Annotated in this window: 46 protein-coding genes, 2 tRNA genes, 2 other RNA genes and 2 pseudogenes; 34 read left to right on the forward strand and 18 right to left on the reverse strand. The window is 51.4% G+C overall.

All coding sequences use genetic code 11. The features are described 5' to 3' along the window. From ACK5LI_RS04555 to uvrC, 5 genes are all read right to left on the reverse strand, one after another. On the reverse strand, positions 1–107 hold a 107-nt coding region (locus ACK5LI_RS04555; RefSeq protein WP_416945781.1), incomplete at its 3' end, for a transposase. 166 nt (positions 108–273) lie between these two features. After that, positions 274–522, reverse strand: a complete 249-nt coding sequence (locus ACK5LI_RS04560; protein WP_416946679.1) for a phage regulatory CII family protein — start codon at positions 520–522, stop codon at positions 274–276. A 194-nt stretch (positions 523–716) separates the two neighbouring features. Beyond that, complete coding sequence (locus tag ACK5LI_RS04565; protein ID WP_416946681.1) at positions 717–2,186, reverse strand: sigma-54-dependent transcriptional regulator; 1,470 nt, start codon at positions 2,184–2,186, stop codon at positions 717–719. A gap of 38 nt (positions 2,187–2,224) precedes the next feature. After that, positions 2,225–3,460 carry an ATP-binding protein gene (locus ACK5LI_RS04570; protein ID WP_416946683.1) on the reverse strand — a complete coding sequence of 412 codons (1,236 nt, stop codon included), beginning with the start codon at positions 3,458–3,460 and terminating at the stop codon, positions 2,225–2,227. An 81-nt stretch (positions 3,461–3,541) separates the two neighbouring features. Further along, a complete protein-coding gene (gene uvrC / locus ACK5LI_RS04575; RefSeq protein WP_416946685.1) occupies positions 3,542–5,878 on the reverse strand; it encodes an excinuclease ABC subunit UvrC in 2,337 nt (778 codons plus the stop codon). Between the two features lie 529 nt (positions 5,879–6,407). On the opposite strand from uvrC, the gene ACK5LI_RS04580 reads away from it, so the two are divergent. The 10 genes from ACK5LI_RS04580 (at position 6,408) to ACK5LI_RS04625 (ending at position 15,238) form a co-directional block, all read left to right on the forward strand. Continuing rightward, positions 6,408–7,721, forward strand: coding sequence for an outer membrane homotrimeric porin (locus ACK5LI_RS04580; protein WP_416946687.1), 1,314 nt, complete (start codon positions 6,408–6,410; stop codon positions 7,719–7,721). A 298-nt stretch (positions 7,722–8,019) separates the two neighbouring features. Then, positions 8,020–8,319: a hypothetical protein gene (locus ACK5LI_RS04585; RefSeq protein ID WP_416946689.1), complete on the forward strand. Its 300-nt coding sequence runs from the start codon at positions 8,020–8,022 to the stop codon at positions 8,317–8,319. Beyond that, entirely contained in the window at positions 8,288–9,340 is a 1,053-nt protein-coding gene (locus ACK5LI_RS04590) for an outer membrane homotrimeric porin (protein ID WP_416946691.1), read from the forward strand. The genes ACK5LI_RS04585 and ACK5LI_RS04590 overlap by 32 nt, the downstream gene beginning before the upstream one ends. Before the next feature lie 379 nt (positions 9,341–9,719). Further along, complete coding sequence (locus ACK5LI_RS04595) at positions 9,720–11,060, forward strand: outer membrane homotrimeric porin (RefSeq protein ID WP_416946693.1); 1,341 nt, start codon at positions 9,720–9,722, stop codon at positions 11,058–11,060. A 236-nt stretch (positions 11,061–11,296) separates the two neighbouring features. Further along, a complete protein-coding gene (gene hisD, locus ACK5LI_RS04600) occupies positions 11,297–12,601 on the forward strand; it encodes a histidinol dehydrogenase (RefSeq protein WP_416946695.1) in 1,305 nt (434 codons plus the stop codon). 23 nt (positions 12,602–12,624) lie between these two features. Next, a complete protein-coding gene (locus tag ACK5LI_RS04605) occupies positions 12,625–13,527 on the forward strand; it encodes a phosphoribosylaminoimidazolesuccinocarboxamide synthase (RefSeq protein ID WP_416946697.1) in 903 nt (300 codons plus the stop codon). A gap of 29 nt (positions 13,528–13,556) precedes the next feature. Next, positions 13,557–14,321, forward strand: coding sequence for an enoyl-ACP reductase FabI (gene fabI / locus ACK5LI_RS04610; protein ID WP_416946699.1), 765 nt, complete (start codon positions 13,557–13,559; stop codon positions 14,319–14,321). A gap of 454 nt (positions 14,322–14,775) precedes the next feature. Then, positions 14,776–14,867 (forward strand) — tRNA-Ser (locus ACK5LI_RS04615). A 35-nt stretch (positions 14,868–14,902) separates the two neighbouring features. Beyond that, positions 14,903–14,998: signal recognition particle sRNA small type (ffs, locus tag ACK5LI_RS04620), an RNA gene on the forward strand. 148 nt (positions 14,999–15,146) lie between these two features. After that, positions 15,147–15,238 (forward strand) — tRNA-Ser (locus ACK5LI_RS04625). A 149-nt stretch (positions 15,239–15,387) separates the two neighbouring features. Here ACK5LI_RS04625 and ACK5LI_RS04630 read toward each other — a convergent pair. From ACK5LI_RS04630 to ACK5LI_RS04665, 8 genes are all read right to left on the reverse strand, one after another. Further along, positions 15,388–15,561, reverse strand: a complete 174-nt coding sequence (locus ACK5LI_RS04630; protein ID WP_416946765.1) for a DUF6194 family protein — start codon at positions 15,559–15,561, stop codon at positions 15,388–15,390. A 71-nt stretch (positions 15,562–15,632) separates the two neighbouring features. After that, a complete protein-coding gene (locus tag ACK5LI_RS04635; protein WP_416946701.1) occupies positions 15,633–16,076 on the reverse strand; it encodes a MarR family winged helix-turn-helix transcriptional regulator in 444 nt (147 codons plus the stop codon). Next, the gene (locus ACK5LI_RS04640; RefSeq protein ID WP_416946703.1) at positions 16,048–16,482 is read right to left on the reverse strand and encodes an EVE domain-containing protein; all 435 of its coding nucleotides are present in this window, start codon (positions 16,480–16,482) and stop codon (positions 16,048–16,050) included. The genes ACK5LI_RS04635 and ACK5LI_RS04640 overlap by 29 nt, the downstream gene beginning before the upstream one ends. Continuing rightward, a complete protein-coding gene (locus tag ACK5LI_RS04645) occupies positions 16,479–16,898 on the reverse strand; it encodes an SRPBCC family protein (RefSeq protein ID WP_416946705.1) in 420 nt (139 codons plus the stop codon). Before ACK5LI_RS04645 ends, ACK5LI_RS04640 begins: the two co-directional genes overlap by 4 nt. Positions 16,899–16,991: 93 nt before the next feature. Then, on the reverse strand, positions 16,992–18,053 hold the full coding sequence (locus ACK5LI_RS04650) for a hypothetical protein (protein ID WP_416946707.1): 1,062 nt from the start codon (positions 18,051–18,053) through the stop codon (positions 16,992–16,994). After that, on the reverse strand, positions 18,022–18,459 hold the full coding sequence (locus ACK5LI_RS04655) for a hypothetical protein (RefSeq protein WP_416946709.1): 438 nt from the start codon (positions 18,457–18,459) through the stop codon (positions 18,022–18,024). The genes ACK5LI_RS04650 and ACK5LI_RS04655 overlap by 32 nt, the downstream gene beginning before the upstream one ends. After that, positions 18,422–18,748 carry a hypothetical protein gene (locus tag ACK5LI_RS04660; protein WP_416946711.1) on the reverse strand — a complete coding sequence of 109 codons (327 nt, stop codon included), beginning with the start codon at positions 18,746–18,748 and terminating at the stop codon, positions 18,422–18,424. Before ACK5LI_RS04660 ends, ACK5LI_RS04655 begins: the two co-directional genes overlap by 38 nt. A 192-nt stretch (positions 18,749–18,940) precedes the next feature. Further along, entirely contained in the window at positions 18,941–19,585 is a 645-nt protein-coding gene (locus ACK5LI_RS04665; RefSeq protein ID WP_416946713.1) for a hypothetical protein, read from the reverse strand. Positions 19,586–19,852: 267 nt separating this feature from the next. Between ACK5LI_RS04665 and ACK5LI_RS04670 the strand changes: the two genes are divergently transcribed. The 5 genes from ACK5LI_RS04670 (at position 19,853) to ACK5LI_RS04690 (ending at position 24,852) form a co-directional block, all read left to right on the forward strand. After that, positions 19,853–21,409, forward strand: a complete 1,557-nt coding sequence (locus ACK5LI_RS04670; protein ID WP_416946715.1) for a beta strand repeat-containing protein — start codon at positions 19,853–19,855, stop codon at positions 21,407–21,409. 89 nt (positions 21,410–21,498) lie between these two features. Next, complete coding sequence (locus ACK5LI_RS04675; RefSeq protein WP_416946767.1) at positions 21,499–22,758, forward strand: autotransporter outer membrane beta-barrel domain-containing protein; 1,260 nt, start codon at positions 21,499–21,501, stop codon at positions 22,756–22,758. A 345-nt stretch (positions 22,759–23,103) separates the two neighbouring features. Next, positions 23,104–23,559, forward strand: a complete 456-nt coding sequence (gene msrB / locus ACK5LI_RS04680) for a peptide-methionine (R)-S-oxide reductase MsrB (RefSeq protein WP_416946717.1) — start codon at positions 23,104–23,106, stop codon at positions 23,557–23,559. After that, positions 23,556–24,074 carry a peptide-methionine (S)-S-oxide reductase MsrA gene (gene msrA, locus ACK5LI_RS04685; protein WP_416946719.1) on the forward strand — a complete coding sequence of 173 codons (519 nt, stop codon included), beginning with the start codon at positions 23,556–23,558 and terminating at the stop codon, positions 24,072–24,074. Before msrB ends, msrA begins: the two co-directional genes overlap by 4 nt. Positions 24,075–24,303: 229 nt before the next feature. Beyond that, positions 24,304–24,852, forward strand: a complete 549-nt coding sequence (locus ACK5LI_RS04690) for a GNAT family N-acetyltransferase (RefSeq protein WP_416946721.1) — start codon at positions 24,304–24,306, stop codon at positions 24,850–24,852. A 442-nt stretch (positions 24,853–25,294) separates the two neighbouring features. Here the strand turns inward: ACK5LI_RS04690 and ACK5LI_RS04695 are convergent, their stop codons facing one another. Both ACK5LI_RS04695 and ACK5LI_RS04700 read right to left on the reverse strand, forming a co-directional pair. Further along, on the reverse strand, positions 25,295–25,573 hold the full coding sequence (locus tag ACK5LI_RS04695) for a hypothetical protein (protein ID WP_416946723.1): 279 nt from the start codon (positions 25,571–25,573) through the stop codon (positions 25,295–25,297). Continuing rightward, positions 25,570–25,896 (reverse strand): hypothetical protein, encoded by a 327-nt coding sequence (locus tag ACK5LI_RS04700; protein WP_416946725.1) that lies wholly within the window; start codon positions 25,894–25,896, stop codon positions 25,570–25,572. The genes ACK5LI_RS04695 and ACK5LI_RS04700 overlap by 4 nt, the downstream gene beginning before the upstream one ends. A 115-nt stretch (positions 25,897–26,011) precedes the next feature. Between ACK5LI_RS04700 and ACK5LI_RS04705 the strand changes: the two genes are divergently transcribed. Further along, entirely contained in the window at positions 26,012–28,012 is a 2,001-nt protein-coding gene (locus ACK5LI_RS04705) for an alpha-amylase family glycosyl hydrolase (protein WP_416946727.1), read from the forward strand. 24 nt (positions 28,013–28,036) lie between these two features. Here the strand turns inward: ACK5LI_RS04705 and ACK5LI_RS04710 are convergent, their stop codons facing one another. Next, a complete protein-coding gene (locus ACK5LI_RS04710; RefSeq protein WP_416946729.1) occupies positions 28,037–28,666 on the reverse strand; it encodes a methylated-DNA--[protein]-cysteine S-methyltransferase in 630 nt (209 codons plus the stop codon). 256 nt (positions 28,667–28,922) lie between these two features. Then, positions 28,923–30,020, reverse strand: coding sequence for a TIGR01212 family radical SAM protein (locus tag ACK5LI_RS04715; protein WP_416946731.1), 1,098 nt, complete (start codon positions 30,018–30,020; stop codon positions 28,923–28,925). Between the two features lie 96 nt (positions 30,021–30,116). On the opposite strand from ACK5LI_RS04715, the gene ACK5LI_RS04720 reads away from it, so the two are divergent. The 18 genes and pseudogenes from ACK5LI_RS04720 (at position 30,117) to rny (ending at position 46,392) form a co-directional block, all read left to right on the forward strand. Beyond that, on the forward strand, positions 30,117–31,157 hold the full coding sequence (locus tag ACK5LI_RS04720; protein ID WP_416946733.1) for a rod shape-determining protein: 1,041 nt from the start codon (positions 30,117–30,119) through the stop codon (positions 31,155–31,157). Between the two features lie 46 nt (positions 31,158–31,203). Beyond that, entirely contained in the window at positions 31,204–32,058 is an 855-nt protein-coding gene (mreC, locus tag ACK5LI_RS04725) for a rod shape-determining protein MreC (protein ID WP_416946735.1), read from the forward strand. Positions 32,059–32,131: 73 nt separating this feature from the next. After that, positions 32,132–32,596, forward strand: coding sequence for a hypothetical protein (locus tag ACK5LI_RS04730; protein ID WP_416946737.1), 465 nt, complete (start codon positions 32,132–32,134; stop codon positions 32,594–32,596). Further along, on the forward strand, positions 32,580–34,385 hold the full coding sequence (gene mrdA / locus ACK5LI_RS04735; RefSeq protein WP_416946739.1) for a penicillin-binding protein 2: 1,806 nt from the start codon (positions 32,580–32,582) through the stop codon (positions 34,383–34,385). Before ACK5LI_RS04730 ends, mrdA begins: the two co-directional genes overlap by 17 nt. Continuing rightward, positions 34,385–35,500 (forward strand): rod shape-determining protein RodA, encoded by a 1,116-nt coding sequence (gene rodA / locus ACK5LI_RS04740; protein WP_416946741.1) that lies wholly within the window; start codon positions 34,385–34,387, stop codon positions 35,498–35,500. Before mrdA ends, rodA begins: the two co-directional genes overlap by 1 nt. 65 nt (positions 35,501–35,565) lie before the next feature. Continuing rightward, a complete protein-coding gene (locus ACK5LI_RS04745) occupies positions 35,566–35,928 on the forward strand; it encodes a bactofilin family protein (RefSeq protein WP_416946743.1) in 363 nt (120 codons plus the stop codon). A 181-nt stretch (positions 35,929–36,109) separates the two neighbouring features. Continuing rightward, on the forward strand, positions 36,110–36,526 hold the full coding sequence (locus ACK5LI_RS04750) for an ATP synthase F0 subunit B (protein WP_416946745.1): 417 nt from the start codon (positions 36,110–36,112) through the stop codon (positions 36,524–36,526). A 32-nt stretch (positions 36,527–36,558) separates the two neighbouring features. Further along, complete coding sequence (locus ACK5LI_RS04755; protein WP_416946747.1) at positions 36,559–37,137, forward strand: F0F1 ATP synthase subunit B; 579 nt, start codon at positions 36,559–36,561, stop codon at positions 37,135–37,137. After that, positions 37,134–37,685 carry an ATP synthase F1 subunit delta gene (atpH, locus tag ACK5LI_RS04760; RefSeq protein ID WP_416946749.1) on the forward strand — a complete coding sequence of 184 codons (552 nt, stop codon included), beginning with the start codon at positions 37,134–37,136 and terminating at the stop codon, positions 37,683–37,685. Before ACK5LI_RS04755 ends, atpH begins: the two co-directional genes overlap by 4 nt. 4 nt (positions 37,686–37,689) lie before the next feature. After that, positions 37,690–39,198: a F0F1 ATP synthase subunit alpha gene (gene atpA, locus ACK5LI_RS04765; protein ID WP_416946751.1), complete on the forward strand. Its 1,509-nt coding sequence runs from the start codon at positions 37,690–37,692 to the stop codon at positions 39,196–39,198. 14 nt (positions 39,199–39,212) lie between these two features. Further along, positions 39,213–40,088: a F0F1 ATP synthase subunit gamma gene (locus ACK5LI_RS04770; protein ID WP_416946753.1), complete on the forward strand. Its 876-nt coding sequence runs from the start codon at positions 39,213–39,215 to the stop codon at positions 40,086–40,088. Between the two features lie 17 nt (positions 40,089–40,105). Then, positions 40,106–41,515 carry a F0F1 ATP synthase subunit beta gene (atpD, locus tag ACK5LI_RS04775; protein WP_416946755.1) on the forward strand — a complete coding sequence of 470 codons (1,410 nt, stop codon included), beginning with the start codon at positions 40,106–40,108 and terminating at the stop codon, positions 41,513–41,515. Positions 41,516–41,526: 11 nt separating this feature from the next. Next, entirely contained in the window at positions 41,527–41,931 is a 405-nt protein-coding gene (locus tag ACK5LI_RS04780; protein WP_416946757.1) for a F0F1 ATP synthase subunit epsilon, read from the forward strand. Between the two features lie 582 nt (positions 41,932–42,513). Then, on the forward strand, positions 42,514–43,896 hold the full coding sequence (gene glmU, locus ACK5LI_RS04785) for a bifunctional UDP-N-acetylglucosamine diphosphorylase/glucosamine-1-phosphate N-acetyltransferase GlmU (RefSeq protein ID WP_416946759.1): 1,383 nt from the start codon (positions 42,514–42,516) through the stop codon (positions 43,894–43,896). A gap of 31 nt (positions 43,897–43,927) precedes the next feature. Next, the gene (locus tag ACK5LI_RS04790; RefSeq protein ID WP_416946761.1) at positions 43,928–44,164 is read left to right on the forward strand and encodes a cell division protein ZapB; all 237 of its coding nucleotides are present in this window, start codon (positions 43,928–43,930) and stop codon (positions 44,162–44,164) included. A 44-nt stretch (positions 44,165–44,208) separates the two neighbouring features. Continuing rightward, positions 44,209–44,364 (forward strand): annotated as a pseudogene (gene zapA, locus ACK5LI_RS04795) (cell division protein ZapA); the annotation flags it as partial. Positions 44,365–44,462: 98 nt separating this feature from the next. Next, a non-coding RNA gene (gene ssrS, locus ACK5LI_RS04800) (6S RNA) lies at positions 44,463–44,639 on the forward strand. A 193-nt stretch (positions 44,640–44,832) separates the two neighbouring features. Then, on the forward strand, positions 44,833–46,392 hold the full coding sequence (gene rny / locus ACK5LI_RS04805; RefSeq protein WP_416946763.1) for a ribonuclease Y: 1,560 nt from the start codon (positions 44,833–44,835) through the stop codon (positions 46,390–46,392). 130 nt (positions 46,393–46,522) lie between these two features. On the opposite strand, the pseudogene ACK5LI_RS04810 reads toward rny, so the two are convergent. Further along, positions 46,523–46,665 (reverse strand): annotated as a pseudogene (locus tag ACK5LI_RS04810) (IS200/IS605 family transposase); the annotation flags it as partial.

Below are 46,665 nucleotides of genomic sequence, written 5' to 3' on the forward strand. Positions count from 1 at the left end.
GCGCGCTTCTTCTCTCCGTAAAAAACTTGCCGCCGATACTTTGGCGCAAACACTACGTGGTATTTGCAGTTCCATTTTGTGTGGGCTAAACTCTTAGTGTCACCCATTGTGGCCTCCTTTTGATTTGCCACCTGCAGTTGCCAGACCGCAGGGATTAGTTAGCAAATCAAAAGGAGTTTTACTAATATCTCTATAGCTTTAAGCTTTACGGAACCCCCCGCCTAGCGGGGGGTTTTCTGCATACAAAAAAAGCGGGCTCATGCCCGCTTCGCATCAATCTTTCTGAGTTCTTTCAATCTTATACCCTAGTTGTTCTGCCATATACTGCAATGGCTCAATATTCTTTGTTTCCTTCATTATTGACAACAGAGTATCCGCCCCCAGTTTCGCCCCGCCATCGTACGGATTAATTTCCCGTAACAAGGTTGAATAAGGTTTCCCCACATCTTGTGCCAGCGCCTTTGCAGGCTTAGGACTGCCCAGTACTACTCCGTGAACAATCTTGGTCAAATCAGAAATCATGGCGTACCTCCCTCGAAGCATGATCCATGGCTCGGAGAGATACAAAAGGCGTACCAAGAATGCTTTGCATGATAATATGCAAGCATTATTATATTTTATTTTCAATCTAACTTACAGGCAAGGCAAAAAGTGTAAACAAATAGCTTACATTATCTTTAAATAAGAGACATAATCCTCTCCTAAATGACAGCCTGTTACTCTTCTGCACCCGAGTTGCCCTGCGGCCACGCACGATTGATGCCGTTACGTTTGAGCAACGCATACAATCGTTGTCTGGAAAGACCTGAGATTCTTCCTGCTTGAGAGATATTTCCATCTGCTTCATCCAACAATTTTAACAGGTAGTGCCGCTCCATCTCCGTCATCACGTTTTCCCGATAGGCCTTCCACGTCGGCAAAAGCTGATTGGGACCTGTATCCGCCACAACCTGACCTACTACAGATGAAGAAATTGTGTCGGCCTCTCTTCCGGAGCCTTCGGACTTCTGCTGCATTCTGTGCCCCATGGCGACAGCTCGTATGCTTCTGGGCAAGTGTTCCGGCTGTAACGTCTGCTCATTGCGTGCAGCAACGACTGCCTGCTCAATCACATGCACCAGTTCGCGGACATTTCCGGGCCACGGATAGTCCAGCAAAAAACGGGAAGCTTCTGCCGACATTTTTTTATGCGTCAGCTTGTAGCGCAGGCAAAGTTTTTCAAGATGATAAAGCGCAAGTTCCTGAATATCGCGGCCTCTGTCGCGTAAAGGCGGCAATTTAAGAAGCACTGCCTGCAGACGGAAAAGCAAATCTTCACGAAAGGCACCGCGCTTGACCATCGCCCGCAAGTCCCTATTGGTTGCCGCTACCAGACGAAAGTCGCTATGCAGCTCTTTCTCTCCGCCTACACGCCGGAAAGTCCGTTCCTGCAATACCCGCAAAAAGGCTTTTTGCTGAGAAAGCGGAAGCTCCCCTACTTCATCAAGAAACAGAGTTCCGCCGTCCGCCTGCAAAAAAAGGCCGTCACGGGCGCGGTCAGCACCGGTGAAGGCCCCTTTTTCATAGCCGAACAACTCACTTTCAATCAGATTTTTTGCTATGGCGGCACAATCAACTGTAATAAACGGCCCCGCTGCCCGTGCACTGTTTTTATGTATCGCTCTGGCGAAAAGCTCTTTACCGGTTCCAGTTTCTCCACTGATCAGCACTGCAGCTTCAGAAGGAGCAAATTCAGCCATCAAATCGAGGCAGGCCTGCATTCGCGGACTGTTTCCGACAATCCCCTGCCTTTCAGCTACCCGCGGTATAAAATTGGCCTTACGTTTGCGGTAACGCAATGCACGCTGCAAAGTCAGTAACAGTTCATCCAGCGGAGAAGGCTTACTCAGATAATCCCATGCACCGCTGGATATTGCCAGCTCTGCTCCGTGCGGATCACCCGCGGCGGTAATAATAATAATTTCTGGTTCTGAAGGACATGAACTGATTACCGGAATCTGCTCCAGTCCGTTACCATCCGGCAGACGAATATCAAGAAATACCACATCAAACGCGCCGGTCCGGCAGGCCTCAAGCCCCTGACGCACCGTTCCGGCACTGCGTACTTCATGCCCGTTCAACTCCAGCGCAGAAGCGACCATCTCGCAGAACAGATCGTCATCATCAACAATAAGAACTTTTGCCACAACCCCTCCGAATCATTCCGCCCTGCCAAAAACTGAAATTACTCTCCCGCGGGAAGCCAGAAGTACACTCTGCACCCGCCACCTTCAACGGAGTCAATTTCAAGTCGCCCCCCATGTGCCGCCAGTACTCCCCAAGCAAGTGAAAGTCCCCACCCTTGGCCTCCGGCATCAGCCTGCCCCCTCCGTTCCGCCTGAGCAGCCTGACCGGTATAAAAAGGCTCTACGGCACGCTGCTGCAACTCTTTGCTCATGCCGTAACCGGAATCCTCAATCCATAACACTATCCACAAGCGCTGCGAGCCTGTTTCACCGGTTTCGTCACAAGAATCCCCTACAGAGGTTGCAAACGCACCCTCCTCAGACTCCACTGATATTCCGCAGGCAGGGCAAACTGCACTGCCTATCTGCAATTTCCCGCCGGAAGGCATTGCAGCCAGCGCATTTTTCCAGACTTCTTCAAACGCCATATCCAGCCAGCCGATATCTATGTGAACAGTCGGCAAAGGCTGGCACGTGACTGTTCTGAAAGGAATTCCGGAATTGGCTTTTACAGAAACAGCAGGCGGCGCCAATATCACTGTATCCGGCAGTAACGGCGAAAGGCGTGTATACCAACGCTCAAGTAATTTTTCAGGCTGAAACGGCCTTTTTTCTAAAGCCACACGCCCTGCAACAGTACGGGCGCGCTCTAATACGTGCCCTGCACGTTCACAGCCTTTCAGTACATTCGCCACACTGCGTTTCAATAATTCCCTGTTGCCTTCGGGACCGGACTGACCGGCGGCCAGTTCTGCAAACCCCATTATCGACGCCAAGGCATTATTAAAGTCGTGTGCCAGCCCGCGAGCAAACCTTCCGGCACACTGCATACGTACGGACACAGAGCAGGGGGAGACGTGGAGCATATAACAACACCCCTCAAGCGCAGCCCCAGCCGAAAGCGACGACACAGGCAGCGGAGTAATCTCCATCAACAAAGGTTCACTGCACCCATTTAAGCGTACAGCCCCTTTCCATGGCTCTTGAACCGGCAAAACAGGTAGCCCGTAAAAAAGAGAAAGTATACTACTTGCCTGTATAGTTGCCATTTCTGCCAGCAAAGCATCCGCTTTATTCTGCTCTGGCAACACAAAGGCAGTATCTGCGGACAGATAGTCTGCACAAAGTTGTGCGAACCCATCAGAGAGATAAGCAAACTCTCCTGCGGCATCGACAATGGCAGTCAGATTCTCTCCCCTGCCGGAGAGTCGTTTAGCAACATCAGCATCAAACATTTATGTCACCTTCTCCTCATACCTATTGATATGAGAGCCTCAATAGTCGGACAGCAGTCCTTCAGCCAGTCTCCGATGCAATCAGCCTACTAGCCTTTTCAGCCCCTGGTATATGACCTTTGCCTTGGCTTTGCCAATTCCAGGCAATGCGGCAAGGCCCTTTTCGCCTGCGTCTACCATTTCCTGAAGGCTGGCAAAATGTTCCCATAGCAGCTTTGCCGTGGATGGCCCGATGCCCGGCATTCGTAAAAGCTCTCCGGAAAGGGCCGCGCCGCTACGTGCTTTGCGGTGCCTGCCTATAGAATAGTCGTGCACGGTATCACGCACATGTTGCAAAAAAAGCAATTCCGGTGAGCCGGATTTAAAATTTACAGGATTGCTACGCCCGGGCAGGAATATTCTGTCGCTGATATTTCCGGCGCGCCTATCCGCCCGCCCTGTTTCCTCGTCGCGTGCCTTCGCAATAGAGGCTACAGCAAATAACTCTGCACTGGAACATTGCTCCAGCGATGCCATTACAGCATTCAACTGCCCCCGCCCTCCGTCTACCAGCAGAAGATCCGGCCACGGCGGACCGGACTGAACACGCCGCACTGCCCACTGGGCCAGCACACCGGTATCATCACCACCGGCATCTTCGTCCGCAAAAGCGTAGGTACGGTATTGGTCTTTTGCCGGAGCTCCGTTTTCAAACACCACGACTCCCACGCGGGTGTCGCGGCCTCCGGTATGCGATACGTCTACCGCCTCAATACGCACAGGCGGAGTCTTCATACCCAGTTTTGCCGCTATGACGCTGGCAACATCAGGTCGTCGCTCTGCCTTAGCATCTTCACGGGCGTTTTCTGTTGCCATAGTCACAAGTTGATTTTCCGTTGCATTACGGGGCGGCAAAACTCGCACAGGCGCTCCCCGCAACTCAGACAACATTTCCGCCACAGCAGGTAAGGCAGAACTGCCTGCGGTATCTGCGGCAACCAAACTTTCATACGGACATGTTTCTGCCCTCAATTCCACAGCAGGTGTCGCCGGTTCTGCAGGCGCTAACGACAGATGATCAGAAGCTGAAGGCGTCTCTGGACCTGCACCAGCAGCACGCTCACCCGTTTTATCATCACATAGCAAAAAAAGGTCAGACTCTGCCTCTGTTACATCCTTATCATTGCCCACAGCACAAGCCATACCAGTCAAAGCAGCAGCCTGCGTCCGAACAGATGCGCGGGGGTGTGCCCCCTGCGCTTCAGCCAGAGCAGAGTTTACAAAGGTATCCTGCCTGCTATCTGACGATCCTCTCTGCCCAAAAGATTGACCTACGGGATTGGCCGAGTTTGCTATTACCGCAGAGGAGTCAACCGCCTCAGCTTCTTCAACTGAATCCGCACCATAGTGTTCAGAACCAGCCTGCTCTGTAGGGGGCAGGCACACCGCTGCAGGTGCTCCTTCTTCGTCGTCATGTTCATCATGACGGATATCCCACGGCACCAGTACGCGAGGGGGGACAAAGCTCCCCGGCCCGTAATACTGCGAAAGAAAGCTGAGAAGCACCTCTGGGCCCTCTTCAAGAGTGAGCCCCGGCCAAAAGAAATTACGCTTATCAAGCAACACAGAACGCCTGATAAACAGCACGCTAAGTGCCAGGCCACCACCAGCTTCGGCCAGCCCCACTGCGTCCATATCATGCACACCGGGCAAAATGGCAGCCTGCCGCTCCACAGTACGCTCTATGGCTTGTAACTGGTCCCGCAATACTGCGGCAGTTTCAAACTCAAGCGCTTCGCTTGCCGCCTCCATATCATTACGCAGTATATCCATCAGCTCTGAAGAGCGCCCCGTCAGAAGCATCTCAACCTTGTGAACCATTTTCATATAATCTTCTCGGCTTACATCAAGCACACAAGGTCCGGGGCACTGATTCATAAAATGATACAAACAAGGGCGAACCCTGTTGTTAAAAGCTTTGTCGGAACAACGCCGCAGAGGAAACACTTTGTGGATGGCTTTCCATGTTTGCCGTGCTGCCTGACTGGAAGTAAACGGCCCGAAGTACGCCGAGCCATCCTTACGGACGCGCCTTGTCAAAACCAGACGCGGCCAATGATGCTTTTTGGTCAGCTGGAACAATACGTACTGCTTATCGTCACGCAGCAGAATGTTATATCTGGGCCGATGCTTCTTGATGAGGCTGGCTTCCAGAAGCAAAGCTTCTTTTTCCGTGGTTGTGGAAAGCGTTTCCACTGTTTCAGCACTGCGCAGCATGGCTCTTGTTTTAGGCGTATGCCGCTGCATGTCACGAAAGTATGAAGCAACACGACGTCGCAAGTGCTTTGCCTTGCCTACGTACACCACTTTGCCGGTAGCATCTTTATATAGGTAGACTCCGGGAGTCGTCGGGATAAGAGAAATATCAAGTTGATCCATGCAGGAGTTATCACCTTATTACGGGATGATTGCAACGACCTGTATTGTCCAGAACCCAAGTTCAGCTAAGGGAAAGAAGACGGATAAGGTGCATCTGTACGTTAGGCAAAAGGTAATTTCGACAACCTAAGCGCCAATCGAGAACAGGCATTTTCGCCAACATGCCTGTTCAATTTTTTATACCACTCTCGCGTTATACATACATTTATGAATGTATAAAAAACAGCAAATTACAAAAAACCACAGGCTGACCTCAAAAAAATAATAGGTAACGCATGAAAACCAAAATTGAGTGCACAGGCCCTCGCATAACCATAAATAATCATATTTTACAGATGAATAAATCTCGACAAAACTCGAAACAGACGTAAATCACTCAAGACCAAAATTTTTGACAGTAAAAATTTTTATACTTTTTCCAACTCACCCCCTTGCGCCCGAAACAAGACTGCGATAAACCCTTTTCATCGTATTAAGGTCATCCGCATCAGGAACAACGTTTTTTTCGCAAAAGAAGGAAGGAAGAAAAATGAAACGTATTGCTACTCTGCTTCTCGCAGCAGCTTTCGTGTTCGGCTCCATCGCCGGTGCTTCTGCTGCCGAGTTCAAAACCACCGGTCAGTTCGACTTCGCTTTCGAGTGGACTGACAACACCAACTTCAAAGAAACCGATGACGATGACGATTCCGAAGACGACTTCTCTGCTCAGCAGCGTGTTCGTATTCAGACCGTAATCACCGCTTCCGAGAACGTATCCGGTACCCTGTTCTTCGAAATCGGCAACATCGCTTGGGGTCAGGGTGATAGCGTAGGCCGTGGCGCTGGTGGTGCCTTGGGCACCGACGGTGTTAACATCGAAACCCGCCGTGCTTACATTGACTTCACAGTTCCCAGCACCGATCTTCAGATCCGTATGGGTCTGCAGGGTCTTGCTCTGCCCTCCGCTGTGGGCGGCAACCCTGTTTTCGATGACGACGTAGCTGCTATCGTTGCAAGCTACGCTTTCAACGACATGTTCGGTCTGACCGGCTTCTGGGCACGTCCTGCTGACACCAACAGTGGTGACTTTGATGCTGCTACTAACAGAAACCTGAAAGACGAATTCGACATGACAGGTCTTATCCTCGGCGTAAACGGCGACGGCTACAGCCTTGATCCTTACTTCGTGTACGCTTGGCAGGGTGCTGATCAGGCTGGCTTCGCTGACGACGCCACCACCTGGTGGGCTGGCGCTGCTTTCGAAATGACCATGTTCGACCCCATCGTTTTCGCTATCGACGCCATCTACGGCGACCGTGACGCTGGCGACGACGAAGGTAACGATGCCACCGGCTGGTTCCTGGCTGGTAAATTGAACTACAAGATGGACATGTTCACTCCCGGCATCTGGGCTTGGTACGGCACTGGCGACGACGACGACGCCAACGACGGCTCCGAGCAGCTGCCTGTTGTTTCTCCCGCTGGCTTTGCTCCTACAACCTTCGGCTTTGACGGCGCTGCTGGCCTGTTGACTGGTATGCGTCTGTCCAACACAGGCGCAGGCACCTGGGGTGTTGCTCTGGTTGCTGAAGACATCAAGTTCATCGAAGACGTAACCCACGTTGTTCGCGTTGCCTATGTAAAGGGAACCAACGACGAAAACAGCGGCGTTGATTTCGGTAACCTGACCGAAGAAGACAACGCTTGGGAAGTGAACTTCGACACCAACTACAAGATTTACGAAAACCTGACTGCCGCTGTCGAACTCGGCTGGATTAAGCTTGACCTCGACGAAGATGTTTGGGGCAGCGACGACACCGACGATGCTTGGAAGGCTGGCGTAAACCTGACCTACAGCTTCTAAGCTGATTAGTTCCTGATGCTTTTGACGCCGGAGGCCGCAAGGCCTCCGGATTTTTTGTGTGTTACGTACTTCCATCAACTTTTTACTGATGTTTGCTACTCGCGAATATCCTCTCCGTGTCTCAAGCATCAATAACAATCCACTATCAAAGCAACTCTGACATAACGGCAATATTAAGCAATGTAATGCTACCCGCAGATGGTAGAATTTTTTTCTATTCGAAATATATTTAACAGACTCACCAAAGCCACGCGAAGCGTTCCGCTATCACAAGGCGCAAAGAAAGAAGGATACACAAATGAAACGCATCCCAAAGTTCCTATTGGCACTGCTATTGGTGGCAAGCTCATTTGCAGTAGCTTCCGCTGCAACTATCAAAACCACCGGACAATTTGATTTCGCACTCCAGTGGACAGACAACACAAATTTCTACGCGACAGATGAAGACCGCAATTCAGAAGACGACGTTGATGCAAGACAACGTGTACGAGTTCAAAGTGTCATTGCCACCTCTGAAAATGTAGCAGGTACGCTGTTCTTTGAAATTGGTGAGATAGCATGGGGCAATGATGCGCAGGGGGGGGGCACTTGGTACTGACGGAGTAAACATTGAAACCCGTCGCGCATACATTGATTTTTTTGTTCCCGGCACAGACCTTCAATTTCGAATGGGCTTACAAGGTCTGGCTTTGCCCGCAGCAGTTGCGGGGAGTCCGGTAATGGATGATGATGTGGCTGCCATTGTCGGATCATACTCTTTCAATGACATGTTCAGCCTTAGCGCATTCTGGGCCCGCCCGTACAATATTAACAACGGCGATACCACAAACCAAAACCTGAAAGATGAGTTCGACTTTACCGGATTGGTATTAGATATCAATGGTGATGGCTTCTCGATTTCACCTTACGGTGTATATGGGCTTATCGGAAAAGATGCCGGTGTGTCGTTCAACAATGTTGCAGTCACCGGCGATGATGCTTCGGCTTGGTGGGCAGGTACAGCTTTTGAGTTGAACATGTTCGACCCCATCGTTTTTTATGCAGACGCTATCTACGGCGCTGTTGGTACTGACAATGATGCAGCTGAAGCTTCCGGCTGGTTCCTGACAGGCAAGCTGGCGTATAAGTTGGACATGTTCACGCCGACGCTGACAGCATGGTACGGCTCCGGTGACGATGACGACAGCACTGACGGAACAGAGCGTCTGCCTGTGATATCACCCGCCGGTTTCTCCCCCACATCCTTCGGCTTTGACGGTGGTGCAGGCATTCTGAGAGACCGGATCCTTTCTCGCTCTGGCGCAGGCACCTGGGGTGTGGTTCTGGCGGCAGAAGACATCAAATTCTTCGAAGATATCTCCCACGCAGTCAGAGTTGGCTACTATGAAGGAACCAACGACAAAGATGCAGACATCTATAATACAACAAACCTGAATCTAAGCGAAAAAGACAGTGCGTGGGAAATTAACGTAGACACCAACTACCAGATCTACGAAAATCTGACAGCCGCCCTTCAACTGGGCTGGATCAAACTTGATCTCGACGATGAAGTATGGGGAGCTGATGATGACACAGAAGATGCATGGAGATGTGGCGTCAACCTGACATACCGCTTCTAACTTCCACCATTTACGCTCACAATGGGAAATGTCCCTTTTTTAACCCGCCGGAAGCTTTCCATCCGGCGGGTTACGGTTTTCTACAGTCAGATACCTGCAGGACAATCTGTGAGCCACACTTTCCCGCACAGCAAGCAATAAATTTCCTTGACAAGCTGCACGCAAGACAAACGGCATCCCACCTATTTAAAACAATAAGTTCCATTCAATCCCCCTCTCACATCTCTACCCCACAACGCCTTCAGTAGTAAAATTTTTTATACTTTTTTTCATTTTCCCCTTGCCAATAATTATTTGTGGAGGTACAAAAAATTCAACCTATACATACACGGATGTATGCATAGGATTTGTTCAAACAAAACAAGGAAGGAACAAAAACATGAAACGCATCACTTCCCTGCTGCTTGCTGCAGCATTCGTGATGGCTTCGGTTGCAGGTGCTGCTGCTGCCGACATCAAGACCACCGGTCAGTTCGACTTCGCGTTCGAATGGACCGACAACACGGGCTTCAGAGACGCAGATAAAAGCAAAAACTCTGAAGACGACTTCGGCGCACGTCAGCGTGTACGTGTTCAGACCGTAATTACTGCTTCTGAAAACGTATCCGGTACCTTGTTCTTCGAAATCGGCGAAACCACTTGGGGTGACGCTGAAACCGTAGGCCGTGGTTCCGGTGGTGCACTGGGCACTGACGGCGTGAACATCGAAACCCGCCGCGCTTACATCGACTTTGCTGTACCCAGCACGGCACTGCAGATTCGTATGGGTCTGCAGGGTCTGGCACTGCCTTCCGCTGTTGCCGGCAACCCTGTTTTCGATGACGACGTAGCAGCTATTGTAGCTTCCTACGCTTTCAACGACATGTACAGCCTGACCGCTTTCTGGGCACGTCCTTACGACCTGAACAACGGCGACGACACCAACCAGAACCTGAAAGACGAGTTCGACATGGCTGGTCTGGTATTCGACGTAAAGGGTGACGGTTTCGCTCTTACTCCTTACGTTGTTTACGGCATGATCGGCAAAGATGCCGGCGTAAGCTTCAACGATCGCGATATCACTGGTGACGACGCCACCGCATGGTGGGGTGGTGCCGCATTCGAACTGACCATGTTCGACCCCATCGTGTTCTCCGCTGATGCCATCTATGGTGCAGTAGACACCGACACCGAAGCTGAAGAAGCTTCCGGTTGGTTCCTGACCGGTAAGCTGGCATACAAGATGGACATGTTCACCCCCACCATGACCGCTTGGTACGGCACCGGTGACGACGACGACTACAGTGACGGCTCCGAGCGTCTGCCCATCGTCTCCGCTGCAGGCTTTGCTCCCACCTCTTTCGGTTTTGACGGCGGCGCAGGCATCCTGAGCGACAGCATCGTTTCCGACTCCGGTGTAGGCACCTGGGGTATTGCTCTGGCAGCTGAAGACATCAAGTTCATCGAAGATGTTACCCACACCGTTCGCGTTGCTTACTATCAGGGTACCAACGACGAAAAGGCTGGCATCTACGGTGGTTCCTTCAACGGCAACCTGAGCGAAGAAGACAGCGCATGGGAAGTTAACGTAGACACCAAGTACCAGATCTACGAAAACCTGACCGCTGCTGTTGAGCTGGGTTGGATCAAGCTGGATCTTGACGACAGCGTATGGACCGGTGGCGCCGACGACACCGACGACGCTTGGAAGGCCGGCGTAAACCTGACCTACTCCTTCTAAGAACCTCTATTGCCTAACCGCAACGGAGTGTCACTCACAAGTCAGGCCGGAGAGCTTTTGCTCTCCGGCCTTTTCTATATGCTAAACAACGCCGGACAAATGAAGGACTCTTTGCCTTCAACCCTTGCAGCCCTAAGGTTTGCGCCTTCTGCTGCTCGACTTTTCCCCCCGCCTCCTGTAAGGAACATGCTCACCGCGCCACACTCGGCGCAGCGAACAAATTATAAGGAACCGCCATGCCCTGTCGTACAATTACTTATTCGTCAGAAGCAGACTGGCAAAGCATCCGCGACATGCTGGCTGGCAGAGAAAACCCTGAAAACTCTGTCGAGCCCATTGTACGCGAAGTCATGGATGCCATCCGGTCAGACGGGGACGCGGCTCTTGCAGGCTACACCAGAAAGTTCGACTGTCCGGACTTCGCCGCTACAGCCCTGCGTGTCGCGCCCAGTACCATAGAAAACGCCGCCCGCCAGATTCCTGCGAACGACCTTGAAATTATCAAGGAAGCAGCAGAGAATATCAGGCATTTTCATGCCGCGCAGAAAGAAGAGGCATGGTTTATCACCCGTCCCGACGGTACCGTACTGGGCCAGATGACCCGCCCCGTAGACAGTGCCGGTCTGTATGTTCCCGGCGGACAAGGTGGAAACACTCCCCTTATATCCAGCTTGCTGATGAACGCCGTGCCTGCGCAGGTTGCCGGTGTTCCACGCATTGTCGTTACCAGCCCGCCCCACAATGACGGCACCTTAAATCCATATATTCTTGCCGCAGCACATGTGCTGGGCCTTGAAGAAATTTACTGTGCAGGCTCCGCATGGGCTGTAGCGGCCCTTGCCTACGGCACGCAGACAATCGCACCGGTCGACTTCATTGCAGGACCCGGCAATATTTTTGTCACCACGGCAAAGCGTCTGCTCATAGGCACCGTGGGCATTGATATGATTGCAGGCCCCAGCGAAATCCTGATCATTGCCGATGAGCACGCAAACCCTGTTCATGTTGCCGCAGACATGCTGTCGCAGGCAGAGCATGACACACTTGCATCTGCCATGCTTGTAACGCCTAGCGAAGAACTGGCAAAAGCCGTTACCGCAGAGCTTGAAAAACAGGTGGCCCAACTGGGTAGAGCAGAAATTGCCCGCGAGTCGCTGCGTGACTGGAGCGCCATTGTTGTAACCCCCGACATGCAGACAGCAGTAGACCTGTCCAATAAAGTCGCTCCGGAGCATCTTGAGCTGCTGGTACAGGATACGTGGGGCATGCTGGGGCAAATCCGCAATGCCGGTGCAATCTTCATGGGGGCAAATTCACCCGAACCTGTGGGCGATTATTTTGCCGGTCCCAACCACGTGCTGCCCACTATGGGTACTGCACGATTCTCGTCAGCACTTTCTGTGCAATCGTTTTGCAAAAAATCCAGCATCATTGCTGCGTCTGAATCATTCACACAAACTAATGCGAACAAAATCGCCCGGCTGGCCCGCCTGGAAGGACTGGAAGCCCACGCACGGTCGGTGGAATCGCGGATTTCATAACCATTGCTTTGCAAGGAATGACAATGCAGATCGTAACCAAGACTGATATTGTAGAATACAAGTTGCTTTCGCGCGGCAAAGTTCGTGACATATACGAAATTGACGCTGAAACACTGCTCATCGTCACTACCGACCGGATGTCGGCTTTTGACGTAATCATGAGCGAGCCGATCCCCTACAAGGGTGTAATCCTGAACAGCATTACCCTGTTCTGGATGGATCGTTTTGCTGATCTGGTCCCCAACCACCTGATTGCCTCTGACGTGAAAGACTTCCCCGAGCCACTGCAAAAGTACGCCGACATGCTTGAAGGTCGTTCTGTACTGGTTCGCAAGGCAAAGCCCCTGCCTGTAGAGTGCATCGTACGCGGCCACATTACCGGCTCTGGCTGGAAAGATTACCAGAAGACCGGTTCTGTTTGCGGACACAGCCTGCCCGAAGGACTGGTTGAGTCCAACAAGCTGGCTACGCCGCTGTTTACCCCCTCGACAAAGGCCGAGATGGGCGAGCATGACGAAAACATTTCCGTCGCCCGTGCCGCGGAACTGGTGGGCAACGACATCGCACAGCAGATTGAGCGCCTGTCCATCGAGATTTTCTCCAGAGGCAGAGAATATGCCGAAGGCCGTGGCATCATTATTGCCGACACCAAATTTGAGTTCGGTCTGATTGACGGTCAAGTGCTTCTTATTGACGAAGTGCTTACACCGGACTCTTCGCGCTTCTGGCCTATGGCGGGTTATGAAGCAGGCAAAAGCCAGCCCAGCTTCGACAAGCAATACCTGCGCGACTGGCTTTCACGTCAGGATTGGGATAAAACACCTCCTGCCCCTGCACTGCCTCAGGACGTTATTAACGAAACCCAGCGCAAATATGCAGAGGCCTACACCATCCTGACCGGAAAAAGCCTGAATCTGCCTTCTTAGATGCAGGCAAGGACTTCATGGAGAAGAGAATGCTGCTGAATGGAAAAAAAGTTCTGATTCTCGGCGTTGCAAACAACAAAAGCATCGCCTACGGCATCGCACAGGAATTTAAGGCTCAGGGCGCACGTCTTGCCTTCAGCTACCCCAGCGACGCCATTAAAAAGCGTGTCGATCCCATCTGTGAAGAGCTGGGCGGCGAGTTCACCTTTGCTCTTGACGTAACCGACGATGCGCAGGTTACAGCAGCAGCTGAAACCGTAAAAGAGCAGTGGGGAAATGTAGACGTTATTGTCCACTCCATTGCTTTTGCCCAGCGCGAAGATCTGCATGGCCGCTTTGTTGATACCAGCCGCGACGGCTTCAAGCTGGCCATGGACGTATCTGCCTACTCTCTTGTCTGCGTATGTAAAGCGTTCGAGCCCCTGATGACAGAAGGCGGTTCCGTGCTTACTATGACATACTACGGCTCTCAGAAAGTTATTACCAACTACAACGTAATGGGTGTAGCCAAGGCAGCGCTTGAAGCTTCTGTCCGTTATCTGGCAGTTGATATGGGTGAGCGCGGTATCCGCGTAAACGCAGTAAGCGCAGGCCCCATTAAAACGTTGGCAGCAAGCGGTATTTCGGGCTTTAAAACCATCCTCACCCACATTGAAGAACACGCCCCCCTGCGTCGTAATGTGACTATCGAAGACGTGGGCCGCACAGCTGTATTTCTTGCATCCGACCTGTCTTCCGCCGTTACCGGCGAAGTACTGTTTGTCGATGCAGGCTACAACGTAATGGGAATCTAACACGGCAACGCCCTACAGGAGTCAGTCATGTGGGCATGGTTAATACCGCTGGCTGTGATTGTGGTGTGGCTTATCGTCGCCCCGCGTATCCTGCCTACCGATAAACTGCCGAAAAGTAGCTGAGTTCCTTCATACCGTGGCCGTGCGCCGCGCGAGGATGAACAGCATAACAAGAAGTAACAGTAAAAGAGCACCCCTCGGGTGCTCTTTTTTTATTCTCCGGCAAAATAACCTCAGCAGTAAAAAACACGAGCGCACAGCAAAAACAAGTAGTAATCACGTTGCACCGCTCATACGCCAAAGCGTTACAGCGCCGCTAACGAAAAGAGCTAAGATACTCACCCCATATTCTCTAGTTTAGCCACCCTCTCTGAGAAAACACCTTGAACCTCCGCCGTAAGCAATTTTTTGCTTGCCTTGTACGCCGGGGTCTGCTAGCTAATCCATCTCTTGCGGAGAGGTGTCCGAGCTGGCCGAAGGAGCACGATTGGAAATCGTGTGTACCTTAACAGGGTACCGAGAGTTCGAATCTCTCCCTCTCCGCCACACTTTATTTGCTTCGTGCAAGGTGTGCAGATAACGCAAGAGAGCCGGGCGGCGGAAGCGCTGCCAACCCGGTCAGGCCCGAGAGGGAGCAGCCGTAACAGTTGCTTTCGGGTGCTCGGCTCCCTGAAGGGCACAAAGTTCATCAGACTTTGTGCTCTTTTTTTTCGCCTATGCCCTTCACGCTACTTGCCAAGAACCACTTCATACTTTTTTTAACAAATCAGCACTTCTTTACTTGCCAAGCCAGCCGTATCTTGCTAGTTAGCTCTCCGCACTTGCGGAGAGGTGTCCGAGCTGGCCGAAGGAGCACGATTGGAAATCGTGTGTACCTTAACAGGGTACCGAGAGTTCGAATCTCTCCCTCTCCGCCATTGACTACAAACAAACTTTCATATGCCCGAGACGGCATAGCCTCAAAAGCCCAGCGTTTGCGGGCTTTTTTGCTATTTGCAATTGACTTCCTCTCTATAAAAACACCGTACTTGGAAAAGCGAAGTACGGAGCTTTTAGTCATGGGAAATCAAGGGTTTGGCAATTGACCAGTTCGCACTAGTCTATGCCTGTCATTGTCACCGTCTTTTTCTTTCAACGTGGCAAAATAGGTTCCGCGTTTTAACTGATGCCCCGGATTTAGGAAGAAGCTTTTTCCGCCCCAGCTATCCAGCGGGTTTACGTCTGCGAAACTTTCTAAAATATAGTTTTAAATATCTTGGGGCTGCATCTTTTTATCCTTTTATTCATTTCATATCCTATATCATTTTCTGTTCATTCCAGAATAATGCAGAGGCTATCCATGAAAAGCTTTGCATTTTGAACATCGGAAAAAAAATCCGTGTCTATGCTCTCGACAATTTTGACTGTTTTATTCGCGAGCCTTTCTCCATCAGATGTGGCAGTGATAATAAAGCTGCGCCGATCAGCTGGATTTGCGAATCTGGTCACAAGCTGTTTTTTACATAGGGCTCTAACAACATCCGAAACCAACATTTTATCCATTTGCGTATGCTGGCATAAAAGGGCCTGTGTCAGTTGATCTTCGTCCGAACCAAGATAAACAATGCTGGCGAGCACAGAAAATTGTGTTGGGCTCAGATCAAATTCTTTCAAAGCTGCGCGGTGCAAGCGCTGAAGCTTATTAGATGCCTTCCAGAGCAGAAATCCAGGACTTTCGCTTGCGTTGTTATATTTGGTGTTTAAGGGAGTTGTCACAATCCATTGCCTCTTTGATTGCCTGAAAGTCTGTCTGACTTAACTCAATCAAGCCAAAACGCAGCTTATCCCCCCAGTTCTTTTCTTGCCTGAGATCAAGCTTGTCTTTGAGTGCGTTTATTGAAATTGGGGAGCAATCTTCATAAATAACCTTCCGACGATAGGGGCAAAATGTTTTACTCATTTCGTATTGGTAGATAGTATCATCCGCAATTTGCCCAATTGCTGTAAAACACTGTAACAGAGCCCCATTTTCGCGAGAGGTCTTCGGTGAGTAATAAATCAACCAATCATCTTTTTTCATCCGTGCCAAGGGAGCCTTTTTCCCATGGCAGACTTGAGCAATGCCGTCCTGAACACCTCTTTTGACGTGATTTTCGCTCACAACTCCCAGCCAGTATTTCATGAATGTGCCTCCGCAAGTCCAACAAGCTTCTTCATAGCTAAAGGCATGTCTTTTTTTATACCCGTTCCAATGATTTTGCTAAAAACAAACGCTAGGAGTCCCGTCATTTCGACACGCTGTGTTACAATTGTAAAATCCCCCTCTTGTGAAAGGGTATGAATGAAATCTAACTTTGTCAGCGGTAAATATGAGCGATCGTGAAATGTTTTGAGAGGCTCTAGCTCCAGAATTTCGAAATTGACTTTCGGCCCACCAACGGGTTTAAGCCACCCCTTTGCTCCTACCTCAAAATCACCGAAAAGTTCGCTTTGTTCAATTCCGTGATCCCATTTTGACCAGTTGTTTATATCCTGCCATAAAGCCCAAACGGCTTTTGGCGATGCTTTCGTTTTTACGGAGTGTTGTATGATGAGCATGCTATTTTCTCCAAATTAAATCTTTGCACTTATAAAGTAAGCGCACTTACCAATTTGCTTTTTATAACGAAACTGGTTTACTTGTCAATAGATTTACTTTCTGGCGAGCTGACGCAGGACATTATCATCTGCACGAATGGTGAATCTGGCTTTATAGCAATTTTCCTTACGTGACCATGGAAGCGGGTCTTCGGAAAGGCCGAAGGATTGTTTGAGCTTGTTCGCTAATTCCTGCTTCTGCTTTTTTACGCGATCAGTGGCCTCCTGATCTTGCCATGAGATGCTGCCACCTGTTGTGGCGAGAGGACGTAACAATGGCCACTGTAGCGTTGGCTTGCCGGAATTCTGGTTCTTCATCTTCAGGTGCTCAGGTTCCAACCGTTCTTGAAGCTGTCCACACGAAACCAGCAATATTTCGGTTGCAGTAAATTCGAACACAAACTGCTCCCATGATGCGCCTGCGGGTGTCGGGAATCGATACTCCGATCCCGGCTTGGCAAATTTTGGCAACGCCGTTTCCAGCCAGTTGGAGACGATAGTTTGAGCACTATCTTTCGCCATGACCTTACCCGCAGCATCAACAGCAAACACATCATCTATGCCGATGAGCCTGGATTTATGCCTGCTGCTCGCATCAGGGCTGGCAGTGCTGATGAGGTTGCTGGTGGCGGCAATCAACAGAAACGTCTGCTCGCCCATACAAAGCTGATTGACGATTTTATCCAGCTGCGAGGATGTTTGCCCCAAAAAGCAATAGACAGGAAAGCTATGCTCGGCTTGAGGATTCAGTACGCCAAGTTTCCAAAGAGCGTTATGACCTGTGATCTTTTCATGTTGCTCGGTAAAACCAATGGCCTCAGCAATCTTGTTGGCCAGTTTTTTGTGCTCAATGCGATACAGCGCCAGTTCTGATTTCTTGAGCGTGCGGCGGTCGCACTGCTTGGTATCAGATGTACAGATGCCGACAATATCGCTTGGCACATGCAGCACGACATTCATGTAGCATCCAGCTCGGCCATTACAGGGAATGGCTGATGCTTGCTCATTGGTTATTGCAAGGAATTCTGCCGGAAAGTCCTGCCATTCAGCTTTTACGCCCTTGCCACCAGAAAGCTCTGTGAGTTTACGCCATGGCGGCGATTGATACGGCGTCATGGCTCTCCTGATGCGTTACGGGTTGTGTGCTGTCTTCTTCCCCTTTCTGTTCATTCACAAAGCCGCGTTTCCTAAGCCATGTTTCAATCAAGTGAGAATCTTCCTTACGATCAAAATTGGCAACATTTGGTGTTCGCACCTTGACCATGCGCGGACGTTTAGCGTTTTCAAACTTCACCGAAAAACTGGCGGATACCAATCTGCCAAAATTCGGAAATTCACGATATCTTGATTCTAAGGACGCAAACACATCATTTGAGCGTAACGTCTGTTTGTCATTATAAGGCCCCAGAAACTGGTGTTGGATTTCGACTAATTTAATATCTTCCAGCCCATCAATATCAGCACAGGCCAAAGCATCAACGCCGTTATCGATAGAGTGGCTGCAATGTATATTTTTCTGCACCGGGGAAATATTCAGCCTGACCGAAGAGATGCTGGCTGAACAGATCAAAATAGATGATGCGCTCTTTCTTGGCACCTGACTTATTAAAGACGGCCAACTCATTGTTGGCACGATCATAGACAATCACGTCATGAAACTCTGGACAATAAAAAATCGTTTTGGACTGCCCAGATTCAATCTTGCCTTCACGCTTAGATGGCATGCCATGACGGATCAGGAAGTATGTCTTGTCTTCGTCCTCTGCGCTAACAGGCAAAATTCGACAGCCAGTGCCGCGTTTATTTTTCAAAAACCATGCATATACAGGCGTCCACAGCACCATAGTTTAAACGAATGGCGCACGACAGGTGCTGATGAACTATTTCAAGAGGTTGTCGATTATAACAAGAAGGATTGTGTTTCGAGACACTTTCTGCGCAGCTGTCTGCTAATGCTCAAGACGGAAGAAGCGTTGTGTTTTATGCCAACAACAGTGATGGTCCTAGCCTTCTTCTATAATAATTTCTGGACGCATATTTTCAGAAAAGCGGCGTGCATACGATTGCGCAATAACAGGTGGCATAATGTCATCTTGTGCCCCGACATAATGTGTTTGGGGAATATTCTTGAGGTCGTTCCAATAATCCGCCGGACTCAAAGAGCCTGATAACGGCGAGATATCATGGAGTGTTGTCCATGCCTGTGTATCAAGATTGCCGGCAAAGGTGATGAGTTCTGTCACATCATCTCGCCGCGCTGCGACCAGTGCAGCCACGGCGCCACCGCCGGAATAACCCGCAAGCGTAAGTTTATGCGCTCTGTATCGGTTTTTCAAAATATCAATCGCGGCATTTGCTGCATCAATCACCTCAGGCGCGAAACGGCGATTTGTCCAATATTGTGGCGTGCAGTAGGGCTGGGTATCCAAATCAACGTATTGACATGGCCGCGCCAGATAGATTGCAACTGTATGCTCTTTTTCAGGATACTGCATAGCCAGTTCAAATCCAATTGCTTTGCGAGGCGTTGGGTTGTTTGACGGTCTGCGGCGCGTGCGCCATGCATATCCGTCTCCTTCTATAAATATAATAAGGTGATGAATAGCTGTGTCAGGCGTGACCGATGCGTAAGAAAAAAGGTCAAACATGCGCCCTGTGCGTATTACCGAAGGCTGTCAACCGGCATTTCGGGCTCTCGTCGAGATATTTTGCACAGATTTTTGCGTGTTGGTGGTGCTGCACGCTAACAGGCATGAAGCAGCGAGGCAGAGGAAGAAGCACCTGCTTAACCTTATTTGACATTTCATACTCATAACCATCACTTAATCATACATATTTTATTCTTTATTTTGTATTGTCTCAGCAAAATAATTCAACTATCCGAAAATTAGGTACAAAAACAAAGGCCGCATCGTATGATTACTAAAACTGCCCGCCGTTTTTTAGTCTGCATTGCAATTGCTACAGTCATAGGTGTTATGCCGATTGCACGCCCGGCTCAAGCTGCCGATGTCAGCTCTGCGATTGAAGCGGGTGGAACAGTCAACATTGATGGTGCGGATACATTCGTCATTGATTCCGTAAACGACGGTGAGCCCGGCGGAACGGCAGTTATTACATTTGCCGATGACGCAACAACCGCAGTCGATTCGCTTACAATTTCCGGAGATGATACAGACAATAAGGACTTTGGAAATTTAGCGAAAATCAGTGGCATTGTTGCGTTGGATGATAATGGCTCGAATACATTGATCTTAACTGGTACAAACGGGAATACAATCCAGAACGGTAACTTATGGCTGCGTGTAGCTGGGGATATCAGTGGTGATGTGGCAACCGATGCCAATGATTTACGTATCGTGATTGATGCTACCACATCTGCGGTTGACAATAATAGTATCTTGATTGTGGAAGGAGATATTGATTTAGGGTCAGGGCAGCTGACATTAACAGGGGATGCCAATAATGAAGCACGTCTTATTTATGATGCTAACGGCTCTCAAATCGTTCACGGAACCACCATCAGCACAACAGATGATGTAGGATCGTATATTGGCATTGCTAATAGCAATACGGCAGCAACAATTACTTTTTTTGATGCCTTGGGCTCTAATGGTTCTGGAGGCATTGCGAATATTTCGATTGGTGCGAATGCTATATTCAATAGTACTGTAGATGGCAATAGTATTGACATTGATGCCAACGCTGCAAGCGTAACAGCCGACTTTAATGACAATGTCACTGGCAGCACGATTATTGTTGAGGGCGGCAATACAGACGGCAAAGTGGCCACAGCGAAATTTGCCGGCGATGTAACTGTAACCTCGATCACCCTTGATGATGAAGCCGGCGAAACCACGGATGATGCTGTTTTAAGATTTGATGGTTCTAGCCCGCAATCTGTTACGGGTACGATTACTGGTGCTCAGGACGGTGAAGGACAAATCATTGTTGAAACTGGATCAGATGTGCCCCTTAACAACGGGATTGGTGGCAGTGACTACGACATTGATAATTTTGTCGTGCAAAGTGAAGCAACGGCAACTCTTAATTTGATTGCGCTGCGTACACAACAGGCTGCCGGCACAGCAATTGATATTGACGGCACACTGGTTTTGAATACAGCAAGTGGTAATGTGGTCATATCGGAATCCTTAACCGAGGGTGGTTCGATCGATATTGACGGTACACTCTCAGTGATTGGTGGCGGTGGAAATGCCAATATTTCCAACAATAATGGCGGCGGATTTTCCATTGATGGCACATTGACAACCCAACTGAGCGGTGTGGGTGCCACCCTGAGACTTAGGGATGCATCTGGTGCGCTCTCCATCGGTACAAACAGTGATATAACTATCAGTGCAGGAAACCAGATTGTGACGGCTTCATCGTTCACTCTTGGTGCAAGTGGAACAAAAACGATCATTAATGCACGCAAGACGGCGATTTTGATCCGGATGCGACAGCGCTGATTAATGCGTCGGGCAACACGGTAACAGTTGCCGGTCCTCTTGAGGTTGGTATTGATCCAGCGAGTCTTGATCTTGGCAATTTGGCGACAGTGACTGCTATTGGCGGTGCAAACGCGGCCAGTGATTTTGATGGAAAGATCACAGCTGGACTTATTACTTTCCGTGATACGGCTTATTTGAATCTGGAAGATGACATGTCGGATGATACCGAATTAAAATTTACCGTAGAACTTAATGAAGAAGTTGATGGAGCAACACCACAAACATCAGGGGTTTTATCTCAAGCTCTTACTGCAACCAAGGACGATGCGGAAGCCCGGGCTACACTTTTAGGGCTGGCCGCTTCGGAAGCCAATGATGCAGGGCTTGAAATGCTGGTGGACTCTTCCGGCGGTGCGGCGGCAACGCAGGCAATAGCGGGCAATATGATTACCGGATTTGATCTGGTGTATTCACGTTTGGGTAATATTCGCATCGGACGCGGCATCTCATCCGGTGATCTTACTTCGTCAGGAAAATCCGTGTGGATACGTGGATTTGGCACCACATCGGATCAGGACCTGCGCGATGGGGTGCAAGGTTACAATGCTGATACCGCTGGTATTATGCTCGGCGGTGACTTGTTGCTGGACAGTGATGTGCGTATCGGCATGAATGCCAGTTATGCCCACACGGATGTGAACGTAGATGGTCCGGGCGATCATGAAACCGGTATTAATACCTACCGCGTTGGTGTTTATGGCGGTAAGGATTTTGGTCAATACTATGTAGAAGGCCAAGCGAGCGTTGCGTATAACGATATCAAAATCTCACGCCGGACTACGTTTGGCGGACTTGATCGTAAGGCCAATGGAGACACGGATGGTATGGAATATGGTCTGCGTATCGGCGCGGGCATCCCTTTTGCGGTGGATGAGGTGCACACAATCACGCCCTATACCAACTTCCAATATATCCACGCAGATGTAGATAGTTTTACAGAAACCGGTTCGGGTGCGCTGAATATGCGCACTGAGGCCACTGGTCTGGATATTGCCGAGCTGGCAGTTGGTGCGCGTTATAACGCGGATATCGTTATAAGCGGCGGCACATTAAAGCCTGAAGTGCGTGCATCGGTGGCTTATGATTTTATTGGCGATACGTCGGAAAGCACGCAAACTTTCACGGGTGGGGGCTCGACCTTTACCACCAAGGGCGCAGACGTGGAGCAATTTAGTGTACAGTATGGTGCAGGTCTGGCGTGGGAAACAGCAGATGAGAGCTGGATGTTATCCGCCGACTACGACGGCAAAGCTAAATCCGACTTCACCAGCCACGGCGCTCGCATCCAAGTTATATATAGATTTTAAGCTGTGGTACCTTACTCTCACAACCAAGAATAAGTATGCCGGGAGCAGAAAACAAATCAATAAAGCGCATTACAACATTAGCATTTCCCCCCGTTGTTTTTCAAAACATTATGTGCGCCAACATATTGGCGGTATAGGGAGTTTTAAACTGGCAGAGGGGCAGTACACCGTCATTGTAGTGCTGCAAGTCGCAAGTAAGCCCGCTTTAAGCGGGCTTTTTCTTTTCATACCGCCACATCTGCCCCTACATCTCCCTATTCCCTTCCGGCTTCTTCCGGTATCGACAGCGCGCTCACAATGCTTATTAAAAAAGAACGCCACACTCCCAAATAAAGCAGGTGCATTATGAAGCGCAAATATACCAAAAGTACAGAAGCTGTTGCAGCGCTGACTGACGAGCAGCGCAGAGTCACACAGGAGAATGGTACAGAACGTCCTTTCATCAACGAATTCCACGACCATAAGCAAGCTGGCCTGTATGTGGATATAGTATCAGGTGAACCTTTGTTTTCTTCCAGAGACAAGTTTGACTCCGGTTGCGGATGGCCGAGCTTTACAAAACCAGTGGAACCAAACGTCGTCGAGAAAAAAGATACCAGCCATGGTATGATCCGCACGGAAGTACGCTCCAGGTATGGAGACAGCCATCTGGGGCATGTCTTTTCCGACGGGCCCCGAGAGTTGACAGGGCTTCGGTACTGCATCAACTCCGCAGCCTTGCGATTCATTCCCGCAGAAAAACTTGAAGAAGAAGGCTACGGCGAATACGCGCACCTTTTTGCAGAAGGAGGCTCGAGATGATCACTCAGCCAAAACAATCTACCCGCACAGAACGGGCAGTACTCGCAGGCGGATGTTTCTGGGGCATGCAGGACCTCATCCGCAAACTGGATGGCGTGCAAGCCACGCGTGTCGGGTACACTGGCGGAAACGTGCCCGACGCAACATACCGCAACCATGAAGGACATGCCGAGGCCATAGAGATAATCTTTGACCCCGATGTCATATCGTTCCGCAGGCTGCTGGCGTACTTTTTTCAGATTCACGACCCTACTACGCCGAACCGCCAAGGAAACGACAGAGGCTCTTCATACCGTTCCGCCATATTCTATACGTCCGAGGAACAGCGCAAAGAAGCCCTAAAAGCGATTGCCGATGTGGACAAGTCAGGATTATGGCCTGCAAAAGCCGTAACAGAGCTAGCCGCTGCAAGCGACTTCTGGGAAGCGGAACCGGAGCACCAAGACTATCTTGAACGCTTTCCCGGCGGGTATACCTGCCACTTCCCGCGCCCAGACTGGGTGTTGCCGGAATAGTTTTCAAATAACGGCACAACGCGATAACGCTGCATCAGGATACAACACCCTGATGCAGCGTTTTACTATCTGCGTAACAACATGCACCGCGTTAATACTTTGCAAGTGAAGAACTCCACCCTTTTCGTTTCAACAGACAACACATTGCGCAATCATTGACCACAATACAGAAGAGTTTTTAGCATACCTACAGCGTATGCAATAAACATCCATTCCTAGCGAGGACCATATGGCTGTATCCTTCAGAAGAGCAGAACCTACAGATTTTGCTGCCATTCTGGATATTCACCTTGCCGCTTTCCCCCACGACCCCTCTGTTGCAGAAATGGTTCAGGATCTCCTTAACGATCCATCCGCATTGCCTGCTCTTTCTGTCATTGCCTGTAACGCCGATGGAACACCTATCGGGCACATTCTATTCACAGCGGCGCACATCGAAGGGACGCCATACAAGATTAACGTCCAGATTCTGGCACCACTCGCAATCATACCTGAAATGCAGTCGCAAGGAATAGGAACGCAACTGATCTCGTATGGCTTGCAACTGCTCAAACAGCAGGAATGTGAATTGGTCTTTGTTCTGGGCCATCCAGACTATTATCCGAGGTGCGGCTTTGCGCCCGCAGCAAGACAAGGATTCCATGCTCCCTACCCCATACCCGAAGAAGTTGCCGATGCGTGGATGATGCTGCCCCTGAAGCCTGAAGCCATAATCGGAGTGAGCGGAACAGTAAGATGCGCCAAGGCAATGGACAAACCGGAACACTGGCGCGAGTAGCAGCACCAGACAAAAACGGCGACGGATGAAACATTCATCATGTCGCCATATTGTTCTGCAATAAAGAATACGGGACCGGAATCAGGAGCAAGACATTTCAAAGTATACAGAATGGTAAAAGCAAACGGACTACGTCTTCGTGGCAGGCTGGAACAGTGAGTTAGCGCAGATACGCCCCCCGGAAAATCAGATCAGACTAAAAGGCCCCCCTTCCCGCTAGTAACGTATGCAGCCAAGCCACAGCAGAAGTCCGGCAACTAAAAAGCTACTTTTATCTTCCCAAACTCTGTGCATACGTTCCATCAATCTGGTATATTGCACTTTTGCCTTTCCGGTGCCGGCAGCCCTCGCAATCACCACTTATCTTTTTGCGTTTTCTCTGGGCGTTACGCCCGCTCCGATCAAGGCTTTTCAGCATCTTAACATACAAGGGCATTGCCCGTTATTCCACATCCACCTGATACAGCCGGACGTTATTGCTTCGTGGAAATTCCTTAGAAAGTAATGACTGCAATTGTTTCTTCAGTTTTGCTTCGGGCACGTCCGCAAAGGTACGCTGTTCAAAACCATCCTGCACAATACGATACGTACCGTTCCCGCACTTCTGTACCATAACCGACCGGTCACGCTTGAAAGTGCGCATATCCACTGCACCGCCATCCGGCAATTTCTTAAGCCGTCGCAAAACTTCCTGCACGGCGCTATTTAGCGGAACCATCATGCCCCGAACCGCCCGGACCCGTGCCCCATGCGGTTCACATCGGCATCATCAAAAGAATCCAACGTGTAAAGGCGTATTTTGTGACTGCGCGGGAATTCTCTCTTAAGCAAGGTTTTCAGCAGGCGCTTAATCTTTTCCGCTGACATATCGTGCCATGTTTCTTCATGAAATCCGCGCTCAACAACCGTAAAGTTATCGTTACCAGTACAGACAATAGCTACCGAACGGTTACGTTTGAAGGTACGCATATCAAGGCACTGTCCGACCTCAAGTTTACCTAGTCTTTCCAGTACAGTTGGTATGATTGTGGCTTTATCGTTCATAGTTCCCTTTTTTGTCGCTCAGAACCACAAGTGCCATAACTGCAATCATGCTTCAAGTTGCAGAACTCTGTTCATGCCCATTGACTTTGTTCCATGCTCAAAGCATCTTCTAACTATGGAAAATGTATTTATTCCAGCCCACGGGCCCAGACATCTTAGCAACAACAGCTGGTTTTTCAGATTGTGGAGCCCCCGCCGTAAACCGGCAACGCTGGTTATCGAACAGCCACGCGAACAGGAAATACCGCTGCAGTACACCAGTCACGGCTGGCGCGAAGCGATAGTAAGCGACCTGCCTGCAGGTACTCTCTATCGTTTCCGTCTGGGTAAGGACCTGCTGCCCGATCCAGCTTCAGCGCACCAACCCCGCGGAATTGACGGCCCGTCGATGCTGGACGATCCGGCAGCATTTACGTGGACTGACGAATCCTTCGGTGCTGTCAGCATGAAGAATGCCGTCATTTACGAAATCCATACCGGTACATTTACTCCAGAAGGCTCTCTGGATGCGGCAGCGCAGCGGTTGCCGGATATCGCAGACTTAGGCGTTACCGCCGTGGAGCTTATGCCGCTTGTCGAATCTACCGGACGCTGGAACTGGGGGTACGATGGTGTATTTCCGTACTCGGTGCACCACAGGCTGGGCGGCCCCGATGCTCTGAGGCGTTTTGTTGATACGGCACACGCTTGCGGGCTTGCGGTGTACGGCGATGTGGTTCTCAACCACCTCGGACCGGAAGGAAATTACCTGCCCCGATTCGGGCCTTACCTGTCCAGTTCTCATCATTCACCATGGGGAGCCTGCCCCAACTTCGACGGCCCTAACAGCGGCCCTGTCAGGCGTTTTTTTCTGGACTGTTGTCTCAGGCTGCTGGCACATTTTCATATGGACGGCCTGCGGCTTGATGCCACACCGTATATCATTGATAAATCAGCAGAACATATACTGGCGACCCTTTCCCGTGAGACCGCCATCCTCAGCCGGACAACCGGTCGCAGGTTGCACATTATTGCAGAAAGCACGCGCAACGAAATCCATCTGGTCACCCCGCAAAGTGATGGAGGCTTCGGCCTCGACTCGCAGTGGAGTGACGATTTTCACCACGCAGTGCATGCGCTGACAACAGGAGAACGCCACGGATTTTATGCTGACTTTCACCCTGTAAAAGACAGAGAACAAGCTACGGATTTGCAGAATGTCGTCACACCCGCTACTGCAACATCCGAAAATTCTACAACCAATCCCGACGACGGGACTGATCATGATTCCAGAATATTTACCATAGACGCGCTTGAAACAATCTTCACGCAAGGCTGGTTCCGGCAAGGACAAATTCTGCCGTGGCAAAACGGCCCGTATGGCAGCAAGCCGGACAACCTGAAGCCTGAACACATCATTGCGTATCTGCAAAATCACGATACCATAGGCAACCGTCCGCTGGGCGAACGGATGCACATGCTGACCTGCGATGCTTCCAGACGAATGATTACGGCGGCGTTGCTGCTTTCCCCTTTTGTTCCGCTGCTTTTCATGGGTGAAGAGTACAACGATCCGGCTCCGTTCCACTTTTTCATAGATCACAGCGACTCGTTGAACTCTGCAGTAGCAAAAGGAAGAGCACGGGAAGCAAAAGAATTCGGATGGCCAGATAAAGGCATTACTCCGCCTGCGCCACATGCGCAAACGTCATTTGCAAGGTCACGCCTTTCTTGGGACTTGCGGCACACAGGGCGGCACGGAATTATTCACTCGTTATACAGACGCTGCATCAGGCTGCGCCAGACGCTGCCCTCACTGGACAGCCCTTCTTTTGACAGGCTTACCACGCAACGTCCACACCCGACTGTGCTGAGTATAGGCAGGACAGACCCTGAGCATATGTATAGCTCATGGTTGCTGCTTAATTGTTCTAATGAAAAAGTCAGCTTTCCCATTGATGCGGCAATCACGCCGCTTGCACGACAACAGTCATGGACTCATGCATTATGCACTGCGGACAGACGCTGGCAAGATCCTGACGTTCCGGAAAAAACGGCCACGCTTCCGGCACGATTTGTAGCAGGTACCTATGTTCCCGTCACATTGCCGTCCTGGTGCGCCTTGCTGATTTCATAGCCAGCTGGAGCCAGACAAGAAGTATTACAGAATGCCCCCTTCAAGCTGCAACAGATACCGTTTCATATCTACTCCGCCACCGGTAAATCCTACCATCGATCCGTTACTGCCCACCACTCTGTGGCAGGGAATCAGAAGCGGCCAGCGGTTACGCGCCATTATCTGCCCTACCCCGCGAGCCGCACCGGAACGACCTGCCATTTCGGCAAGTTGTCCGTAAGTTACAGTATGGCCTCTGGGAACACGTGTACGCAGGGTTTCCAGCACATCACGAGTAAACGGAGAAAGGCTCTGCATGGGAAATTCCAGCGCAGGCCACTCAACAGCTTCACCCGCTACATACCTGCCAAGCAGATGCAACAGCTCCCTGCCTTCCGGCGAAAGTGACGCAACATCGTTCTGCCTGCCTGAAGGTACCTCGCCTGCATAGGCAACGGCCGTCCGGGCAAGTGAATCCTCAGCTTCCGCTCCGGGTCGCGGCAAGGCACAGCCCGACAGCAGACCACTTTCCTCCAGTCCGGCAGACCAGCGTAAGCCGATACTTGCTATACAACGGCTGCGGCATCGCGAAGCCGCATCCTCGGCATCCGGCCCGCCGGTCCAATCAAGCAGCATGGCAAGAGGCCCGCTGACCAACAGTTCCATATCGTACATAGCCATCCCCTGTTGTGCTGCATTGCAGGCTGAAAGCCGTATAAACAACACACCGCTATCATCAGACAAGCTGCCTGATGTGTTCGGGCACAGTACCCGTTATCCATGCCAGACAAGGCAAAAAGAGATGCAGCCGCCTGCAGTCTCATCAGGATATTCCGGAAAGCTGAACACATAGCAAACACGCAAAGTACGTGCAGCCACAGTTCAGCCGGAGGCTGCGCTTCAGGTATATCCCTGAAACCGCCCCACGTGGCTACAGCATGGCACTTTCGTCTGAATCTCTCAAGCTGTTGCAACGTTCTGACATGGCTCTGCGCCATGCAGCTCTCTGCCCCTCCGGCAGAGCCAGCTCATGGTTGAACCATGCGGGCACAGCACCCGGCGCATCCGCAAACTTACCCTGCCAGATATCTTCATCCCCCAAAATAGCCTCTATTTTGGCAATCACGCCCCGCTTTCCGGTATTCCAGTCCGGTGCAAGCAGTTCGCCCTCGGCAGCATCTCCGGTAAGTCTGTGTATAACCACATCCGCGGAAAAAACGGGCAGCGCATGGGCGACCGCACGGGCGTATTCTTCCATACCCATAGGCTCATACAACCCTTCGCGCCAAAGTCTGGCAACTCCGGTCCCCTCTGCTACATACAGGCTGTGAAATTTCACGCCTGCCACCGGCAACGCGGCTACATCAGCAACAGTCTGCGAAAAGTCCGCCACAGTTTCGCCGGGGAGCCCTGCAATAAGGTGCGCACAAACTTTTATACCGCGGTCATGGGCCATATGCACGCCGTTTACAAAACTTGCATAATCATGTCCGCGGTTAATCCGCAGCAAAGTTTCGTCATTGGATGTCTGCAGCCCCAGTTCCAGCCAAATTTCAGCCCTGCTCTTGCCGCAAACGCCTTCACCTAGTATACCCGACACAGCCAGAGTGGCATTGATGCGCTCAAGACTTCGGGCTATGCGGTCAAGACGCTGCTCATCAAGGCAGTCGGGGCGGGTTCCGATACCGATACCGATGACACCAGTGAGCCCTTCAATTTGGGAAAGTGTGTCTTCAAGCTTTTCGAGTGGTCCATATGTATTGGAAAATGCCTGTAAATAGGCTATGTATAACCCCGACTTGTGGCGAGGCCCGTAAACCCCTTGCCAATATGCCCATTGCTCCGGCAGGGTAACCCCTTTAAGTCCCAGACCAGATCCGGAACCTTGAGGATTGCAAAAAATACAACCACGTGTTGATAAGGTTCCATCACGGTTCGGGCATGTAAAACCCGCATCAAGAGGAATTTTTTGTATCCGCGCACCGTACATGTTGCGCCAGTATGCAGAAAGCTGGTGATATCTGTTCATCGGTTTTCCAGTTGACAAGTCGGACAATTTGGCAGCACACGCTGTTAATAAAAACTGAAATACGCACCCATTTCCCCAGAGGCAAGTGAGACAATAATGGCTAAAGCAATAGATTTCATGCTGGGTATGTTTTCCAACGACCTGGCTATTGACCTGGGCACCGCAAACACCTGTGTCTATGTAAAAGGACAAGGTATTGTTCTGCGCGAGCCTTCCGTAGTTGCTGTTAAAAAAGACAACCGCGGCGGCAATGTTGTACTGGCTGTCGGTCAGGATGCCAAGCGCATGCTGGGCCGTACCCCCGGTAATATTCAGGCCATCCGTCCCATGAAAGACGGTGTCATCGCTGACTTTGAAATTACCGAAGCCATGCTTCGCCACTTTATTTCAAAAGTACACAATTCGCGCCGTCTGGTTCGCCCGCGCATTATCATCTGCGTGCCCACAGGTATTACGCAGGTTGAAAAGCGCGCAGTAAAAGAATCTGCCCAGAGTGCCGGTGCACGCGAGGTGTACCTTATCGAAGAACCTATGGCCGCAGCCATCGGTGCCAATCTGCCCATTCAGGAGCCTACCTCCAACATGGTTGTAGACATCGGCGGCGGCACCACGGAAGTTGCAGTCATTTCTCTTTCCGGCGTAGTGTATTCGCGATCTGTCCGCGTTGGCGGCGACAAGATGGATGAAGCCATCATGACGCACGTAAAACGTAAGTATAACATGCTTATCGGTGAATCCACCTCTGAAGAAATCAAAATCAAAACCGGTTCCGCATATCCCATGGACCCCGAGCAGCAGCTTGAGGTGAAAGGACGCGACCTTGTTACCGGCATTCCCCAGAACATTACCATCACGTCTGAAGAAGTACGCAAGGCAATCTCCGAACAGGTAGATTCAATTGTTCAGGCCGTACGTGTCGCACTGGAACAGACTCCGCCCGAACTTGCCGCCGATATCGTTGACCGCGGCATCGTTCTTACCGGCGGCGGGGCCCTGCTGAAGGGGCTTGATCAGCTGCTGCGCGAAGAAACCTCTCTGCCCATCACCGTTGTGGATGACCCGCTCTCCACTGTTGTTGTCGGCACCGGCAAGGCGTTGGACAATCTGGACATCCTGAAGGAGGTCGCAATCGATTAACGCCTCGCCCAAACGCATTTTAGCCGTACTGTTCTTTATTCTGTTTTTGTACCTCGGGTTATACACATGGAACCTGCGTACCGGCTTTCTGGATGATGCGGCTTCGCATACCGGACTGGAATTCGCAGGTGCCGTGCTAAAGCCGGGCGAGTGGATACATAGAAACGCTGTCGATTTCTGGGCAAACTACATTTATCTGATAGATGTACGCGAACAGAATGAACAGCTTGCCGCCAAAGTGAAAGAGCTTTCTTTCGAACTGGCACAGGCACGCGAAGAAGAACAGGAACTACTGCGGCTGCGCGCCCTTAACGGTTTTTCCGCTCCGGCGGAATGGGAACGTGTAGGCGCCCGTATCATCGCCCAGCGACTTGGCTCCGAAGCAGCTTTGTCCAGCATCATGCTGAACAAAGGCTACCTGCAGGGAGCCGGATCGAACACACCTGTTGTTACGCACACAGGGGTTGTAGGGCGAATCATGCGGGCAGGGCCGTTTACGGCCACTGTACAGCTTATTACAGACCCTTCCAGCAGGGTTGCCGTACTTGGCAGAGACAGCCGCACCCCCGGCATTCTGATGGGTACAGGGCCGCGCTCGGAACTGGTGCTGCGATTTGTTCCGCTTAATGCGAAACTGGAAGAAGGCGAAATCCTTGTGACATCAGGGCTTGCAGGCGCGTATCCCAAAGGACTGCCTGTTGCCCGCATCAAGCGCATCGAGCATTCTGACATATCGCTATTTCAAACGGTGCATGCAACACCGCTGGCCAACATAGAACGGCTGGAAGAAGTACTGCTGCTGCAACGGCCCCCCGGTCGTCCTGCCATGCTCCATCAGACGGACACAGTGCAGGAGGAAGATTCTCACGCAGAGCATACCAACGCGACCAGCCCGCAATAACGTCGTATAATGTATGTGCCGCCCCATGGGGCGGCACCCTTATTTGACCAGCAATACCAAGAGACATCCGATCATGCGCAATGTTATCTGGTGGTTTTTTTATTCCATAGCCGCCATATGGGCTCAAAAATTCGTACCCGGCATTGATTTTCTTCTGCCGGGGCTGATCATTGCGCTTCAGGAACAACGTTCTGTCCAGACATTCTGGCTCGTCATATTCTTTTCACTTATTCAGGAAGGCTGCGGCACAATGTCTTTCGGACCGGCCGTCGCCCAGTACCTGATCACCATTGTACTTTTTCAAGCCGGTCGTTGGCTGTTTGAAGCGCATAACATCTCTTTTGTCCTGCTGCTTTCCGCTACGCTTGGGCTGGTGCATTACGGCATAATACGTATCATGGCCATGTTACAGGATATCCCGTTGCTGTTGCAGCCTCTTATTCATGAAAGCATCATACAGGCTCTTGTAATCCCTGTATGCTGGCTGCTGGTTCGTCTTATCAGAGCGAGGTTCGTCACCGATGAAAGTCCAGCTTGATTCGGAAGGCTTCCAGCCGCCTCGCACCGGCATGATTCTGCTTCAGGGCCTTGTCGCACTGCTTTTCCTTATTTTTGCCCTGCGCTTCTGGTATCTGCAGATTCATAAAGGCGAAGAATACGCACGCTTAGCCAGTGACAACAGGTTAAGACAGGAGCAGATGTATGCTCCGCGGGGCCTTTTACGCGACCGCCACGGGGCCCTGCTGGCAGAAAACCGCCCTGCGTACGGTCTGGGGCTGGTACGTGAAGACTGTCGCGACATCCCTTCCACGCTTGCCCAGATAAGCCAGTGGACCGGCATCCCGCTTAAAGACATTACCGACCGTTACACACGTGACAGACGCAAGGTAAAATCATTTGAGCCGCTTATCCTTGTACCGGATATTCCTTTCGAATTGCTTGCCGTGGTTGAAGCAAACATCAACCGCTGGCCCGGGCTGGAAATTATCGTCCGCCCTCGCCGCTTCTACCCCACAGGGCCTGAACTTGCGCACTTGTTAGGGTACGTGAGTGAAGCTGACGAAAAGAAGCTTGAAGAAGACCCCGAACTGTCACTGGGTGACACTGTCGGCAAGCAAGGGCTTGAACTGATACTGGAAAACCGCCTGCGCGGCAGTAAGGGACTACGCCAGCTTGAGGTGGACGTAGTCGGTCGCGACCTGACTCACAACATTCTCCGTGCGCCGGAGGCCGGTGAGAACATTAACCTGTCCATCGACCTTGAACTGCAGCACAAAGCTTTCCATCTGCTGGAAGGGCAGGCTGGCTGCATTGTGGTTATGGACCCCGACACGGGCCAGCTGCTGGCGCTGGTTACAGCTCCTGCATTCGACAACAACGCTTTTGCCCGCGGCCTGACAAACAAGGAATGGGCAGCGCTGCGCGACAACCCGCGCCACCCGATGCAAAACAGAGTTATCCAGTCCGTCTATCCTCCGGCTTCCATCTGGAAATTACTGATGGCCGCGCTTGTTCTTGAGGATAAGGTTGTCGACCCGAAAGAAACAGTATTCTGCAACGGACGCTACCCGATGGGGAACCGTGTATTCCGCTGCTGGAAAAAGTGGGGGCATGGCAAGACCGATCTTAACAAAGCGCTTGTGGAATCCTGCGACGTTTATTTTTATGATGTGGCAGACAAAATTGGTATTGACCGCATCGAAGAATATGCCAAGGCTTCCGGCTTTGGCGAACTGACGGGAATTGACCTGCCGCATGAACGTTCCGGCCTCGTTCCTTCCCGCGAGTGGAAGCGTAAGCGTTTCGGCGAAGGCTGGCAACGGGGCGAAACTCTGAACATTTCCATCGGGCAGGGTTTTACACTGGTCACCCCGCTTCAAATAGCCCGTTATCTTGGTGCGCTGATGAACGGAGGCAAATTGCTTAAGCCGCAGCTGCTGCTTGATGAACCTCCGCAAGTTCAAAGAACAATCCCTGCAAGCAGTGCAACCATGAAGACTATTCTGAAGACCATGGTGGAAACCGTAGACTCCGCTCGTGGTACCGCCCGCAAACTGCGCAGACCGGATGCAGTCATAGGCGGTAAAACAGGTACTGCACAGGTCGTTCGTATTGTGGGTGAAGAACGCCGTAAAAAAGACGAAATGGAATACTGGGAGCGTGACCACGGCTGGATGGCTGCGTGGGGAGAAAAAGGCGACAAGCGCTATGTTGTCGTCGTAATGGTCGAACATGGCGGAGGCGGCAGCAGTGCTGCAGGTCCTGTTGTAAAAGAGATTTTCGACCACCTGTTCGGCCCTCTGGAATCAGTAAAGGAAGTAAACTGATGAGCCCTATAGACAGACGCGTCCTTACCCATATGAACTGGGGCCTTATCGCCATGACCCTGCTGCTCTTCGGCGTGGGCGTGGCAAACCTGTACTCTGCTTCCGGCTTTCGCGTGGATGAGGGTATTACCCTTTCCTCTTTTTACCGTAAGCAGCTTATATGGGGCACCGTAGGCATGGGCTGCATGCTTGCAGTCATGCTGTTTGACTATCGTCACCTGAAAAGCCTTGCGTGGCCCATCTTCATCCTCACGGTATTGCTGCTGGTCGGAGTGCACCTGTTCGGTGTCACAGTGTACGGCGCCAAACGCTGGCTATCACTCGGCCTGTTCAACCTGCAGCCAAGTGAGCTGGCAAAAATCAGCACGCTGATCATTGCAGCCCGTCTGCTTTCACGTGGCGGACAACCCTTGGACTGGGGCGAGTTACTCAAGATATTAGGCATATGCCTTATTCCTGCAGCGCTTATTGTCACACAGCCTGACCTCGGGACAACCCTAAACGTCCTGCTGAACGTAGGCGGGGTCATTTTGTATCGCGGCATTGCAAAGCACGTATTTAAAACATGCCTCTTCACACTGCCCCCCCTCATTCCGTTAGGCTGGTTTGCCCTGCACGATTACCAGAAACAGCGCATTCTCACGTTTCTTGACCCGGAGCGCGATCCGCTGGGTTCAGGGTATCACATCATCCAGTCTCAGATTGCCATCGGCTCAGGTCAGATATGGGGCAAAGGTTTTCTGGGAGGAACGCAGTCGCAGTTACGGTTTTTACCGGAAAAACACACAGACTTTGCCGTGGCAGTGTTCGGAGAAGAATGGGGCTTTATCGGCAACATGATCCTGCTGGCCATGTTCTGCCTGTTCCTGCTGGCCATATTTAATTCTGCAAGAGATGCCAAGGACCGCTTCGGCAGTTTTTTATGCGCGGGAGTGTTCTTCTATTTCTTCTGGCAAATTCTCATAAACATGGGCATGGTAGTCGGGCTTATGCCGGTGGTAGGTATCCCCCTACCCTTTATCAGTTACGGGGGTAGTGCCACCATTGTAAACTTCTGTCTGATAGGACTGGTGCTTAATGTGTCCATGCGCCGGTTTGTTTTCAAAGCATCATGATCGGAGTCATGAAAGGATAACGCGTCATGTCTCTATTTTCGCGATCCAGTAAGGAGCTTTCACGGATGTCTAAAGATGAAATCAATGCCTTTTTGGGGGCGGGAACAGTATACAACGGCAAGCTGAACTTTCAGGGATCAGTTCGCATAGACGGGTCCTTCACCGGGGAGATCAACTCCGAAGGAACCTTGATCGTGGGCAAGGAAGCCAACCTTCAGGGGCAGTTCAACGTGGGACAGATCATCATCAGCGGAAAGGTTCAAGGTACTGTAGTCGCAGCCAAAAAAGCTGTGCTGCACCGCACTGCCCAGATGATGGGCACTCTCAATACGCCCTCTCTTGTTATCGAAGAAGGTGCAGTATTGCAGGGGGATGTCGTCATGAAGGACACAGAAAACCCCGCAGCCACTTCTGAAGACTCCAAGTAATCACGGGGTCGCAATAGCGACCCTTTTTTCATGTATATACTGTTTAAACAGACAGTTACATTCAGGAATTTTTTCACAAGCTATCATAAATTTCCAAAAAAGGCTTTGACACAACGGGTTATATTGGCTAAACCCATCGTGACTTTGAGCTTAAATTCACAACCTCACCAAGGGAGCAGGCATGATCAATTTAGACTTCACCTTACTGATTCAGTTGGTGAACTTTCTTGTCACGCTCCTGGTGCTGAATGCTCTCCTTATTCGGCCAATTAGGGAGATCATCAAGCAGCGGGCTGACAAGATGTCGGGACTGGTAGGCGATACCGAGGGGTTCCTCGAAAATGCCAACCAGAAGCTCAGCAACTATGAGGCTGCCCTTTCTGAAGCACGCCGCGGCGCCACTGCCGCTCGCGAAGCAAAGAAAGAAGAAGGCCTCGCCAAGGAGCAGGAGCTTGTTACAGCAGCCTCTAACGAGGCACAGGCCATCCTGCAAGCTTCCCGTGAGCAGGTTGCCAAGGATGTAAAAGCGGCTATGGATACGCTGAAAGGGCAAGTGGGCGCCCTGGCGGAAAAGGCCACGGCCAAGGTCCTCGGTTAACACTTACGGCGAAAGTGAAGGAGGGTTCGGCTTTGAAAGGGCTGAGAAAACTGTTGTTAGTTCTTGGCGTAGTGCTCCTGGCCACGGGCGTTGCGCAGGCAGCCGGCGGTGAAGCCGCTTCCGGGGAAAGCCATTACGATTGGACAAACCTCGGGTTCAGGCTAGCCAACTTTGCGATCTTTATCGCAATCATCTACTACGCGGCCGGCAAGAAGCTTATTGCTTTCTTTGGCGGACGACGCAAAGGCATTGAGCTGGAACTCAACGATCTGGAAACGCGTAAAACAGATGCCAAGAAACAACTTGGTGACGTGGAAAAGCGTATCGCAGATCTCGAAAATGAGCGCAAAGCCATTCTCGCAGAGTATCAGGCTCAAGGTGAGGCTCTGAAAGCAGCCATCATCAGCAAGGCAGAAGTCTCTGCCAAGCAAATCGTTGAACAAGCCAAAAAGTCTGCTGAAAACGAAGTCAAGTACGCCAAAGATGCTATGCGCGAAGAAATGGCTGACCTGATCGTTGAAGCAACCGAAAAGCTGCTCAAAGAGCGTCTGGACGGTAAAGAGCAAGAAAAGCTCATCGACAAGTACTTAACAAAGGTGGTGCTCAATTGACCGGCAACATCGCAGCTCGTAGGTATGCAAGGGCGCTTTTTGCCATAGGGCAAAAGCAGGGGCTTGCCGAACTCGATGCTTTCGGTTCCGAGCTCTCCGCCATTGCTAAGGCCGTGGAGGAATCTCCCGCGCTTGCCAGACTGTTCCGTAACCCGCTTTTCAGCATCGAAGAAAAGCGCTCGGTACTGGGCAAGCTTTTAAAAGCCGCTGGTGCAGGCCAAACTGTCAGCAATTTCTGCAACCTGCTTGCAGACAAAGGTAGACTGGCCGACCTGCCGGACATTAACGCGTTTTACAGTCTTCTGCTTGATGCCGAAAAAGGTGTCATCCGCGGCGAGCTGGTTACTGCTATCAAATTGGCTAAAGCCAAGCGCGACGCAGTAAAGGCCCAGCTCGAAGAGCAGGCCGGACAGAAGATTGAGCTGAGCTTCAGCGTAGACAAGGACATCCTTGGCGGCGTCGTGCTGAAGGTCGGTGACCGTGTTCTTGATGCCAGCCTGCGCGCACAGCTGGGCATTCTGAAGGATAACATCAAGAGGGGTGAGTAGGGCCATGCAGATTAAGACCGAAGAAATCAGCCAGATCATCGAATCGCAGATTCAGAATTACGAACAGCGAGTCGAGATGAGCGAAACCGGTACCGTACTGTACGTCGGTGACGGTATTGCACGCGTTTACGGTGTTCGTAACGCCATGGCCATGGAACTGCTGGAATTTCCCGGCGGCCTCATGGGTATGGTTCTGAACCTTGAAGAAGACAACGTTGGTGTCGCCCTGCTGGGTCCCGATACCAACATTAAAGAAGGCGACCCGGTAAAACGTACCGGCAAGATCTTCTCTGTGCCGGTGGGCGATGCGGTCATGGGCCGTGTTCTTAACCCCCTCGGCCAGCCCATCGACGGTGAAGGACCGGTAGATTCTACCGACTACCGTCCTGTTGAGCTTAAAGCTCCCGGCATCATCGCACGTAAGTCCGTGCACGAGCCCATGCCCACCGGTATCAAGGCTATCGACGCCATGACACCCATCGGCCGCGGCCAGCGCGAACTCGTCATCGGCGACCGTCAGACCGGTAAAACCGCTGTCTGCATCGATGCCATCCTTGCGCAGAAAAACACCGACATCCACTGCTTCTACGTGGCTATCGGTCAGAAGCGCTCCACCGTTGCACTGGTTGCAGACACCCTGAAGAAGCACGGCGCGATGGAATACACCACCATCATTTCCGCTACCGCTTCCGAGCCTGCACCGCTTCAGTTCATCGCCGCCTACGCAGGCTGTGCAATGGCTGAATTCTACCGCGACAACGGCAAACATGCTCTCATCATTTATGATGACCTGTCCAAGCAGGCTACTGCTTACCGTCAGATGTCCCTGCTGCTCCGCCGTCCTCCCGGACGTGAAGCATTCCCCGGTGACGTTTTCTACCTGCACTCGCGCTTACTTGAGCGCGCTGCAAAAGTAAACGACAGCCTGGGTGCCGGTTCTCTGACCGCACTGCCCATCATTGAAACTCAGGCCGGTGACGTATCCGCTTACATCCCGACCAACGTTATCTCCATTACTGATGGTCAGGTTTACCTCGAGCCCAACCTGTTCAACGCAGGTATCCGCCCCGCAATTAACGTTGGTCTGTCCGTTTCCCGAGTTGGTGGCGCTGCACAGATTAAGGCTATGAAGCAGGTTGCAGGTACCATGCGTCTTGACCTTGCCCAGTACCGTGAACTGGCTGCGTTTGCGCAGTTCGGCTCCGACCTTGACAAGGCCACTCAGGCTAAGCTGAACCGTGGTGCACGTCTGGTTGAACTGCTTAAGCAGCCCCAGTACCAGCCCATGCCGTTCAACGAGCAGGTAGCTTCCATGTACGCTGCGACCCGCGGCTTCATGGACGACGTACCGGTTGAAGCTATCCGTAAGTTTGAAGCTGGTTACCTTGAGTTCCTGAGAGACGCCAAGGGTGATATCCTCAAGGATCTTGACGAGAAAAAGGCCATTGACAACGACATCGAAGGACGCATGAAAGCGGCTCTCGAAGAGTTCAAAAAAGGCTTCACCGCCTAATCGCGGGGGGTATTATGCCTTCTTTGAAAGATGTCCAACTTAAAATCGCCGGTGTGAAGAAGACCAAACAGATCACCAAAGCGATGAACATGGTGGCCTCGGCCAAGTTGCGCGGTGCTCAGTCCCGCATAGAACGTTTCAGACCTTATGCTGCTAAGTTCTATGAAATGCTGGGCGACCTTGCATCTCAGGCCGACTCGTCTGTCCACCCGCTGCTGGAAAAGCGTGAAGAAGTTAATACCTGCGGTATTATCCTCGCCACCTCTGACCGCGGCCTGTGTGGCAGCTTCAACGTCAACCTGATCAATGACGCACTGCGTCTTGCAAGGCAAAAGGCTCAGGAAGGCAAGACAGTAAAGTTTTACTGCGTTGGCAAAAAAGCCCGCGATGCCGTCAAAAAGACTGAGTTTGAAATAGCCAAAGAAGTTATCAACGAAATGAACTCGTTTGATTTCTCAATGGCTAACTCGCTCGGACTGGACGTCATTCACGCTTACCTGACTGGCGAGCTGGACGAAGTAGTCATGGTTTACGGCGAATTCCAGAGTATGGTTAGGCAGGTTCCTCAGCGCCTCCAGCTTCTGCCCATGGCAGCAGCAGAAGGTGAAGAAGAAGTTGCAGCTCCTTCCAAGGAGTACACCTACGAACCCGCCGTTGAAGGCCTGCTTGCAGAGCTTCTGCCCCGCTTCATTAAAGTGCAGATTTACCGTGGTCTTCTGGACACTTCGGCCAGTGAGCACGCTGCACGTATGACAGCGATGGACAACGCCACAAGAAACTGCGACGACATGATTCGTTCCCTGACTCTGCTCTTTAACAAGACCAGACAGGCAGCGATCACCCGAGATCTCATGGATATCGTCGGCGGCGCTGAAGCCCTGAAAGGATAAAAGGGAGCTAAAGAGGTATGAGTAACATAGGCAAGATCACTCAGGTCATCGGCGCCGTTGTTGACGTCGAGTTTGCCGATGGCAACCTTCCCAACATTTTGAACGCGTTGGTGATTCAGAACCCCAACAACACTGACTGCCCCGAGCTTATCTGCGAAGTGGCACAGCACTTGGGTGACAACGTTGTTCGTACTATCGCCATGGACGCGACCGAAGGTCTCGTACGCGGCATGGAAGTGACCGACACTGGTAACCCCATCATGGTGCCCGTAGGCAGCGCGTCTCTGGGCCGCATCATGAACGTTGTGGGCCGTCCCGTGGACGAAATGGGCGATATCGACGCTGCAAAGAGTCTGCCCATTCACCGTCCCGCACCTGAATTCAACGAGCAGAACACAAACGTTGAACTGCTTGAAACCGGCATCAAGGTTGTTGACCTTCTTATCCCCTTCCCCAAGGGTGGCAAGATGGGTCTCTTCGGCGGCGCCGGTGTTGGTAAGACGGTTATTCTGATGGAAATGATCAACAACATCGCAAAGCAGCACGGCGGTATCTCCGTGTTCGCAGGTGTTGGTGAGCGTACCCGTGAAGGTAACGACCTTTACCATGAAATGAAAGACGCAGGCGTTCTTGAAAAAGCAGCGCTTGTTTACGGCCAGATGAACGAACCCCCAGGAGCACGTGCACGTGTTGCTCTGACCGCACTTGCTTGCGCAGAGTACTTCCGTGACGAAGAAAACCAGGACGTTCTTCTGTTCGTTGATAACATCTTCCGCTTTACACAGGCCGGTTCGGAAGTATCCGCACTGCTCGGTCGTATGCCTTCTGCGGTTGGTTACCAGCCGACTCTGGGTACTGACCTTGGCGGCCTGCAGGAACGTATTACATCTACAACCAAGGGTTCAATCACCTCGGTTCAGGCTGTTTACGTACCTGCGGATGACCTTACTGACCCCGCACCTGCTACCACCTTCTCGCACCTTGACGGTACTCTCGTTCTTTCCCGTCAGATCGCAGAACTTGGTATCTACCCTGCGGTTGACCCGCTCGACTCCACCTCCCGTATTCTCGACCCCAACGTTGTTGGTGCCGAACACTACGGTGTAGCCCGTGAAGTTCAGATGGTTCTGCAGAAGTACAAAGACCTTCAGGATATCATCGCCATTCTGGGTATGGACGAACTGTCCGACGAAGACAAGCAGACTGTTGCACGCGCACGCCGCATCCAGCGTTTCTTGTCTCAGCCCTTCCACGTGGCGGAAGTATTCACCGGTACCCCCGGCGTATACGTAAAGCTCGAGGACACCATTAAGGCATTCCGCGGCATTCTGAACGGTGAATACGACCACCTTGGTGAGAACGACTTCTACATGGTGGGCGGCATCGAAATGGCGGTTGAGCGCTTCAATCAGCGTCAGCAGTCTTAAGGAGCTGACTCATGGAAAAGTCTCTCCAGCTTGAAATCGTGACACCGGACAAGGTCGTCCTGAGCGAGCAGGTGGACTATGTCGGCGCCCCCGGGTACGAGGGTGAGTTCGGCGTACTGCCCAACCACATCCCGTTCCTCTCTGCCCTGGCTATCGGCAGCCTGTACTATAAGGCTAACGGCAAGACTCATTACGCCTTTGTTTCCGGCGGCTTCGCTGAAGTCTCTGACAACAAGGTAACCATTCTGGCCGAATCTGCCGAACGGGCCGAGGACATCGACATCGAACGCGCACGCAAGGCACAAGAACGCGCTAAAGAGCGCTTGAATGTCCAGCGTGACAAAGTCGACGCCACCCGTGCTGAAGCCGCTCTGCAGCGTGCTTTGGCTCGCCTCCGGGTGCGTGACGCTGCCTAGGCATCACGCAACGGTAGCAACCAGAACCTTAAACGGGCCGACATTAGTCGGCCCGTTTTTTTATTATTGTCTCTGCCCACTGTAACGGTGTTACAAAACAGAGGGGCTGCTTCCATGTGACGCGCAAGTGGTAACTCCACTCCGTTTGTCTTTGGGCGGCCTTCAAGCTTGCCTTTGCATACATTTAAAAGTCAGCCCTCAGAAGGAACTACTCGAAACGCATGAACGGCGACGCGACGTCCCCTCTCCTCCCACGCCATGCTGGCTTCCGCGAACATCGCGCATTATTCACAAAATATGATCCCCCTTTTTGATGCATTCAGCGTCACATCTGTACCGCCCACTTATAGCTAAAACTGCTCCGACATATGCCGAAAAAGACCTCACCTCTTCCAATATTATCGGTGCAGCCCACGGTCCGATACAGTATTGCCCTTACCAACTTCAACCTCACAATCAAAGATGAACGTATAGTTTTCTCGTATTTATCTTTACAATAGATGGTTTCTATCTGTAGTTTTCATTTGTTTTTCCACCTGTACTAATCAGACAGGTTAACTAAGATACTCACACGGAGACATTATGTCCTCGCACAAGTATTCCATAGGCGCAGTGATCCTTGCGGCGGGCAAAGGCACGCGCATGTTCTCTCATAAGCCAAAAGTATTACAGGAGCTTTTGGGGGAGCCGATTCTGCGTTTTGTATACAGAGCCTTAGACCCCATCATACAGGGCGGTATCTGGACTGTTATCGGGCATGGTGCTCAGCTTGTCCGTGATGCCTTTGCAGAAGAACAACGCAGCTTTGTCATGCAGGAAGAGCAGCTGGGCACAGGTCATGCGCTGCAGTGTGCCTGGGATGATATAGCAGCCTCAGGCGCAGAGTTTATTCTGGCAATCAATGGGGACACTCCGCTGGTTCAGCAAAGTGCGCTTGAAAAACTGGTAGCCGAAACAACAGCAGCACAAGCGGACGTTGGCTTTATCACGCTTACACTGGATGAAAAAAATGCCTTTGGGCGCGTAGTGCGCGTAAAGGGCAAGGTGAACGCTATTGTTGAAGTGAAAGATTACGACGAAAATACATTCGGCCCTGAACCAAACGAGGTGAATGCCGGAATTTATTTGCTGAAAGTGGCAACCGTCGCACCGCTGCTATCCAGATTATCAAACGCAAACGCCAACGGTGAATATTATATTACCGACATTATCGGTCTTGCAGTGACAGAGGAACTCCATGTACATGGAGTTGAGTGCGGACACGATACAAACCTGATGGGCGTGAACACTCCTGCGGAACTTGCCCGTTCCGAAGAGTCGCTACGCCGGCAGATTGTCGAATCGCACCTTGAGCGGGGTGTCCATATTCATGCCCCGGAATCAGTCCGCATCGGGCCGGAGGTAACCATAGAGCCCGGGGCCATTATTCACGGGCCTTGTGAACTATACGGAAAGACGGCTATTGGTGCAGAAGCAGTTATTCATTCTCACTGCTGGGTAAAAAACAGCGTCCTGCATCCTGCCTGCGAACTGCGCAACTTCAGCCATGTTGAGCAGGCAGAAATAGGCACGGGTGCCGTTGCCGGCCCGTATGCCCGCTTGCGACCGGGCGCAGTGATGGAAGAAGATGCAAGAGTCGGCAACTTTGTTGAGATGAAAAAAGCCATTCTGCGTAAAGGTGCCAAAGCAAGCCACCTGACCTATCTTGGCGATGCCGATGTAGGAAGCGAAGCAAATATCGGTGCAGGAACCATTACCTGCAACTATGATGGAATAAATAAACATCGCACCATAATCGGTGCAAAAGCGTTCATCGGCAGCAACTCTGCCCTTGTTGCCCCTGTAAAAATAGGCGATGAGGCCTTGGTGGGAGCCGGCTCCGTAATAACCAAAGACGTTGAAGATGGTGAACTTGCCATCGCACGGGGACGTCAGAAAAACCTGCGCAAAAAGCGCCATCCTTGATTTCATGCGTCAAAATGATTACAATTCAGACATGGGGCTATTAGACCAGCTGGAAAGCCGGATTGACTCTCTCCTCGAAACTATTGAGGCATTGAGTGAAGATAACCGTCGCCTTAAAGAAGAGGTAGACTCAGGGCTTTCTGCTTTGGCAGATGAGAACAGGGAACTCAAGGAGTCGCTCGAGCAGGAGCGAACCACGCGTGAAACCGTTATGGCCCGCATGGATACCCTGCTTGGTAAACTGAAAACCCACACCGGGGAAGAATAGAGCGCACCGTGCGCAGCTACAACTTATCCGTACTGGGACTTGAAGTGTCCTTTAAAGCCGAAGCCGATCCGCAACGGGTCGAACAGGCACGCCAGCTCGTCGAAGAGCGTTATAATAAACTGAAATTCCACGGGAAGCAGCTTAGCAAGGAAAAACTCCTGACTTTTCTGGTTCTGGGATTGGCAGACGACTTGCTGCAATCAAACCACCAGCAACAAGAGTATCATACAAAGCTCTCGGCGCTGTTGGCAAAGATAGATGAGCATAACCAGCCCGATACGGGCGATGAAGAAGAGAGTTTACCCTGGAGTGTACGTGATTGACCAACTGTTGCTGACCTCACAAGCATAATACAAGGATATCGGAACGGCGGTTCGGTGTGCATGCCCCTCGGGGAAGCCTGAAGTTCCGCCTCAGATGTCCACCTGGGCAACCAGGTCCTGCAATAGAAGGCACACGGCTCTCCGGGGCCTCAATGTATAAGTCGTATCCACCTCCCATAGATGCTTTCATCTGTACCCGTTTGGGAAAGCATCATCCAGCAGGCAGAACGCATATTTCCATGCTCGCCCGCTTCCCTTTATGGAACCGCTCGGTCAGCGTGACCGCATCGGGATTCATTCAACCGGGTCAACGCACCCGATTACCATAAAAGGGAGTCGAGGCATATGGGCCTTTTAGAAATCGTACTCCTCCTCGTGGGCATCGCAGTGGGAGCAGCCACAGGCTTCGTACTGCACAAGATAGTCAGCGCCAAGCGTCTGCAGGACGCCCGCGAACTGGCTGATCGCATCATTGAGGAAGCACGCAAAGAAGCACAGGCGCACAAGAAGGAAGTGCTTATCCAAGGGCAGGATGAGCTTTTCAACCAGAAACGCGAACTTGAGCGTGAGTTCAAAGAGCGCGAACACGAACTGAAAATCAGAGAACGCAAGCTGCAGGAACAGACGGAACGTCTTGAAGAAAAACTTGAAAAGCTTGCGTCGAAAGAACATGAAGCACTTGCTGTAGAAAAAGATCTGAACAAGCGCGAAAGAAAGCTTGGTCAGCAAGAAGAAGAGCTTGAGCACAAAATCGCCGAGCAGGATAAAAAGCTTCAGGAAATTTCCGGCCTCACCGCTGAAGAAGCCAAGGCTAGAATTTTCAGCGAGATTGAAGCAAGAACCCGCCACGAAGCCGGTAAGATGATGCGAGTCATCGAAACCGAAGCCAAGGAAACCGCTTCGCGCAGTGCTCAGAAAATTCTGGCCACCGCTGTGCAGCGTTATGCCGGTGACTTTGTCAACGAACAGACTGTCACAGCCGTCAGCCTGCCCAGCGAAGACATGAAAGGCCGGATCATTGGTCGTGAAGGCCGTAACATCCGCGCTCTTGAGGCCGCCACAGGCGTCGACCTTATCATCGACGACACCCCCGAAACCGTCATTCTTTCGGCCTACAGCCCCTTGCGCAGACAAATTGCCAAGATGGCTCTGGAGCGCCTTATCAGTGACGGCCGCATCCACCCTGCACGCATTGAAGACATCGTCCGCAAGTGTGAGCAGGAACTGGAAGTCCAGCTGCGTGAAGTCGGCGAGCAGGCAACGTTTGATGTCGGCGTTCACGGCATCCACCCCGAGATTATCCGCCTGCTGGGTCAGTTGAAGTACCGTACCAGTTTCTCGCAGAACGTGCTCCAGCACTCCATGGAAGTGGCATCGCTGTGCGGCATTATGGCTGCCGAGCTGGGCATGGACGAAAAACGTGCCAAACGTGCAGGTCTGCTGCACGACATCGGCAAAGCTGTCGATCATGACGTTGAAGGTCCGCACGCCGTTATCGGTGCAGATCTGGCTAAAAAATACGGCGAGTCCAAAGAAATCATCCACGCCATCGCGGCGCACCATGAAGATGTACCGCCCAAAAGCGCACTTGCTGTGCTTGTTCAGGCTGCGGACAGCCTTTCCGGCGCACGTCCCGGCGCACGTAAGGAACTGCTTGAAAACTACGTCAAGCGACTGGAAGATCTTGAAGGTATCGCCAACAGCATGGAAGGTGTTTCCAAAGCCTACGCCATTCAGGCTGGCCGTGAAATACGTGTACTCGTCAACTCTGAAGAGGTTGATGACGATACAACTTACCTGCTTTGCAAAGATATCTCGGAAAAAATCGAGAAGAATCTTACCTACCCCGGACAAATTCGCGTTACTGTTATCCGCGAGCGTCGTGCAGTAGGCATTGCAAAGTAGCCAGCGCTGCTAAAAGCACACAAAAAAAGGTACCCCCCAGCATAGCTGGGGGTTCTTCATATGCGCCTATAAGGCTTTCTTACTAGCAGCGCCCTAGCAGGCGCACGTTCGTCTGGCATCTGCATCTCTGTTACTTGCGACCCGTAAACGGGTTTCCAGAATATGGAAGAGATAATTGATCACCAAGCTTATCATGCTCAAGTTGGTGCCTAATGTAATCTTGTATCTTTGCCTTATTTTTTCCAACTGTATCTACGTAATATCCACGGCACC

The organism is Oleidesulfovibrio sp. (assembly GCF_047973035.1).
In the GTDB taxonomy this organism is placed as follows: Bacteria; Desulfobacterota; Desulfovibrionia; order Desulfovibrionales; family Desulfovibrionaceae; genus Oleidesulfovibrio.

What these genes read in the sequence shown, in the direction of transcription:
- ACK5LI_RS04560 (WP_416946679.1), bottom strand. Translation starts at nt 522, where the DNA reads ATGATTTCTGATTTGACCAAGATTGTTCACGGAGTAGTACTGGGCAGT.
- ACK5LI_RS04570 (WP_416946683.1), bottom strand. Translation starts at nt 3,460, where the DNA reads ATGTTTGATGCTGATGTTGCTAAACGACTCTCCGGCAGGGGAGAGAAT.
- uvrC (WP_416946685.1), bottom strand. Translation starts at nt 5,878, where the DNA reads ATGGATCAACTTGATATTTCTCTTATCCCGACGACTCCCGGAGTCTAC.
- ACK5LI_RS04580 (WP_416946687.1), top strand. Translation starts at nt 6,408, where the DNA reads ATGAAACGTATTGCTACTCTGCTTCTCGCAGCAGCTTTCGTGTTCGGC.
- ACK5LI_RS04585 (WP_416946689.1), top strand. Translation starts at nt 8,020, where the DNA reads ATGAAACGCATCCCAAAGTTCCTATTGGCACTGCTATTGGTGGCAAGC.
- ACK5LI_RS04590 (WP_416946691.1), top strand. Translation starts at nt 8,288, where the DNA reads ATGATGCGCAGGGGGGGGGCACTTGGTACTGACGGAGTAAACATTGAA.
- ACK5LI_RS04595 (WP_416946693.1), top strand. Translation starts at nt 9,720, where the DNA reads ATGAAACGCATCACTTCCCTGCTGCTTGCTGCAGCATTCGTGATGGCT.
- hisD (WP_416946695.1), top strand. Translation starts at nt 11,297, where the DNA reads ATGCCCTGTCGTACAATTACTTATTCGTCAGAAGCAGACTGGCAAAGC.
- ACK5LI_RS04605 (WP_416946697.1), top strand. Translation starts at nt 12,625, where the DNA reads ATGCAGATCGTAACCAAGACTGATATTGTAGAATACAAGTTGCTTTCG.
- fabI (WP_416946699.1), top strand. Translation starts at nt 13,557, where the DNA reads ATGCTGCTGAATGGAAAAAAAGTTCTGATTCTCGGCGTTGCAAACAAC.
- ACK5LI_RS04640 (WP_416946703.1), bottom strand. Translation starts at nt 16,482, where the DNA reads ATGAAATACTGGCTGGGAGTTGTGAGCGAAAATCACGTCAAAAGAGGT.
- ACK5LI_RS04645 (WP_416946705.1), bottom strand. Translation starts at nt 16,898, where the DNA reads ATGCTCATCATACAACACTCCGTAAAAACGAAAGCATCGCCAAAAGCC.
- ACK5LI_RS04650 (WP_416946707.1), bottom strand. Translation starts at nt 18,053, where the DNA reads ATGACGCCGTATCAATCGCCGCCATGGCGTAAACTCACAGAGCTTTCT.
- ACK5LI_RS04665 (WP_416946713.1), bottom strand. Translation starts at nt 19,585, where the DNA reads ATGTTTGACCTTTTTTCTTACGCATCGGTCACGCCTGACACAGCTATT.
- ACK5LI_RS04670 (WP_416946715.1), top strand. Translation starts at nt 19,853, where the DNA reads ATGATTACTAAAACTGCCCGCCGTTTTTTAGTCTGCATTGCAATTGCT.
- msrB (WP_416946717.1), top strand. Translation starts at nt 23,104, where the DNA reads ATGAAGCGCAAATATACCAAAAGTACAGAAGCTGTTGCAGCGCTGACT.
- msrA (WP_416946719.1), top strand. Translation starts at nt 23,556, where the DNA reads ATGATCACTCAGCCAAAACAATCTACCCGCACAGAACGGGCAGTACTC.
- ACK5LI_RS04690 (WP_416946721.1), top strand. Translation starts at nt 24,304, where the DNA reads ATGGCTGTATCCTTCAGAAGAGCAGAACCTACAGATTTTGCTGCCATT.
- ACK5LI_RS04695 (WP_416946723.1), bottom strand. Translation starts at nt 25,573, where the DNA reads ATGATGGTTCCGCTAAATAGCGCCGTGCAGGAAGTTTTGCGACGGCTT.
- ACK5LI_RS04700 (WP_416946725.1), bottom strand. Translation starts at nt 25,896, where the DNA reads ATGAACGATAAAGCCACAATCATACCAACTGTACTGGAAAGACTAGGT.
- ACK5LI_RS04705 (WP_416946727.1), top strand. Translation starts at nt 26,012, where the DNA reads ATGGAAAATGTATTTATTCCAGCCCACGGGCCCAGACATCTTAGCAAC.
- ACK5LI_RS04710 (WP_416946729.1), bottom strand. Translation starts at nt 28,666, where the DNA reads ATGTACGATATGGAACTGTTGGTCAGCGGGCCTCTTGCCATGCTGCTT.
- ACK5LI_RS04715 (WP_416946731.1), bottom strand. Translation starts at nt 30,020, where the DNA reads ATGAACAGATATCACCAGCTTTCTGCATACTGGCGCAACATGTACGGT.
- ACK5LI_RS04720 (WP_416946733.1), top strand. Translation starts at nt 30,117, where the DNA reads ATGGCTAAAGCAATAGATTTCATGCTGGGTATGTTTTCCAACGACCTG.
- ACK5LI_RS04730 (WP_416946737.1), top strand. Translation starts at nt 32,132, where the DNA reads ATGCGCAATGTTATCTGGTGGTTTTTTTATTCCATAGCCGCCATATGG.
- mrdA (WP_416946739.1), top strand. Translation starts at nt 32,580, where the DNA reads ATGAAAGTCCAGCTTGATTCGGAAGGCTTCCAGCCGCCTCGCACCGGC.
- rodA (WP_416946741.1), top strand. Translation starts at nt 34,385, where the DNA reads ATGAGCCCTATAGACAGACGCGTCCTTACCCATATGAACTGGGGCCTT.
- ACK5LI_RS04745 (WP_416946743.1), top strand. Translation starts at nt 35,566, where the DNA reads ATGTCTAAAGATGAAATCAATGCCTTTTTGGGGGCGGGAACAGTATAC.
- ACK5LI_RS04750 (WP_416946745.1), top strand. Translation starts at nt 36,110, where the DNA reads ATGATCAATTTAGACTTCACCTTACTGATTCAGTTGGTGAACTTTCTT.
- atpA (WP_416946751.1), top strand. Translation starts at nt 37,690, where the DNA reads ATGCAGATTAAGACCGAAGAAATCAGCCAGATCATCGAATCGCAGATT.
- ACK5LI_RS04770 (WP_416946753.1), top strand. Translation starts at nt 39,213, where the DNA reads ATGCCTTCTTTGAAAGATGTCCAACTTAAAATCGCCGGTGTGAAGAAG.
- atpD (WP_416946755.1), top strand. Translation starts at nt 40,106, where the DNA reads ATGAGTAACATAGGCAAGATCACTCAGGTCATCGGCGCCGTTGTTGAC.
- ACK5LI_RS04780 (WP_416946757.1), top strand. Translation starts at nt 41,527, where the DNA reads ATGGAAAAGTCTCTCCAGCTTGAAATCGTGACACCGGACAAGGTCGTC.
- glmU (WP_416946759.1), top strand. Translation starts at nt 42,514, where the DNA reads ATGTCCTCGCACAAGTATTCCATAGGCGCAGTGATCCTTGCGGCGGGC.
- ACK5LI_RS04790 (WP_416946761.1), top strand. Translation starts at nt 43,928, where the DNA reads ATGGGGCTATTAGACCAGCTGGAAAGCCGGATTGACTCTCTCCTCGAA.
- rny (WP_416946763.1), top strand. Translation starts at nt 44,833, where the DNA reads ATGGGCCTTTTAGAAATCGTACTCCTCCTCGTGGGCATCGCAGTGGGA.